At 68.6% G+C, this 56,254-nt stretch carries 53 protein-coding genes (2 of these 53 only partly in view); 23 read left to right on the plus strand and 30 right to left on the minus strand.

Annotated elements, in window-relative coordinates:
- Window positions 1-265, plus strand: the end of a protein-coding gene (locus tag M2351_RS10315) for a recombinase family protein (protein ID WP_264655986.1). It extends 428 nt beyond the left edge of the window; only the last 265 of its 693 coding nucleotides appear in the window; its start codon lies off the left edge, out of view; its stop codon occupies window positions 263-265.
- A gap of 423 nt (window positions 266-688) precedes the next feature.
- Here M2351_RS10315 and M2351_RS10320 read toward each other — a convergent pair whose 3' ends face one another.
- Entirely contained in the window at window positions 689-1,054 is a 366-nt protein-coding gene (locus M2351_RS10320) for a hypothetical protein (RefSeq protein ID WP_264655987.1), read from the minus strand.
- A gap of 630 nt (window positions 1,055-1,684) precedes the next feature.
- A complete protein-coding gene (locus M2351_RS10325; protein ID WP_264655988.1) occupies window positions 1,685-2,092 on the minus strand; it encodes a hypothetical protein in 408 nt (135 codons plus the stop codon).
- Between the two features lie 307 nt (window positions 2,093-2,399).
- Between M2351_RS10325 and M2351_RS10330 the strand changes: the two genes are divergently transcribed.
- The 4 genes from M2351_RS10330 to M2351_RS10345 are packed head-to-tail and all read left to right on the plus strand — an operon-like array spanning window position 2,400 to window position 4,088.
- Window positions 2,400-2,696 carry a hypothetical protein gene (locus tag M2351_RS10330; protein ID WP_264655989.1) on the plus strand — a complete coding sequence of 99 codons (297 nt, stop codon included), beginning with the start codon at window positions 2,400-2,402 and terminating at the stop codon, window positions 2,694-2,696.
- Between the two features lie 21 nt (window positions 2,697-2,717).
- Entirely contained in the window at window positions 2,718-3,170 is a 453-nt protein-coding gene (locus M2351_RS10335; protein WP_264655990.1) for a hypothetical protein, read from the plus strand.
- 55 nt (window positions 3,171-3,225) lie between these two features.
- Window positions 3,226-3,690: a hypothetical protein gene (locus tag M2351_RS10340; protein ID WP_264655991.1), complete on the plus strand. Its 465-nt coding sequence runs from the start codon at window positions 3,226-3,228 to the stop codon at window positions 3,688-3,690.
- Window positions 3,687-4,088 carry a hypothetical protein gene (locus tag M2351_RS10345; RefSeq protein ID WP_264655992.1) on the plus strand — a complete coding sequence of 134 codons (402 nt, stop codon included), beginning with the start codon at window positions 3,687-3,689 and terminating at the stop codon, window positions 4,086-4,088. The genes M2351_RS10340 and M2351_RS10345 overlap by 4 nt, the downstream gene beginning before the upstream one ends.
- Before the next feature lie 262 nt (window positions 4,089-4,350).
- Here the strand turns inward: M2351_RS10345 and M2351_RS10350 are convergent, their stop codons facing one another.
- Complete coding sequence (locus M2351_RS10350) at window positions 4,351-6,321, minus strand: hybrid sensor histidine kinase/response regulator (protein WP_264655993.1); 1,971 nt, start codon at window positions 6,319-6,321, stop codon at window positions 4,351-4,353.
- Window positions 6,322-6,548: 227 nt separating this feature from the next.
- On the opposite strand from M2351_RS10350, the gene M2351_RS10355 reads away from it, so the two are divergent.
- From M2351_RS10355 to M2351_RS10375, 5 genes are all read left to right on the plus strand, one after another.
- Entirely contained in the window at window positions 6,549-6,926 is a 378-nt protein-coding gene (locus tag M2351_RS10355; RefSeq protein ID WP_264655994.1) for a hypothetical protein, read from the plus strand.
- A 68-nt stretch (window positions 6,927-6,994) separates the two neighbouring features.
- On the plus strand, window positions 6,995-7,324 hold the full coding sequence (locus M2351_RS10360; protein ID WP_264655995.1) for a hypothetical protein: 330 nt from the start codon (window positions 6,995-6,997) through the stop codon (window positions 7,322-7,324).
- Window positions 7,325-7,338: 14 nt separating this feature from the next.
- A complete protein-coding gene (locus M2351_RS10365; RefSeq protein ID WP_264655996.1) occupies window positions 7,339-7,647 on the plus strand; it encodes a hypothetical protein in 309 nt (102 codons plus the stop codon).
- Between the two features lie 210 nt (window positions 7,648-7,857).
- Window positions 7,858-8,307: a hemerythrin family protein gene (locus M2351_RS10370; RefSeq protein WP_264655997.1), complete on the plus strand. Its 450-nt coding sequence runs from the start codon at window positions 7,858-7,860 to the stop codon at window positions 8,305-8,307.
- 87 nt (window positions 8,308-8,394) lie between these two features.
- Entirely contained in the window at window positions 8,395-8,679 is a 285-nt protein-coding gene (locus tag M2351_RS10375; protein ID WP_264655998.1) for a hypothetical protein, read from the plus strand.
- Window positions 8,680-8,816: 137 nt separating this feature from the next.
- Here M2351_RS10375 and M2351_RS10380 read toward each other — a convergent pair whose 3' ends face one another.
- Window positions 8,817-9,386, minus strand: coding sequence for a polysaccharide biosynthesis/export family protein (locus M2351_RS10380; RefSeq protein ID WP_264655999.1), 570 nt, complete (start codon window positions 9,384-9,386; stop codon window positions 8,817-8,819).
- A 240-nt stretch (window positions 9,387-9,626) separates the two neighbouring features.
- The gene (locus M2351_RS10385) at window positions 9,627-10,919 is read right to left on the minus strand and encodes an outer membrane beta-barrel protein (RefSeq protein WP_264656000.1); all 1,293 of its coding nucleotides are present in this window, start codon (window positions 10,917-10,919) and stop codon (window positions 9,627-9,629) included.
- Between the two features lie 940 nt (window positions 10,920-11,859).
- On the opposite strand from M2351_RS10385, the gene M2351_RS10390 reads away from it, so the two are divergent.
- The 5 genes from M2351_RS10390 to M2351_RS10410 all read left to right on the plus strand — a co-directional run bounded on the left by M2351_RS10390 (window position 11,860) and on the right by M2351_RS10410 (window position 17,143).
- Complete coding sequence (locus M2351_RS10390; protein WP_264656001.1) at window positions 11,860-12,249, plus strand: MarR family winged helix-turn-helix transcriptional regulator; 390 nt, start codon at window positions 11,860-11,862, stop codon at window positions 12,247-12,249.
- A gap of 218 nt (window positions 12,250-12,467) precedes the next feature.
- Entirely contained in the window at window positions 12,468-13,685 is a 1,218-nt protein-coding gene (locus M2351_RS10395; RefSeq protein WP_264656002.1) for an ABC transporter substrate-binding protein, read from the plus strand.
- A gap of 163 nt (window positions 13,686-13,848) precedes the next feature.
- Window positions 13,849-15,690, plus strand: coding sequence for an ABC transporter permease (locus M2351_RS10400; RefSeq protein WP_264656003.1), 1,842 nt, complete (start codon window positions 13,849-13,851; stop codon window positions 15,688-15,690).
- A complete protein-coding gene (locus M2351_RS10405) occupies window positions 15,687-16,430 on the plus strand; it encodes an ABC transporter ATP-binding protein (RefSeq protein ID WP_264656004.1) in 744 nt (247 codons plus the stop codon). Before M2351_RS10400 ends, M2351_RS10405 begins: the two co-directional genes overlap by 4 nt.
- On the plus strand, window positions 16,427-17,143 hold the full coding sequence (locus M2351_RS10410) for an ABC transporter ATP-binding protein (RefSeq protein WP_264656005.1): 717 nt from the start codon (window positions 16,427-16,429) through the stop codon (window positions 17,141-17,143). Before M2351_RS10405 ends, M2351_RS10410 begins: the two co-directional genes overlap by 4 nt.
- Window positions 17,144-17,147: 4 nt before the next feature.
- Here M2351_RS10410 and M2351_RS10415 read toward each other — a convergent pair whose 3' ends face one another.
- The gene (locus tag M2351_RS10415; RefSeq protein WP_264656006.1) at window positions 17,148-17,393 is read right to left on the minus strand and encodes a hypothetical protein; all 246 of its coding nucleotides are present in this window, start codon (window positions 17,391-17,393) and stop codon (window positions 17,148-17,150) included.
- A 79-nt stretch (window positions 17,394-17,472) separates the two neighbouring features.
- On the minus strand, window positions 17,473-18,297 hold the full coding sequence (otsB, locus tag M2351_RS10420) for a trehalose-phosphatase (protein WP_264656007.1): 825 nt from the start codon (window positions 18,295-18,297) through the stop codon (window positions 17,473-17,475).
- A 444-nt stretch (window positions 18,298-18,741) separates the two neighbouring features.
- Here otsB and nagA point away from each other — a divergent pair, with 444 nt between their 5' ends.
- The gene (gene nagA, locus M2351_RS10425) at window positions 18,742-19,896 is read left to right on the plus strand and encodes an N-acetylglucosamine-6-phosphate deacetylase (protein ID WP_264656008.1); all 1,155 of its coding nucleotides are present in this window, start codon (window positions 18,742-18,744) and stop codon (window positions 19,894-19,896) included.
- A gap of 250 nt (window positions 19,897-20,146) precedes the next feature.
- Here the strand turns inward: nagA and M2351_RS10430 are convergent, their stop codons facing one another.
- Both M2351_RS10430 and M2351_RS10435 read right to left on the minus strand, forming a co-directional pair.
- On the minus strand, window positions 20,147-20,350 hold the full coding sequence (locus M2351_RS10430) for a hypothetical protein (protein ID WP_264656009.1): 204 nt from the start codon (window positions 20,348-20,350) through the stop codon (window positions 20,147-20,149).
- Window positions 20,351-20,557: 207 nt separating this feature from the next.
- Window positions 20,558-21,484 (minus strand): ROK family protein, encoded by a 927-nt coding sequence (locus tag M2351_RS10435; protein WP_264656010.1) that lies wholly within the window; start codon window positions 21,482-21,484, stop codon window positions 20,558-20,560.
- Between the two features lie 187 nt (window positions 21,485-21,671).
- Between M2351_RS10435 and M2351_RS10440 the strand changes: the two genes are divergently transcribed.
- The gene (locus tag M2351_RS10440) at window positions 21,672-24,212 is read left to right on the plus strand and encodes an ankyrin repeat domain-containing protein (RefSeq protein ID WP_264656011.1); all 2,541 of its coding nucleotides are present in this window, start codon (window positions 21,672-21,674) and stop codon (window positions 24,210-24,212) included.
- Between the two features lie 30 nt (window positions 24,213-24,242).
- Here the strand turns inward: M2351_RS10440 and M2351_RS10445 are convergent, their stop codons facing one another.
- The 17 genes from M2351_RS10445 to M2351_RS10525 all read right to left on the minus strand — a co-directional run bounded on the left by M2351_RS10445 (window position 24,243) and on the right by M2351_RS10525 (window position 43,435).
- A complete protein-coding gene (locus M2351_RS10445; protein WP_319801877.1) occupies window positions 24,243-25,946 on the minus strand; it encodes a methyl-accepting chemotaxis protein in 1,704 nt (567 codons plus the stop codon).
- Window positions 25,947-26,290: 344 nt separating this feature from the next.
- Window positions 26,291-27,694 (minus strand): dipeptidase, encoded by a 1,404-nt coding sequence (locus M2351_RS10450; RefSeq protein ID WP_264656013.1) that lies wholly within the window; start codon window positions 27,692-27,694, stop codon window positions 26,291-26,293.
- Between the two features lie 204 nt (window positions 27,695-27,898).
- The gene (gene urtE / locus M2351_RS10455) at window positions 27,899-28,594 is read right to left on the minus strand and encodes an urea ABC transporter ATP-binding subunit UrtE (RefSeq protein WP_209769101.1); all 696 of its coding nucleotides are present in this window, start codon (window positions 28,592-28,594) and stop codon (window positions 27,899-27,901) included.
- Window positions 28,595-28,718: 124 nt separating this feature from the next.
- Window positions 28,719-29,465 (minus strand): urea ABC transporter ATP-binding protein UrtD, encoded by a 747-nt coding sequence (gene urtD / locus M2351_RS10460; RefSeq protein WP_264656014.1) that lies wholly within the window; start codon window positions 29,463-29,465, stop codon window positions 28,719-28,721.
- 1 nt (window position 29,466) lies between these two features.
- The gene (urtC, locus tag M2351_RS10465; RefSeq protein WP_264656015.1) at window positions 29,467-30,606 is read right to left on the minus strand and encodes an urea ABC transporter permease subunit UrtC; all 1,140 of its coding nucleotides are present in this window, start codon (window positions 30,604-30,606) and stop codon (window positions 29,467-29,469) included.
- Between the two features lie 4 nt (window positions 30,607-30,610).
- Window positions 30,611-32,215, minus strand: coding sequence for an urea ABC transporter permease subunit UrtB (gene urtB / locus M2351_RS10470; protein WP_264656016.1), 1,605 nt, complete (start codon window positions 32,213-32,215; stop codon window positions 30,611-30,613).
- A 223-nt stretch (window positions 32,216-32,438) separates the two neighbouring features.
- Window positions 32,439-33,746, minus strand: a complete 1,308-nt coding sequence (gene urtA, locus M2351_RS10475) for an urea ABC transporter substrate-binding protein (protein ID WP_264656017.1) — start codon at window positions 33,744-33,746, stop codon at window positions 32,439-32,441.
- A 211-nt stretch (window positions 33,747-33,957) separates the two neighbouring features.
- Entirely contained in the window at window positions 33,958-34,821 is an 864-nt protein-coding gene (locus M2351_RS10480; RefSeq protein ID WP_264656018.1) for a sugar phosphate isomerase/epimerase family protein, read from the minus strand.
- A 57-nt stretch (window positions 34,822-34,878) separates the two neighbouring features.
- Window positions 34,879-36,051, minus strand: a complete 1,173-nt coding sequence (locus M2351_RS10485; protein WP_264656019.1) for a dihydrodipicolinate synthase family protein — start codon at window positions 36,049-36,051, stop codon at window positions 34,879-34,881.
- Window positions 36,052-36,066: 15 nt separating this feature from the next.
- Window positions 36,067-37,218 carry a Gfo/Idh/MocA family protein gene (locus tag M2351_RS10490; protein WP_264656020.1) on the minus strand — a complete coding sequence of 384 codons (1,152 nt, stop codon included), beginning with the start codon at window positions 37,216-37,218 and terminating at the stop codon, window positions 36,067-36,069.
- Between the two features lie 19 nt (window positions 37,219-37,237).
- Window positions 37,238-38,608, minus strand: a complete 1,371-nt coding sequence (locus tag M2351_RS10495) for an enolase-like domain-containing protein (protein WP_264656021.1) — start codon at window positions 38,606-38,608, stop codon at window positions 37,238-37,240.
- A 13-nt stretch (window positions 38,609-38,621) separates the two neighbouring features.
- Complete coding sequence (locus M2351_RS10500; RefSeq protein ID WP_264656022.1) at window positions 38,622-39,446, minus strand: ABC transporter ATP-binding protein; 825 nt, start codon at window positions 39,444-39,446, stop codon at window positions 38,622-38,624.
- A 25-nt stretch (window positions 39,447-39,471) separates the two neighbouring features.
- Window positions 39,472-40,482, minus strand: a complete 1,011-nt coding sequence (locus M2351_RS10505) for an ABC transporter substrate-binding protein (RefSeq protein WP_264656023.1) — start codon at window positions 40,480-40,482, stop codon at window positions 39,472-39,474.
- Between the two features lie 49 nt (window positions 40,483-40,531).
- Window positions 40,532-41,392, minus strand: coding sequence for an ABC transporter permease (locus M2351_RS10510; protein WP_264656024.1), 861 nt, complete (start codon window positions 41,390-41,392; stop codon window positions 40,532-40,534).
- Window positions 41,393-41,643: 251 nt separating this feature from the next.
- The gene (locus M2351_RS10515) at window positions 41,644-42,342 is read right to left on the minus strand and encodes a TetR family transcriptional regulator (RefSeq protein WP_264656025.1); all 699 of its coding nucleotides are present in this window, start codon (window positions 42,340-42,342) and stop codon (window positions 41,644-41,646) included.
- Window positions 42,343-42,465: 123 nt separating this feature from the next.
- Window positions 42,466-43,020 carry a hypothetical protein gene (locus M2351_RS10520; protein WP_264656026.1) on the minus strand — a complete coding sequence of 185 codons (555 nt, stop codon included), beginning with the start codon at window positions 43,018-43,020 and terminating at the stop codon, window positions 42,466-42,468.
- A gap of 103 nt (window positions 43,021-43,123) precedes the next feature.
- The gene (locus M2351_RS10525; RefSeq protein ID WP_264656027.1) at window positions 43,124-43,435 is read right to left on the minus strand and encodes a hypothetical protein; all 312 of its coding nucleotides are present in this window, start codon (window positions 43,433-43,435) and stop codon (window positions 43,124-43,126) included.
- A 264-nt stretch (window positions 43,436-43,699) separates the two neighbouring features.
- Here M2351_RS10525 and M2351_RS10530 point away from each other — a divergent pair, with 264 nt between their 5' ends.
- The 3 genes from M2351_RS10530 (at window position 43,700) to M2351_RS10540 (ending at window position 46,744) form a co-directional block, all read left to right on the plus strand.
- Window positions 43,700-44,335: a hypothetical protein gene (locus M2351_RS10530; RefSeq protein ID WP_264656028.1), complete on the plus strand. Its 636-nt coding sequence runs from the start codon at window positions 43,700-43,702 to the stop codon at window positions 44,333-44,335.
- 43 nt (window positions 44,336-44,378) lie between these two features.
- Window positions 44,379-46,091: a pyrroloquinoline quinone-dependent dehydrogenase gene (locus tag M2351_RS10535; RefSeq protein WP_264656029.1), complete on the plus strand. Its 1,713-nt coding sequence runs from the start codon at window positions 44,379-44,381 to the stop codon at window positions 46,089-46,091.
- A 98-nt stretch (window positions 46,092-46,189) separates the two neighbouring features.
- The gene (locus tag M2351_RS10540; protein WP_264656030.1) at window positions 46,190-46,744 is read left to right on the plus strand and encodes a sulfocyanin-like copper-binding protein; all 555 of its coding nucleotides are present in this window, start codon (window positions 46,190-46,192) and stop codon (window positions 46,742-46,744) included.
- Between the two features lie 24 nt (window positions 46,745-46,768).
- Here M2351_RS10540 and M2351_RS10545 read toward each other — a convergent pair whose 3' ends face one another.
- Both M2351_RS10545 and M2351_RS10550 read right to left on the minus strand, forming a co-directional pair.
- Complete coding sequence (locus M2351_RS10545; protein ID WP_264656031.1) at window positions 46,769-49,114, minus strand: caspase family protein; 2,346 nt, start codon at window positions 49,112-49,114, stop codon at window positions 46,769-46,771.
- A gap of 313 nt (window positions 49,115-49,427) precedes the next feature.
- Window positions 49,428-52,178 (minus strand): SUMF1/EgtB/PvdO family nonheme iron enzyme, encoded by a 2,751-nt coding sequence (locus tag M2351_RS10550; RefSeq protein ID WP_264656032.1) that lies wholly within the window; start codon window positions 52,176-52,178, stop codon window positions 49,428-49,430.
- Window positions 52,179-52,608: 430 nt separating this feature from the next.
- Between M2351_RS10550 and M2351_RS10555 the strand changes: the two genes are divergently transcribed.
- Window positions 52,609-52,869: a DUF3126 family protein gene (locus tag M2351_RS10555; RefSeq protein WP_264656033.1), complete on the plus strand. Its 261-nt coding sequence runs from the start codon at window positions 52,609-52,611 to the stop codon at window positions 52,867-52,869.
- A 28-nt stretch (window positions 52,870-52,897) separates the two neighbouring features.
- On the opposite strand, the gene M2351_RS10560 is transcribed toward M2351_RS10555, so the two are convergent.
- Window positions 52,898-53,512: a hypothetical protein gene (locus M2351_RS10560; protein WP_264656034.1), complete on the minus strand. Its 615-nt coding sequence runs from the start codon at window positions 53,510-53,512 to the stop codon at window positions 52,898-52,900.
- 111 nt (window positions 53,513-53,623) lie between these two features.
- On the opposite strand from M2351_RS10560, the gene M2351_RS10565 reads away from it, so the two are divergent.
- Window positions 53,624-54,010, plus strand: coding sequence for a hypothetical protein (locus M2351_RS10565; protein ID WP_264656035.1), 387 nt, complete (start codon window positions 53,624-53,626; stop codon window positions 54,008-54,010).
- A 320-nt stretch (window positions 54,011-54,330) separates the two neighbouring features.
- Here M2351_RS10565 and M2351_RS10570 read toward each other — a convergent pair whose 3' ends face one another.
- Window positions 54,331-54,729: a cupin domain-containing protein gene (locus M2351_RS10570; RefSeq protein WP_264656036.1), complete on the minus strand. Its 399-nt coding sequence runs from the start codon at window positions 54,727-54,729 to the stop codon at window positions 54,331-54,333.
- A gap of 175 nt (window positions 54,730-54,904) precedes the next feature.
- Here M2351_RS10570 and M2351_RS10575 point away from each other — a divergent pair, with 175 nt between their 5' ends.
- Window positions 54,905-56,254: the 5' end (the start) of an AMP-binding protein gene (locus tag M2351_RS10575; RefSeq protein WP_264656037.1), read on the plus strand. It continues 4,056 nt past the right edge of the window; the window shows 1,350 of its 5,406 coding nt (coding positions 1-1,350); it begins with the start codon at window positions 54,905-54,907; its stop codon lies beyond the right edge, outside the window.

Genomic DNA, 56,254 nt, shown 5'->3' on the forward strand with positions numbered 1-56,254 from the left:
GGCGCGTGACGGCCAGTGGGACCGCAACGCCAAGCACCACCTGGTCGCCGGAGCCGGACAGAAGGCGGCCACGGCCGCGGTGAAGGCCAAGGCCACGCAGATCGCCTCCGACCTCTCCCCGGTGATCGCCGACATCCAGGCGGCCGGCCACGCCACGCTGCGCGCCATCGCGGCCGAGCTGAACAGCCGTGGCATCCCGACTGCGCGCGGTGGCGAGTGGAGCGCCGTGCAGGTGCAGCGCGTCATGCAGCGCGCCGTTGCATGACTGGACAGAAACGGCGAAGGGCGCTCGGTGTGGGCGCCCTTCGCTTGTCCAGTACAGCGCGGGCAATTGGACGGCGACCACGGTTCCCCGCGCGCTCATCAAAGCCGCATGAACACCGCTCGCCAAACGGGACCGGAGAATCTGAAAGGAGATGACGGGACAACCGCCCCCTCATATGGTGGACCTACTCCCGGCGGCGACCTAGGAAATCACGCCGGGAGTAGTGCACAGTAACAGCCAAGAGAGGCCAGTATGGTAATTCTGACCGTTAAGCTGTTTGGGTGGGCCATCGACGTGAAAGTCCGCCGGACCCGCAGGCAAGAATAGGTTGATAGGGCGCGGGATGCAATCTGCATCCCGCCCCTAACTTTTGGCGCTCGTCCCCCGCATTACGCCGGTCAAGGCTTAGGCCATCCTCAGCCGTCAGTGCACGACAGGCCGTTCCTGTACCTCCAGCAGCGCCAGCTGGCGCTGGCCTTCGGCAACGCGGCGTTCCAGGTCTACGAGCGCTTGCTCGTGCGCTTCCGTAGCGCGCGCCGTCTCGGTCATCAGCGCCACAAGCTCCGCGTTCTGCGTATCCAGCTCGACCAGGCGCACGCGGTTCCGCTCGATCCCGTCCAGGGCAGCTGTAACCGCATCAGGAGTTGCAGCTCCTATCAGGTCAACAGCGCGACCACGCAGGAAGGCTGACAGACCACCATCCCGGACCATGCATTCGAGCACGTCCTCAATGTCTTCCGGGCTCATACCTCGAAGATCAGAAACATCAAACTCAATGCGGGCGCGCATATGCGTCTCCATGCTGAAGCGATAGACCTCTGTGACATGCCGTGATAACTTTTGAGGTGTGGCATTCCGCCGCACTTTCATCGCTGAATGACAATCGATGCCACCAAGTCTTCTTGGCGAAACGCTGGGTGAGTAAAAAAATGCTCACCCCTGCCGCGGGAGAGGCTTGAACAATCTCGCCAGGGCTCTGGACGCGACAACCGCAACCAGGCGAGCCGGCGCCGATTTGCCCTGTCCGCCACTGTCCAGTATGATCGTCGTCACGAGCGGGGTGTGTGTGTGCGCACCCAAGGCTCCGTCCGGGTGCGCGTGCCACACGCCGCCCAAAACCATGCCCGGACGGGGATCGTGCAGGACCAGACCCACCGACACTTTGGCTGCGACAGGACCGACGCGACAGCGCTCGGCCCCTTGGCGCTGGCCGATTCCCGCGGCCTAGCCGGCGGCGAGGAGAGTGTCCTAGGTACCACCCCACGCATCACCTCCTCGACCACCCTCTCCTCGACCATCAAGGCGATCGACGACCAGCTGCTCGACCAAGTTACGCTCGGCATGTTCGAGGACGTGAGGCAGGAGATCGCCCTCCCGACCATCCGTCGGCTGAGCAAGCGTCAACGCCTCGACCACTACCTACGCCGGTCGATCGAACTCGCCGTCGAGCACCAGCTGTTCGACCTCCTGTTCATGACCACAAACCTGGCACCGGGCGAGCTGGTGAAGAACGCAGTCGCCGGCCTCGAGCGGCGCCTCCGTGCCATGCTCGGCGACAGGCCGTTCGTGTGGTACGGCGCGTTCATCCCCGGCAAGGGCACCATCCACCGCCACCTGCACATCGTCGTCTTCCTGCCCCGCTCCTCCAGGCCGACCGTGACCCCAAAAGCTGAGCTTCGCCTCGACGGGGAACACGCCTGGAAGTGGACGGCCTGGCGGCAGCCGGCGATCAACGCCTACGTCGAGGCGCGCCGCCAGCGCGCCCGCAAGCCCGACGCCGACATCAGCGTCGTCGTGAAGACTGTCTTCGACCTGGCGGGCCTGCACCGGTACCTCGCCGGCCGCAGGAACTTGGGCCAGCCGGGCGGCCAGCCCATCACCGCGCAGATTGTCCGCCAGAAGCCCAATGAGGGGCCTCTGGCCGTCCCAGTCACGGATGTAGTCGCCGCTCCCTCAGAACACACACAGGGGCCGGAAATCGGGCCTGGCGACACCGCCGCGAGCGCAACCTCGGCCGGCGCCTCCGACACGTCCGACCACGACCGGCTCCTCGACGACCAGGCGGTCGCCGATTTGCCAGCCGAATCCCGCTGCTGTACCATGATTGGCAAGTACAAACAGCGAGGATACGACAGTGCGCAAGTATACCCTGGCGCCGGTGACGAAGCTGGCGATCCGCAAGACCTTCGTCGCCGACAAGTCGAAGACGGACGAGGACTACAGCTCCCTCTTCGAGATCTCGAAGACGACCCTGTGCGTCGTCACGCAAGAGGTCCGCCGCGCCAAAGCCGACGCCGCGAGCATTGTGCGGGCGTTGTTCGAGAAGGAGAGCGGCGACACGTCGCCGGAGGCGTGGGACGCGGCCAATGTCGCCGCCGACCAGCTGATCGGCGCGCAGCGCGCCAAGGCCTGCCAGCGCTTCGCCGCCTAGCCCAGGAAGGACACGACCATCATGCTCATCACCGACATTATCGCCCGCGCCGGCTTCCAGGGCGACGAGTTCAACACCGCCGCTGCGATCCGCCGGAAGATCGCCGCCGACCAGCCGCTCAGCGGCGACGAGATTGCGGAGTGGCAGCAGCTTTCCGGCAAGTGGAGCACCTACGCGCAGCTGCTCGACCAACGCGACCAGGCGCAGCAGACGCAGCCCCAGGCCCAGCACGACAACGGCGTCGGCGCCGCGCTCCACGAGCTCCAGGCGGGCCGGGCGCGCAACGTCGTCCGGCGGACCCGCCGCGTCACGAACGCGCAGGCTGGCGCCACAGAATTCGTCTACGAGGACGACGGCCAGCCGGTGAAGGAGCACTACCGCAGCTCAGGCGATCGCGCCGGCCGCGGCCTGGACCGCATCGCCGCGGCATTCGAGCGCGACACGCACACTCTCCCCTCCGGCGCGCGCCGGTGACGCCATGGGCCGCAAGGACCCCTCCCGGCCCGGCCTAGCCGGCCTAGACGATGCCATGCTCGACGCGCTGGACGCGGGCACGCTCAGCGTGTCCGACGTGGCACACCAGCTCGGCGTCAGTCGGCAGGCAGTAACGAAGGCGCGGCGCAAGCTCCGCCCTGCCAGCGCCGCGCCCGCAGCGTCCGCCAGCACCACCAGCGCCCCGACCGTGGCGATCGACGCCGACGACGCCCAGGCCGCGGCCATTGCCGCTGCGCGCCTGGCGCTCCTGCGCGGCCATCAAATCCTCGGCGACCCGGCTGCGCCGTCGCCGGTCGGGCCGCAGGGCCTCAAATCCACCGTGACGGCGCTGGTGGACGCCGTGGCTCTTCTGCAGCGTCTCGGCGCGCTCGACGTGGCGCAGGCCGATGAACCGGCGCCGCTCACGGTCCGCATCATGTCGGCCGACGACGCGGACGAGCTGCGCACCCGGATTGAGGCGGATATGGCGAACATGTTCGACCCGGACGGCGCCGCATGACGCCTGCCGTCCGCCTCGCCGCGCGTCTCCTGTGGGCGACTAGGCCCGACCTGGCCCCGGCCGCCATCGCCCGGCAGCTCGGCGTCACCGCGCAGGAAGTCATCGCCTGGTGCGCCGGGTTCGAGCGGCCCGGTACCCATGCCGGAATCCTGCCGCTCCGCCGGGCCTACTTCCACGAGCTCGGCGCCCTGGCGACGTGGCAGACCTGGTGCGCCGCGCACGCCGCCGCGGTGCAGCTACTCGATCCCCACGAGGACGACCAACCAGCCGGGCCGCCGCCCGGCTGGCGCCCGCACCGAATCCGTCACTGCGACGCGCGCCAGCAGCACCAGGCCGGGCCGCGTCACCAGGCCCCAGGAGCCTGTCGTCGAGGCGCTCAGCGCCGCCGCGCGGCCTGACCCGCCCAACAGCAACCAATCAAACGGGCTTTGCTCGCCTACGCCGCGCCGCCAGTCGCGGCGCAGATTTCGCCCGTCGCATCGCCGCAACTTTCGGCAGGACCGCCTGATATGGCTGCCGGCGCCGGAGCCGTCGTCGCCGTTCTCGACCTCGACACCCGCTCCTTCCGCGTCGGCATCCAAACGGCCGAGCGCGACGGCGCCACATTCCAGTGCCAGATCGGCAGCATAGGCGCGAGCAGCTTTAGCAACGCGAGTTGCCTTAGCCGCCCGCTATCATCGCGTTGACCTTGGTGAGAAATGTTTCGATGCGGATGGGCTTGCTGAGGAGTTGGGTGTTCGGCCCCAGTGCTTCCTTGTCCATGGCGGCATTGTAGGCGTAGCCGGTCAGGAACAGCACCTTCAGACCCGGCCGCATCGCGCGGCCCATTTCGGCGAGTTGGCGCCCGTTGATGCCGGGCAGGCCAACGTCTGTCGCCAGCAGATCGATCCGCTCTTCCGAGGCGACGATCGCCGCCGCCGCGGTGCCGTCTTCGGCTTCCAGCACAGCATAGTCGCGCTCCCGCAACGCCTCCACCAGCAGCATGCGGACAATGGCTTCATCCTCCACCACGAGCACGGTGCCCCTTGCCGGCGTGTCGGGCGACTCAGGCTCGTCGGAGCGCGTCGGCTTCACCTCCTCGGCGCCGTTGTAGCGTGGCAGGTAGAGCGTCACCGTGGTGCCGCGGCCGACCTCGCTGTCGATATGTATGTGCCCGTCCGACTGACGGGCGAAGCCGTAGAGCTGGCTCAGCCCCAGGCCGGTGCCCTGGCCCAGCGGCTTGGTGGTGAAAAAGGGCTCGAAAGCGCGCGCCAGCACGTCGGGCGGCATGCCGACGCCGGTGTCGGTGACGGTCAGCCGGATGTAGTCGCCGGGCTTCAGGTTGGCATCAGCGGCGCCGGAGTTCTGGTCCAGGTGGACATTGCCGGTGGCGATGGTCAGGTGCCCGCCCTCTGGCATGGCGTCCCGCGCGTTGATGGCAAGGTTGAGCAGCGCGTTTTCGATCTGGTTGGCGTCGGCCCAGGTGGGCCACGGGGCGTCGGCTAGGGCCAGATCGACTTGCACGGCCTCGCCAACTGAGCGCTGGATCAGCTCCAGCATCCCGGTCACGAGGTCGTTGACGGCGACCCTCTCAGGCTTCAGCGGCGACCGGCGGGAGAAGGCGAGCAGGCGCTGCGTCAAAGCTGCGGCCCGGTCCACGGAAGCGCGGGTGGCCGCCACATACTTTCCCACGTCCGTCCGTCCGGCGGCGAGCCGCCGCTCCAGCAGTTCAAGGCTTCCGCCGATGGCCTGGAGCAGGTTGTTGAAGTCGTGCGCGATGCCGCCGGTCAGCTGGCCCACCGCCTCCATCTTCTGCGCCTGGAACAGGGCTTGGCGCGCCTCGTCCAGGGCGATCTGCGCCTCCCGCCGCTCCGTGATGTCGCGGGTGACCTTGCCGAAGCCGATCAGCGTGCCCTGGTCGTCGTGGATGGCGTCGATGACGACGCTCGCCCAGAAGCGGCTGCCGTCCTTGCGCAGCCGCCACCCCTCCATCTCGATGCGCCCCTCCCGCTCCGCCGTCCGCAGCGCCCGCGCCGGCAGTCCGGTGGCCCGGTCCTCCTCGGTGTAGAAGCGGGAGAAGTGCTGGCCGACGATATCCGCCGCGCTGTAGCCCTTCATGCGCTGCGCGCCGGAGTTCCAGTTGGTGACGTGCCCGGAGGTGTCGAGCATGAAGATGGCGTAGTCGGTCACGCCCTGGACCAGAAGGCGGAACCGCTCCTCACTCAGCCGCAAGGCGTCCTGCGCGGCTTTGCGCTCGGTAATGTCGCGGGTAACCTTGCCGAAGCCAATCTGCGTGCCGGAGTCGTCGCGGATGGGGACGATGACGACGCTCGCCCAAAAGCGGCTACCGTCCTTGCGGACGCGCCAGCCTTCCGTCTCGAACCGTCCTTCCGCCGTGGCGACGGCAAGGTTCCTCTGCGGCACGCCCGCCCGCTGGTCCTCCTCGGCGTAGAAGCGGCAGAAATTCTGGCCGATAATCTCGTCGGCGGTGTAGCCCTTGAACCTCTGCGCGCCCGCGTTCCAGCTGCTCACCACCCCCTGCGGGTCGAGCATGTAGATCGCATAGTCGTGCACGCTATCCACGAGCAGACGGAAATGCCGCTCGCCCGAGAGTGGCTCTAGGCCAGCGCCGGCCGGCAATACATTCGCCACAAGGATTCTCCAAGGCGTACCGAAATAAAGTTAATACATCGCCGCCACTGGTGGTGTGGTCAACTACCCAATTGGTTTGGCCGGGTATTTCCCCTGTCCTCGTTCGGTTTGCAGATGCGTCATGCGGGTGCCGGTGGACAAAACCCGCAGGCCCAACTCTTCCACGTAATTCTCTTGTAATCATGCAGGCCGCTGCGCTCCACCCGTGTCCGATGGACACAGCCGGCATGGCAACGCTCGCCGCCACCAGCTCGAAGTTTCACATCGACGGCATTGTCGTCGCTGTGGGCTGGCGCCCCGAAGTCCACGAAGGCGGCCTCCTGCGCGGCGAGATTTCAATCATCGTCAAACAAGGGGAGGCCGTCTTTACCCCGGAGCCGATGATCAACGCCGATCGCTTGATCAACGCCGCGATGAATGGCGGCGGTACGAGCATCACGGCCAACAACCAGATCGAGGTGAACGGCGGCTCCAGCGGCAACCGCGAGGCCGACTCGGCGCTGGCCGCGCAGATCGGCAAGCAGGTAGAGACGACCGTGCGCTCAGTGGTGGTGGACGTGATGCTTCGGCAGAAGCGGCCAGGCGGAATGCTCAACTCCTACTAAGCTCCAGCTTGATCCGGGGCGGTTGCGTAGAAAGCGTAGAAACGCAACCGCCTTACTGGAGCTCCGCCATGCCCGCCGTCTGCCGCGCCCTCCCGCTCCTCGTCGCCCTGCTGCTCGCCGCGCCGGCCGTCCAGGCCCACCCGCTGTCCGGGGCCGAGGGCAATGCCGCCAAGTGCTTCATCGCGTTCGATGACGCTATCCGGACGGCCGCGCGCGACAGCGACGCCGCCCGCGTGGCAGCCCTCCAGCGGGCCAGAAATGCGTTGCCGCACGACGACCTCGACCGCGCCGGAATGGCCGGCATCGTCGAGATCCAGGACGCCTTTGCCGCCGCTCACCTGACCGACCGCGACATCGCCGCTATCGCCGACGAGTGCCAGCGCCGATATGGGGTCTGACCACCGACACCTACATGAATTGGGCAGTCTTCAGCGTGAAGGAGCCCACCGTGCTGTTGCGCATAGCTGTCGCTTTTGTGCTCCTCGCCGCACCTGCGCTCGCCGCCGACCGCAGCAAGCCCGAGAGCTTCGATCTCCGCACCGACAAGAGCGAACGCGCCGGCAGCGTCGTCCCGCGCGGCAGCGACGGCAAAACCTACGACATCTACGACACCCTCGGCCGGCGCCAGGGCACGGTGACACGCGAGGGCATCAACAAGGACTGGGTGATTCGGGACACCCTCGGCCGCCGCCAGGGCCGTGTCATCGAACGCCAGCGATGACCATCGGCGTCGGCCTGAGTGCCGCCAGAATCGTTGATATAGCCGGCCGAATCGGCAATCATGACATATCCGCAACAGTCCACGGCAACGGTCCACGCGACGATCAGTCAGCCCGCTAAGCCACTGTTTTGTAAAGGGATTTACGGTCGCGGGTTCGAGCCCTGCAACCGGCACCATTCCCCGAAGGCCATCCCGAAGCACCGGATCCGCATGACGCACGCCGTTTCCGGATACACGCTGCAGGCCACCGGCTCCGACGCCATTGACGCGGAGCACGGTGCGATCATGGACATCCTGGAGTCCCTGAGCCGCGGCGGTGCCGACGCCGCGGGACTGATCGCCCTGCGGGCCGAGCTGGCACATCATTTCGACACCGAGTCGACGGAGATGGCCGCCCTTGCACCCGACCGGCGGGAGCAGCATGAGCACGCGCACCGCAGCTTCCTCGCCACCGTCGATTCGCTGGCCGAAACCGCGCGGAACGGCGGAGCCATCACCGGCGACGAGGTGAACCGGCTGATGCTTTGGTTCATCGTCCATTCCAACACCGCCGACACGGAACTGGTGGAGGCCACCCGGTACGCTGCCAAGCCGCCGCCGATGATCGACATGGCGGATTGGCTGGCCTCGCTCGACGACCCCGACCTGCAAGACGCCTGAATCTCTCCGGACCACATGTGGCCCGGAACCGGTATGGCCGCGCCCGGTTGGTACGGGATGCATCCGACACCAGACCGAGGTTCCCGCATGGCCGAGTCGCCCCCGGACCGTTCCCGCAACCCGCCGAACATGGAAGCGCAGCGCCTGCGCGACGCCACCGACAAGGGGCTGACCGGAGACAAGGTGCCGGCCGCCGATCCCGCGGCCTCCCCGCTCGGCACCGATGACGAGGCGGCCGGCACGCGCCCGCCGCCGGAGATCGCCACGGACATGGAGGTCCCGGAGGACCAGCGCACCCCGCCCGGCCACGCCAAGGGCGCGGACGCCTTCATGACCGGCGACTACCGTGGCCGGGACAAGCGGAACGAATAGCCGCCCGCCGCTCCCCACAAACCGCGCCCACAAACGAAAAAATCCCTCTCCCCAGGCGGGGAGAGGGAGGCGTCGTTCCGCTGCTGCCGGCGGATGGGCCTGGAACGGGCCCTGGAAAGAGCCCGGGACCAGAAGGATCAGAAATACCGTTCCGGAACGCGCAGCACGTCGTCCGGCATCACCTGCGTGGTGATCGGAGCCTTGCGCAGTTCCTTCTTCGGGTCGGCGCCGCGGGTGATCAGCACGTAGTCTTCCTTGGCGCGGTAGGTGTAGCCACCGGCCATGGCGACCGCGGCCATGGCGGTCATTCCGTTCACATACTGGTACTGGCCGGGGTTGCGCACCTCGCCCAGAATGAAGAAGGGACGGTGGTTCAGCACCTCGACGCTGACCTTGGCGTCCTTGACGTAGCCTTGCGACAGGCGCTTGGCGATGTCGGACTCCAGTTCGCGGGTCGTGTGGTTCTTGGCCGGCACCTCGCCGATCAGCGGCATGGCCACCTTGCCGGAACCGTCGACGCGGAATTCGCCGGACAGCTGCTCCTCGCCGAACACGATGACGCGCAGCGCGTCGCCGGAGCCCAGACGGTAATCCGTCATCTGGCCGACATCGGCCGTCTCAAGGGGCGCATCCACACCGGAGCAGGCGGCCATGGCGACCGCGATCGCGGTCAACCCGAGCGCGCGGAACACGTGACGTCGTTTCATCCCTTACCCTTCCCTGGCTCGTGGGGACATCGGGGCGCGTCTGTCCTGGTGGACAGTCCGGCCCCTGTGCGGTCTCGGAGGGAGACTAGCAACTCGCACGCGCTTGGGAAAAAGTGGAGAGGAAGTAACGCCAACGGAGGAAAAGGATTCGCGCCACCGTATAGGCCGGAATACGAAAAGGGCGTCGGCCGGTCGGCCAACGCCCTTTTTGCAGAGCTCTCCTAAGTCCAGGCCGGTTGGTTACAACTGGGCGCCGACGCGGAGATAGACCAGGTTGTCGGAGTAATCGAAGCCGCTGAGGTTCGAGCTACGCTTTTCGTAAGTGTAGCCGCCGTTCAGGTACAGATAACGGTTCAACTGGTAGCTGGCACCGGCGCCGGCCGTGTAGACGTTGTCGGTGCGGTCCACGCCGTTGAAGTCGTCCTGGCGGTACTGGAGCCGGGCGTTCAGCAGCAGGGTGCGCAGCAGTTCGTGGTCCGCGCCGAGCGCGATGACGGTGCGGTTGTAGCTCGACGCCTGCTGGCCGCTCTGGGTGAAGGTCGTCTCGCGAACCTGGCGGCTGATGGAGGCGGTCACGGTGGTCAGCTGGGTGACCGTCCAGTTCAGCCGGCCGCCGATGGCCAGGCCGCTGAAGTCCTTCAGCGACGGATCGTCGTACTTCTTGCTGAGATAGCCGGCGTAGATCTCGCCGGTGATCAGGCCCGTCAGGTCGTTCGACAGACCGGCGACGACCTCGTAGCCGTCCGAGTCGCGCCGGATGCCGCCGAAGTCCGGGCTGATCCGGTAGCGGGTCCAGGAGTAGGTGCCCTGGACGAAGGCCTCGTAGCCCTCGATGAACTCATAGCCCACGCGGCCGGTGGCGGCGTAATCCCAGCGGTCGCGGTCCTCCTGCGACTCCTTGGTGCCGTTGGTGAGCTTCGCGTCCTCGTAGGAGGTGTAGTGCGCGAGGCCCGACAGGCGGAAGCGCAGGCGGTTGAGGCGCTGGTTGTAGGCCACGTCGGCGCCGGTGGTGTAGTAGTTCACCGGCTCCGAGAAGCGCGACTGGCCCGCCGTCGTCTGGATGTCCGGGTCGGACCGGCCCTCGTGGTCGCGGCGGTTGAAGATCAGGCCGCTGATCGAGGAGTCGCGGGAGATGTCGTATCGCCCGTCCGTCTGGACGCGGTAGTCCTGATAATTCTCGCTGCTGTAGTCGAAATAGTTGCCGAAGCTGCCGCCGGCCGAGAAGTTCAGCGCGTGATTGTTGAAATCAGACCGGACGTCGACGCGCGGCTGGGTCACCCAGATCGCGTCGCTCTTGGTGTTGTTCTCCGTCGCGAAGACGTTGCTTTCATAGGTCACGCCGGTTTCCAGGCGTGGCAGGACGCGGAACGAGCCGAGGCGGATGCCGAGCTGTTCGACCTCCGGCCGGCGGCGCTCCAGCACGGTCTCGCCGCGCTGCAGTTCCTGGGCGTTCACGGGCTTGGACGCCGGCAGCGTCGTCAGGACGGTCGACGCGAGGGCGAGGGCGAGGAAGGACAGGGAACTGGGCTTCATGGGTCACCGCGCTAGGCTGAAATCAGTGGCACGTATCGGTCGGCCGGCCGAATGGCCGGAAAACGGTCGGAGGCCGAATGGCCGGGTTACTCTGCAATCGCCGCTCCAGCAGAAGCGGGCAGTCGCTGCAAAGACAACTCATACCGTGATGTCAATGCAACAGTGAAGCCGACCACGTGCGGTTTTTGCGCGTTTGTGTGCTGTTGGCGCAACAAGACTTGCGTCAGACGCGCGGACTATTGCTTTGCACGCCAATGCTTACATCAAACGTCATACGACCGGGAACGGCGCAAGGCGGGGGAACCGTCCCGGCGTCCTTCCGTTCAGCAGGGGTTTAGTCCGCAGGACAGGAGACACGCCACATGACGAAGCGGATCGACACGCCTCCGCCGCCGAAGTCGCCCACCCACCCCAGCGACGACCGGATGCCCCCCTACACGCCCGGCAGCGTGCCCCCGCCCGAAGGAGACGTCCCGCAATCGGATCGCGAAAAGACTCCGCCGCCCAATACATACCCGCCTAAGCAGAATCCCTAATTGAATCCCGGGCAATCGGTTTGGTAACACCAACCTAAGACGTTCGGCTGAAAAGACCGCCGCAAGGGCACAACGTCGACTGTTTGGACCCTACACCGTTTTTTGGTAACGAATGCTTTAGGTTATTAAAAGGTGAAGAATCCAAGACTGTGGCCCTATGCCGCAGAAACAAACGTTGCCCGTGAAGAATTGCGTACATAGGCTTCTCTGCGGAGCACGCTCGCATTTGGCATACATTTGAGGTTTCACCTCGAATTGACGCCTTGGCCCGAAAAGACGCCCGCACGCGCCGCTCCGCAGCCCCTCCGCTGGTCCCGTTCCACGGGACGGCCATGCAAAGCTCGTGTGCGCACATGGATCACATCGCCCAAACAGCACCTGACGAATACTTACTCACCGAACAGGTGCACTATCGCCTTCGCCGGGCTCATCAGCGCGCTTCCTCCATCTTCATGGACGTCATCGGCGACGCACAGCTCACCCCGACCCAATGGGCGGCCCTGGTGACGCTGCGGACCGAAGGCGCACTTTCGCAAAACCAGCTCGGGCGCTTCACCTTCATGGATCCGGCGACCACCCAGGGCGTCATCCTGCGCCTTGTGGAACGCAACCTGGTGGAGCGTCATCCCGATCCCCAGGACCGGCGGCGCACCAGCGTGCGCCTGACGCGGCCCGGCCAGACGTTGGTCGGCACGCTGCTCGCCAACGCGATGCAGGCCCACGACCGGACGCTGGAGCCGCTGTCGGCGGACGAGCAGGCGACCTTCCTGTCGCTCCTGTCCCGGCTGATGTGACGGTGCCCTGATGGCGCCGGAGACGGTTGGACGGGACCAAACCCGGTAAAGCGGTTTGGGCGTTGCGATGCAACGGAACGGTGACTTTTGCGGTGGGTTTGCTATGAACGCAGCCATCGCGTTCACGCGGCCACCGCGGTGGTTCTCCCTCGCAGGGGTTTCCGTTGCACAGGGTTGCGCCGCCGAATCCGCCAACCGCGCCGGGGTATCGCAGGACCATGAACCGCCGCCACACCCTTCTGCTGCTGGGCGCCGCCGCCCTTTTCGCCGCCACCCAGCCTGTCGCCTCATACGCCCAGACATCCGGGGAGCCGATTCGCGTCGGCGAGGTGAACAGCTACACCGGCCTGCCGGCCTTCACCATCCCCTACCGCCAGGGCTGGCAGCTTGCGGTGGAGGAGGTCAATGGCGCCGGCGGCCTGCTGGGCGGGCGCAAGCTGGAGGTCGTCTCCCGCGATGACGCCGGAAAGCCGGACGACGCCGTCCGTGTCGCCCAGGAGATGGTCAGCAACGAGAAGGTGGCGCTGCTGGCCGGCACCTACTTCTCGCACGTCGGGCTGGCGGTCGCGGATTTCGCGGCGCGCAACAAGGTCCCCTTTGTCGCGGCGGAGCCGCTGACCGACGCCATCACCTGGACCAAGGGCAACCGCTACACCTTCCGCCTGCGCCCCAGCACCTACATGCAGGCGGCCATGCTGGTGGAGGAAGCGGCCAAGCTGCCGGCCAAGCGCTGGGCCACCGTGGCGCCCAACTACGAATACGGCCAGTCGGCGGTGTCCTGGTTCAAGCAGCTGCTGCAGGAAAAGCGCCCGGACGTGGAGTTCGTGGCGGAGCAGTGGCCGGTCCAGGGCAAGCTGGAGGCCGGGCCGACGGTGCAGGCGCTGGCCGCCGCCAAGCCGGACGCGATCTTCAACGTCACCTTCGGTGCCGACCTCGCCAAGTTCGTGCGCGAGGGCGATGGCCGCGGCCTGTTCCGCAACCGCCCCGTGGTCAGCCTGCTGACCGGCGAGCCGGAGTATCTGGAGCCGATGAAGGACGAGGCGCCGGAGGGATGGATCGTCACCGGCTATCCCTGGGACCAGATCGACACGCCGGAGCACAAGGCCTTCCGCGACGCCTACCAAGCCCGCTTCAAGGAGCCGCCGCGCCAGGGCTCGGTCGTCGGCTACACCACCTTCAAGGCGATCGCCGCCGCCATCGACAAGGCGGGTTCCACCGATCCGGAAAAGATCGTGGACGCGCTGTCCGGCCTCCAGGTGACCAGCCCCTTCGGCCCGGTGACCTTCCGTGCGCTCGACCACCAAGCGACCATGGGCGCCTATGTCGGCAAGACGACCGTCAAGGACGGCCGCGGCACGATGAAGGACTGGCACTACGCCGACGGCGCCAAGTACCTCCCCTCCGACGAGGCCGTGGCCAAGCTTCGGGCGGAGTGAGTGGACGAGTCCTGGCGTTGGGCCCCCACCCTAACCCTCCCCCACCTTCGGCGAGGGAGGGAACTCCGCCACTCCCACGCTCAACCCCTCCCCCTGCGAAGTGGGGGGAGGTCGGGAGGGAGGCCCGGTGCGAGCACGCCCCCAACCATGGCGCGGCCCTGACATGTCCTTCTACCTCGTCCAGTTCCTGAGCGGCCTTGCGACGGCGGCGACGCTGTTCCTGGTGTCGTCGGGGCTGACCATCGTGTTCGGCGTGACGCGGATCGTGAATTTCGCGCACGGTTCCTTCTACATGCTCGGCGCCTACATCGGCTGGAGCCTGATCGAGCGCTGGGGCACCACCCCGATGGGCTTCTGGGGCGGCGTCGCGCTCGCCTCCCTCGCGGTGGGGCTGCTCGGCGCGCTGATGGAGGTCGGGCTGCTGCGCCGGCTCTACCGCTCGCCGGAGCTGTTCCAGCTGCTCGCCACCTTCGGCGTCGTGCTGATCGTGCAGGACGTGGCGTCCGCCGCCTGGGGGGCGGAGGATCTGCTCGGCCGCCGCGCGCCCGGTCTGAAGGGCTCCGTCGACATCCTTGACCAGCCCTTCCCGCTCTACGATCTCGTGCTGATCGGGCTCGGCCCGGTCGTGCTCGGCCTGCTGTGGCTGCTGTTCAACCGCACGCGCTGGGGCACGCTGGTGCGCGCCGCGACCCAGGACCGCGAGATGGCCTCGGCACTCGGCGTCGATCCGGCCCGGCTGTTCACCGGCGTGCTGTTCCTGGGATCCGCGCTGGCCGGACTCGGCGGCGCGCTCCAGGTCCCGCGGGAGGCGGTGACCCTGCACATGGACATGGCCATCGTGGTGGAGGCCTTCGTGGTTGTGGTGGTCGGCGGCATGGGCAGCCTGACCGGCGCCTTCGTCGCCTCCCTACTGATCGGGCAATTGCAGGCCTTCGGCATCCTGATCTTCCCGCAGATCACGCTGGTGCTGGTGTTCCTGTTCATGGCCGTGGTGCTGGTGCTCCGCCCCTACGGCCTGCTCGGCCGGGCGGAGGACGCGCCGCCGACTGCCGCCAGCACGGGGCCGCCGCTGGTCCTCGCATCGGGGCTCGGCCGCTGGGCGCCCGCCCTGCTTTTGGCTGCGCTGGCGCTGGTGCCGCTGGTCGCTGGCGACTACACGCTGATCGTTCTGACGGAGGTGATCATCCTGGCGCTGGTGGCGGCCAGCCTGCACCTGCTGATCGGGCTCGGCGGGCTGGTGTCCTTCGGACACGCGGCGTACTTCGGGCTGGGCGCCTACGGGGCCGCGCTGGCGGTCAAGCATCTGGCCGCGCCGATGCCGCTGGCGCTGGCCGCCGCCCCGCTGCTGGCCGGCGCCGGGGCGCTGCTCGCCGGCTGGTTCTGCGTGCGGCGGTCGGGGCTGTATTTCGCCATGCTGACCTTGGCCTTCGCGCAGATCGCTTGGTCGGTGGTCTTCCAGTGGTACGGGGTGACTGGCGGCGACAACGGCATCCTCGGCGTCTGGCCGCCGGGTTGGGCGTCGGGCAAGGCGGCCTATTACTGGCTGACCCTGGCTCTCGCCGGCGGCACCCTGCTGCTGCTGCGCCGGGCCGCCTTCGCCCCCTTCGGCTACACGCTGCGCGCCGGGCGCGACTCGGCGCTGCGGGCGGAGGCGGTGGGCATTGACGTGCGCCGGCACCAGTGGCTGGCCTTCGCGCTCGCCGGGGCCTCGGCCGGGCTGGCCGGCGGGCTCTACGCCTTTTCCAAGGGCAGCGTCTTCCCCACCCTGATGGCCGTCCCGGTGTCGGTGGACGCGCTGGTGATGGTGCTGATGGGCGGCATCCAGACGCTGAGCGGCCCGGTGGTGGGCGCCGCCGTCTTCCACCTGCTGGAGACCCAAGCCATGAGCCTGACCGACTGGTGGCGCCTCGGCCTCGGGCTGGTCATCGTCCTGCTGGTGCTGGTCTTTCCGAAAGGCATCGCCGGATTCGCCCGCGACCTTTGGCTCCGGAGGGTGGACCGTTGAGCCTTCTTGTGGTCGAGAACCTGCAACGCGCCTTCGGCGGGGTGAAGGCGGTGCGCGGCGTGTCCTTCGCGCTCGCCGCCGGGGAGGTGCTGGCGCTGATCGGCCCGAACGGGGCCGGCAAAAGCACCTGTTTCAACCTGCTGAACGGGCAACTCCGCCCCGACGCCGGCACCGTGCGGCTGGACGGGGTGGATCTGGTCGGGCTGCCGCCACGCCGGATTTGGCGCCTGGGCGTCGGGCGCACCTTCCAGATCACCGCCACCTTCGCCTCCATGACAGTGGCGGAGAACGTGCAGATGGTTTTCCTGTCGCGCGCCCACCGCCTGCTTGGCCTGTGGACGCCCGCCGCCGGGGCCTTCCGCGACGAGGCCCTGGCCTTGCTGGACCGCGTCGGCATGGCCGCGCAGGCCGACCGGCCGTGCGGCGTGCTGGCCTACGGCGACCTAAAGCGGGTGGAGCTGGCGATGGCGCTGGCCGGCGACCCGAAAATCCTGCTGATGGACGAGCCCACCGCCGGCATGGCGCCGGGCGAGCGGCAGGACCTGATGGCGCTGACATCCTCTCTTGTGCGGGAACGCGGGCTCGCCGTGCTGTTCACGGAGCACGACATGGACGTCGTCTTCGGCCACGCCACGCGCATCATCGTGCTCGACCGCGGCCAGCTGATCGCGGAGGGGCCGCCGGACGCCGTGCGCGCCGACCCGCGCGTGCAGGCCGTTTATCTGGGGAGCCCCGCATGACCGCCGCCCCGCTTCTGACGGTCCGGAACCTCCAGGCCTGGTACGGCCGCGCGCACATCCTGATGGGCGTCGACCTCCAGGTCGACCGGGGCGAGGTGGTGGCCCTGATGGGCCGCAACGGCGCCGGCAAGACGACGACCATGAAGGCGGTCATGGGCCTGCTCGACGCCCGCGCGGGTTCCGTCACCTTCGACGGGCGCGACGTCTCCGCCCTGCCCCCGCACCGGATCGCCCGGCACGGCCTCGGCTACGTGCCGGAGGACCGGCGCGTCTTCACCGACCTGACCGTCGAGGAAAATCTGGAGGTCGGCCGCCAGCCACCGCGCCCCGGCGCGCCGGCCTGGACGCCGGAGCGGCTCTACGCCCTTTTCCCCAACCTCGCGGAGATGCGCGGCCGGCGCGGCGGCCGGATGAGCGGCGGCGAACAGCAGATGCTGACGCTGGCGCGCACGCTGATGGGCAACCCGTCGCTGGTGCTGCTGGACGAGCCGTCGGAGGGGCTGGCCCCGCGCATCGTCCAGCAGATGGCCGAAGCTGTCCGCACCCTGAAGGCGGAAGGCCTGTCGATCCTGCTGTCGGAACAGAACCTGTCCTTCGCCGGCGCCGTCGCCGACCGCGCCTGCGTCATCGAGAAGGGCCGCATCCGCTTCGACGGCCCCATGCGGACCCTGCTGGACGACGAGGACGCCCGCCGCGCCTATCTGGCGGTGTGACGGCTCACGCCAAAATGTCCAACACCCGCTTGGTGTTGTCGTCGGCGGCCTGCATGACCTTCACGTTGGCGGCGAAATCCACCTGCGCGCTGCTGAGGCTGACGACCACCGCCGGGTCGATGTTGCCGGCGGTCAGCTGCGCTCCGGCGTCTTCGGCGCGGGCCTGCGCGCCTTGCAAGCCGGCCAGGGCGGAGGCCTGCGGCTCCGGCAGGTTCGGCAAGGACGGTACACCGATCGCGCTGATGCCCATGGCGGGAAACTCCTCTGGCTCAATCGCCGAGACTAAGCCGGAACCCATGAAGGGTCGATGAATTTCCCACCAATGACGGTCAGGAGTCGGCGAGCCAGTCCGTCAACCGCTCCAGGAAGGCGGCGGCCTCCGCCGGGTCCTTCAGGCTCCAGTCCGCGGCGGTGGCACCCGGCGGGTCCATGACGCGGATGCCGATGCCGTGCCCGCGTTCGGCCAGCGAGCGGAAGGCGTCCTCGTCCGTCTCGTCGTCGCCGAGGTAGAGCGGTACGGTCCCCTCCCCCGCCAAGCCCAGCGTGTCGAGCAGGGCCAGCACCGCCCGCCCCTTGTCCCAGGGGACGTTTGGCCGCAGTTCGTGGATTTCCTTGCCGCCGGTCACACGCAGCTGCGGATGGGCGGCGGCGGCCGTGCGCACCGACTCGGCGACGGCGGACTTGTCCGGCGGGGCGACCCGGCGGGTGTGCACGGCGATGGCGAATCGCTTGCGCTCGACCAGCACGCCCTCGACGTCGGACAGCCCGTCCTTCAACGCGGCCTCGGCGCTGTCCAGGTCGGCCAGATACTCCACCCCGATCTGGGTGCGCAGGCCGGGGCCGCGGATGTCGAAGCCGTGGCTGCCGGCATAGACCAGCTCCTCCAGCCCCACATGGCGGGCGACGTCGTCCAGGTCGCGCCCGCTCACCACCGCGACCGGGCACAGGCTGGCGAGCCGGCGGATGGTGGCCCGCACCTCCTCGCCGAGCAATGCTAGGTCGGGACGCTCCACGATCGGGGTCAGGGTGCCGTCGTAATCCAGGAACACCGCCGGCTGCCGGCCGTCCAGCGCCGCGGCGAACGCGTCGAACTGGGCCAGCGCCGAAGGCTTCGCCGTTCCGTCGGGGGAATCGTCGGTGGTCGGTTGGGTCAAGGTGCCTTCTCCCTTCACATCACCCACGTGGTGACGAACAACGGCGGGAAAAGGCCCTGGGTCCGGGTGCAATTCCGGCTTCGGCGCAGTGGTGCCATGTGGCAGCCGCGCAACACCCTCTCCGGAAAAAGCTTCGGCCCCACGAGGGGGCCGGCGCTTGGGGTTTGCACCCATGTAAGAACTTGTTAATTTTGCAGTGCAGCAAGCGATTGCTGCTTCGCCCTTCTTGGGCGTTTCCTCCCTAAACTCAGGCCGCTGCGTGCAGCGGCCTTTTTTCTGCCAGAAACCCATCCCCTCTGGCAATCCCTATCAAACGGCATACTCCATCAATTCCAACGGAGTATCCGCAGGGTATTTGTGGATATGGGCGTGAATCCGGCGCTTGCGCCGGCGCAGGCAAGGCGCTTTCCTGTCGCTGCTAAGCGCGACAGCGGGAACAAGCCCTTGAAAGCATTGATCAACGCCACGATCCACACCGGCGACGCCGTGCGGGAGGACGCCGCCCTGCTGATCGACGGGCCGCTCATCGCCGGAATCGTGGAGCGCGACGCGCTTCCCGCCGGGACCGAGGTGCAGGATCTGGGCGGCGGGCTGCTGGCGCCCGGCTTCATCGACCTTCAGGTCAACGGCGGCGGTGGGGCGCTGTTCAACGACACGCCCGACGTCGCGACCCTGCGGCGAATCGCGGAGGCCCACCGCCGCTTCGGCACCACCGGCCTGCTGCCGACCTTCATCACCGACGATGCGGCCAAGCGCGCCGAGGCCGTCGCCGCGGTCCGCGCCGCCCTGGACGCGGGAGTGCCAGGGGTGCTGGGCATCCATCTGGAAGGACCGCACATCGCGGTGGAGCGCCGCGGCGTGCACGACGCCCGCTTCATCCGCGCGCCGGACGACGCCGACCGCGCGCTGCTGGAGTCGCTGGCCGGCCTTCCCGCCCTGGTCACGCTGGCACCGGAGATGGTGCCGCACGCCACCATCCGCGCGCTGGCCGGGGCCGGAGTCCGCGTCGCCGCCGGGCACAGCGCGGCGAGCTGCGCGCAGGCCAAGGCGGGCGTCGAGGCCGGCATCACCGGCGTCACCCACCTGTTCAACGCCATGAGCCAGCTGGGGTCCCGCGAACCCGGCCTGGTCGGCGCGGCGTTGGAGGAGGACGCGGTCTGGTGCGGCATCATCGTCGACGGCCACCACGTCCACGACGCCTCCGTCCGGCTGGCCTGGAAGGCCAAGGCGAACACGAAGGCTCAGGGCCGCCTGTTCCTGGTCACCGACGCCATGCCGCCGGTGGGGGCGCCGCCGGGCCAGGGATTCCAACTCTACGGCGAAGCCATCCAGGTGGCGGACGGACGTTGCGTCACCGCGGACGGCACGCTGGCCGGCTCGGCGCTGGACATGGCGACGGCCGTGCGCAACGCGGTGCGGCGCGTGGGCATCCCGTTGGACGAGGCGCTGCGCATGGCCGCCGCCTACCCCGCCGACTTCATGGGCATGGCTGCGACACGGGGCCGCATCCGTCCGGGTCTTGCTGCCGATCTCGTGCATCTGGACGCGGATCTGGCGGTGCGGGCGACCTGGATCGCCGGCGCGATGGCCGTGCCCTGAAGCGGAACCGGCACAGAAACCCTGCACGCCCGCGCGAATCTGTCGTATAGAGACGTCAAACCTGGATCGAGGAGACTCCCATGGACATCGCCCTGATGGTCGCCGCCGTCGTGTTCTTCTTCTGGCAGACCATTTCCGAGTGATCGGGCGCCGGACTCACCCTCGACCGGGTGTGCGCAGGCATCAATGAATGAAAAAGGGCGGCTCCGCAGGAAGCCGCCCTTTTTTCTGTTCCGGCATTCCGTCCCGCTCAGGTCGGCAGAACGGCGGCGTCGCACTCCGGACGGTCGAGGCTCGCATGGGCCGAGGCGACCAGCCGCAAAGTTTCCATGATGGACCCGATGGCCTCGTGCAGGTCGGCCTGTCCGTCGGCGGTCGGCATCGCCGCAATCACCGATTCCAACTCTTCCGCCGCGTCCTGCAGGCGGGCGCAGGCTTGCTCCAGGTGCCGCATGGTCGCAGCCCCGTTTGCAACACGCACAGGCGCCGCACCTGCCATACTCTGATATGCATTTCGGTTTGCAAATTGCAGCAGAGTCGGGTTGGCGGCGATACGAGAACCAGCTTTTCTGCGAAACATGGGGCAGCTCCCTTTTGTTTGCCCCAAACGGAGCAAGAGTCGCGCCAAACATCCGCAATTTTGTTTCGATTATGAAAGCGTCTATGAAGACGGGGGCCACAGCCACGCCGCGCCGCGCACGCCGCTGTCCGCTCCGTGCCGCGCCCGGACGAAGCGGGTGCGCGGCGCTGGGCTTAGCGCCCAGCGCCCCCACAGGGCGGGCACGCTCTCGTAAAGGCCGGGCAGGCCCGACAGGCCACCGCCCACGACGATCGCGTCGGGGTCGAGCAGGTTGATCACCGCGGCCAGCGCGCGGGCCAGCGCGTCCGCGTGGTGACGGAGCGTCCCCAGGGCCGCCGCATCGCCGGCCGCCCCGCGCTCCGCGATCTCCGGCGGCTCGACCGCCTCCCCGGTCCGCCGCGCGTGCAGCCGGGCGAGGCCGGAGCCGGACAGCAGCGTCTCCACGCAGCCGCTCCGCCCGCAGCCGCAGGGCTCCGGCGGGCCATCCTCCGGGCGGCGCCAGGGCAGCGGCGTGTGCCCCCATTCGCCGGCCAGCGCGTTGGCGCCGGGCAGGATGCGCCGGTCGACCACGATGCCGCCGCCCACCCCCGTGCCCAGGATGATGCCGAACACCACGGAGGCGCCGGCCGCGGCGCCGTCCACCGCCTCCGACAGGACGAAGGTGTTGGCGTCGTTGGCGATCCGCACCGGCCGGCCGAACGCCCGCGCCGCGTCCTCCGCAAAGGGCCGCCCTTCCAGCCAGGGCAGGTTCACCGCCCGCACCGTCCCCGCGGCACCGTCCACGATCCCCGGCAAGCCGATGCCGACGGTGGCCCCCACCATCCCCGCTTGGCCTTCCAGCGCTCCGACCGCCTGCGCCAGCGCGGCGAGCGTGGCCTCATAGGCGCGGGGCGTGTCGGCGCGGTACCGCGCCAGTTCCCGCCCTTCCGCGTCCAGCAACGTGGCCGAGATCTTCGTCCCGCCGAGATCGACACCGATGCGCGCAGGGGTCCCGGATTCAGCGTCCATGATGGGATCGGCTCTGGTGGAAAAGGAGGCAACCCTATACCGCCCCGCCAGCACCCGACCAGCCCCGTCGCCGCCCCACCCTCTCCAAAAGAGGGGACGGCACCGCCCCTTTGCACCGTCGCAGGACGCGGGCGCGTCACTAGAGTCAGGATACATGTTTCATTCATTATGGATTGCGCGCGCCCCCATGGACCGAACCGCTCCGAAAGCCACGCCATCCTCCACTCCGTCGCAGGCCGGGCGCCTGCGGCCCGACCAGATGGAGGTCTTCGACGGCCTTCTGCTCGCGCTGCTGGCAAGAAAGCGCCTTCTGCTGCTGGTGGGAGACGCCGGTTCCGGCCGTGCCGCGGTGTTCAGGCAATTGGTGGAGCAGGTCGCGTCCGACGGTGCCTTGGTGCTTCCGGTGTCGGCCAGCCCGGGCGCGGAGGTGGAAGACCTCGTCGGCTCCGCCGGCGACGCGGTGCTGCCGTCGGACAACGGCGAGCGCGATTTCGACACGCTGATCGAAGAGCTGGAGGAGCGGCTGGACCTCGCCGGGGCCGGGCTGCTGGCGGTGGAGAACGCCGGCGTCCTGACGCCGCCGGTGCTGGGCGACCTGATCGACCTGACTCGGTCGGAGACGGCCGGCGGGCGCTTCCTCCAGGTCCTGCTGTGCGGCACGCCGGAGATGGAACGGTCGCTGGCCCGCCCCGGCCTCGCCGAGGCCGTGCGCGAGCTTGGCGTTATCTATCGTATGACCCCGGGCGCCGGCCCGTCGGTCACGCCGTCGGCCCAGCCCATGGGAACGGGCCCGGGGGCTCCCGCCGCCATGCGGCCGATCGGCCCGCCGCCGCAACCTCCCGCCCAACAGGCCCCGCAGGAGCCGCCGCGCGAACCGGCCCGCCGCGAGCTGCGCGCCCCCGCGCCGGCGCCCGAACGCATGATCCCCGAGCGTGCCGCAGATCCGCGCGCAAACGACCCCCGTGCAAACGACCCCCGTGCAAACGACCCCCGTGCAAATGATTGGCCGGCGAACGACTGGGACGCGCCGGACGGCTGGACCATCCCGGAGGCCGGCTCTCCCCTCGCCTCCGACATGCCGGTGGCCCCGCCCCGGCGGCGTCACGCCGCGCTGGCCGGTGCTGCGATCACCACGCTGATCCTGCTGGGCGCCGCCGGCGCCGCGGTCACGCTGGCGGTGCCCGGCGCCACGCCGGAAAAGGCCCTCGATTACGCCCGGCAGGGTTGGACGGACCTGCGCGCCTTCGTCACCGAGCATGTCGGCAACCCACTGTCCGACACCAGCACGGCGACCGCCAACCGTGACGGCGCCCGCGATCCCGACGCCGTCGCGCTCGCCCGCTTGCAGAACCCCGCGCTGGCCGTGCCGGACAGCCGGGCGGTTCCGGCCAAGGGCGCGCCGCCGGTCCGTTCCGACACGCCATCCGCCGCCGTGCCGCCCGGCGCGGCCAACGGCGCCGGTTCCCAGGTCGCGGCGCTCGACCCCGCGGCTATTGCCCCGTCCCAGAGCGCTCCTCCCCAAGTCGCCAAGCCGGAGCTGCCGCCGCTGGCCCCGACCATCACGGCGCCGCGGGTGCTGCCCGCGCCCGGTGCCGACCCGCTGTCGGCGGAGCCTCCGCCGGCGAAGCCGCGCGCCGACCAGGGCGAAGGGCCGACATCGGGGTCCGCGACCCTGCCGCCGCTGGTGGACGAGGGGCCGTCCGCCGCCGCCACCCAGGGTGCCGCGCCGGCACCGGCCGCTCCCCTGCCGACCGACGGCGACGCGGGGTTGAGCCAGCGCGTGCGCGGCCTTGTCGACCAGGCTCGCCGGCAGATCATCGCCAAGCGGCTGACCACCCCGCCGGGCGACAACGCCTACGAGACCGTGTCGCGTCTGCGCGAGGTCGCCCCCACCACGCCGGAAATCGCCGAGCTTCTGGGGACGATGGAAGAAACCTATCGCCGCTGGGCCTCCATGGCTGAGCGCGACAACGACTTTGACGAGGCCAAGCGCTTCTACGAGCGCGCGCTGATCGTAGCGCCGAGCAACGGTGACCTGCGCGAGCGCATCAAGGCCGCCAGCGAGCGCCGCGTCAGCCCGGCCACTCCCGCCGCTCCGGCGGCCGCGACGGCGGGCGCTGGCACTGCCACGGCCACCACGGTCGCCAACCAGCCGCCCGGCCTGGACAACCGCGACTCCGCCCTGGCCCTGCTGCGCCGGCCGGACGACCTGAAGCGCCTGCTGGACGGCGGCGCCGACGCGAACAAGCGCGTGGACAACGGCAAGACCCTGCTGATGCTGGCCTCCGAACAGGGGCTGACCGACGCGGTGAAGGTCCTGGTCGACCACCGCGCCCGCACGGAACTGCGCACGGCCGACGGCGCCACCGCGGTGATGTACGCCGCCTGGGGCGGGCACGAGGCCGTCGTGCAGGCGCTGGCCGCCGCCGGGGCGGAGCTGGACGCCACCAACGACGACGGCAAGACCGCGCTGATGGCGGCGTCGGCCCGCGGCCACATGGGCGTGGTGCGCGCCCTGCTCGACCGCGGCGTCGCCGTGGACCGCGTGGCGAGCCACGGCTGGTCGGCGCTGATGTACGCCGCCAACAACGGCCACGACCGTGTCGCCAAGCTGCTGGTGGAGCGCGGCGCCAACCCCTTCCGCATGGACACCGCCGGTAATTCCGCCCTCACGCTGGGCGCCCTGCAGGGCCACATGCAGGTGGTCGAGGCGCTGAAGCCGCGGTGACCCCGCGGCCCGGCGCCCGTCCGTTCTTCCTTACGCCGCCTTGATGCTGGCGAGGAACTGTTCCACGTCGCGGCGCAGCGCCTCCGACTGGTGGGCCAGTTCCCCGGCCGCGCCCTTCACCTGACCGGCGGAGGATCCGGTTTCGCTGGCGGCGATCGTCACCTGGGCGATGCTGGTCGACACCTCCTGGGTTCCCGCGGCGGCCTGCTGGACGTTGCGGGAAATCTCGTTGGTCGCCGCCCCCTGTTCCTCGATGGCCGAGGCGATGCCGGTGGCGATGTCGTTGACCTGAACGATGGTGCTGCCGATCGCCCCGATCGCCTGCACGGCGCCGTCGGTGGCGCTCTGGATGGCGGCGATCTGGATGGCGATGTCTTCGGTGGCCCGGGCGGTCTGGTTGGCCAGATGCTTCACCTCGCCCGCCACGACGGCGAAGCCCTTGCCGGCCTCGCCGGCGCGCGCCGCCTCGATGGTCGCGTTCAACGCCAGCAGGTTGGTCTGCGAGGCGATGTTGGTGATCAGGCCGACCACGTCGCCGATCTTCTGCGCGGCCTCGGCCAGCCCGCGGACGGTGTCGTGCGTCTGTGTCGCCTGCGCGACGGCCTGCCCCGCAATCTGCGAGGAGCGCGCGACCTGGGTCCCGATTTCGCGGATCGAGCTGACCATCTCGTCGGTGGCGGAGGCGACGGTCTGAACATTGACGCTGGTCTGCTCCGCCGCGGAGGCGACGACCATCGCCTGCCCGTTCGCCTGCTGGGCCATGGCTTCCATCGACCGTGCCGTCGCGTCGAGTTCCGACGCAGCCGACGCGACCGTGCGCAGCGACCCGGCGGTGGCCTCCTCGAAGCGCTGGATCAGCCCGTCGATCGTGGACGCGCGCCGCTGCTTCGCCTCCTGCTCGGCTGTCTGCTCAGCGGCGAGGCGGTCGGCTTCGATCAGCCCTTCCTTGAACACCTGGACGGCCCGCGCCATGGCGCCCAGCTCGTCCTTGCGCTCGGTGCCCTCCACCGCTGCGGCGAGGTCTCGCCCGGCCAAGCGATTCATGATGCCGGTCAGCCGGCCGATCGGCTTGGACACGGTGCCGACGATCATCCACGCCGCCAACAGACAGATCAGCAGCACCACGCCGATGATGCCGGCGACCATCAGCTTGCTGGAGCCGTAGATGGCCTCTCCACGGTTGGCAGCCTGCTTCCCCTGCTTGGTGTTGAAGTCGACCAGGTCGCGAAGTCCGACCTCGGCCTCGCGGAACACCTTGCGCGCGTCGGTGCGGTACAGCTTGCCCGCGTCTTCCGTCCGGTTTTCACGGGACAGGGGGAGCAGCGTCTGCGTGCTGATCCGGCGGTAGTCCTCCCAGTTCTTTGCGAACTTGCGGAAAACCTCCTTCTCGTAGCCAGGGGTGAGAAGCGTGGCGTAGCCTTTCAGCTGCTCGTCGAACCGCGCGATGGTTTCGGCCATGGTTTTCTCTTCCACGGCCATCTCCTCCTTGGAGCTTGCCGTGACGTGGGCGCCTTCAAGCACCCGGTAATTCACAAAGGAGTCCGTCATCTGGGCAAGGAGCCCGACGCTCGGCAGCCAATTGTCCCGAACTTCCGCCGCCGCATCGTTCACCGCCGAAAGGCGGTTCACCGAGAACGCACCAAGCCCTGCCGCGCACATCAAAATGACAGTGAAGGCAAAATTGGCCTTTGCCGTCACCGTCATGTTCAACAACGCCTTCATCGAACACCCCATCACAATCGAATGATTTCCGCTGGAGCAAGGCGCCGCATCCCCATTTTCTCTTTATGGCTACTCCCCCAACATTCACAGCATACTGTAATATGTATTAAACATGTCTAAAAATCGCGGCATTTTGCCGCAATGTCTCCGGCATCTTTAACTTGCGAAGCAATTTCATTAGTGCACCACAGCACGACTGTTGCGCAGTCACACCGACGGCGTTTAACGACGACCGGCGGCCTGGGAACCGGTGCGCGCAAAATCGGACGATGGCATTGAAGCAACGGCCGGAGCCACGCCCACTGCGCGACTCCGGCCAAAGAAAGACAATCGATGAACCCCGGCTTTCGCCGGGATCAGACGCCCGCGAACCGCGCCAGCATGGCCGCATGCGACCGGATGCCGTTGTGCAGGCACTTCACCTCGAACTTCTCGTTCGGGGAGTGGATGCGGTCGTCCTCCAGCCCGAAGCCGACGAAGATGGAATCGAAGCCCAGCGCCTGCCGGATGTAGCCGCCGACCGGGATCGACCCGCCACTGCCGACCAGCGCCGGCTTGTTGGTGTAGACGTCGCCCAGGCCCGCCATGGCGGCGCGCAGATACGGGCTGTCGGTCGGCACCTGAACGCCCGGCGACTGGCCGAAGACCTTGAACTCCCAGCGGCCATCGGCCGGCGTGCGTTCCTCCAGGAAGGCCTTGATGCCGGCCAGGATCTTCTGCGGGTTCTGGTTGGGCACGAGGCGGCAGGACAGCTTGGCCGAGGCCTTCGACGCGATCACCGTCTTGGAGCCCTCGCCGGTGTAGCCGCCCCAGATGCCGTTGAGGTCGCAGGTCGGGCGCGACCACAGCCGCTCCAGCGCGCTGCGCCCGGCCTCGCCGGCCGGCGTCTTCAGCCCGACACCGGCCAGGAAGGCCGTCTCGTCGAAGCCCAGGTCGCGCCACATGGCCTTTTCCTCGTCCGTGGGCTCGGCCACGTCGTCGTAGAAGCCGGGGAAGCGGACGCGCCCCTCGTCGTCGTGGATCTGGCCCAGGATGCGGGTCAGCGCGTTGATCGGGTTCAGCACGGCGCCGCCGAACATGCCCGAATGCAGGTCGTGGCTGGGCCCATGCAGCGTCGCCTCGACGTAGAGCAGGCCGCGCAGGCGCGTGGTGATGGCCGGCGTCTCGATGTTCCAGCTGTTGGTGTCGGTGATGACGCAGACGTCGGCCTTCAACTCCTCCGCGTTGGCCTTCAGGAAGGGCAGCAGGTTGGGGCTGCCGGTCTCCTCCTCGCCCTCCAAAAGGACGGTGGCGCGGATCGGCAGCGTGCCGTGCACGGCGTGCCAGGCACGGAAGGCCTCGATGAAGGTCATCACCTGGCCTTTGTCGTCCACCGCGCCGCGGGCGACGATGCGGCGGCCATGCTCCGCCTCCACGATGGCCGGCTCGAAGGGCGGGCTGTTCCACAGCTCCAGCGGCTCCGCCGGCTGCACGTCGTAGTGACCGTAATAGAGGACGTGCGGAACGTCCTTGCCGTCACCGGGGCCCTGGTGGTGGGCGACGACCATCGGGTGGCCCGGCGTCTCGCGCACGGAGGCCTCGAACCCCAGCGCCGTCAGCTCGCGCGCCAGCCAGTCCGCGGCGCGGCGCACGTCGCCCTTATGGGCCGGGTTGGTGCTGACGCTGGGGATGCGCAGAAGGTCGCAAAGGCGGCCGACCGACTCTTCGAAGCTGCGGTCGACCTGTTCGAGGACGGGTTCGACGGAAAGGGCACGCGACATTCGGAACTGCCTTGGCAAAGAAAGACTGTCCCGATGGTAGCGCATCGTCGGCTATCGCCAAGGGCAACAATAGACAAATCAGCCATCACTTCAGCCTCCACTGGGGGCCATCCCCGCGGCGGCGGCGCCCCGGCTTCGCGTGGGAAGCACAGGTTCGCCAAGCCGGGCCGCTGCCGCCGCGAGGATAACAAGGGTGGAGGTGCGTCAGACGGTCAGGTACCGCCGGACCTCGCTCTCCACCAAACCGTCACGGCTGCCCGCCAGCATGACCTCGCCGCGCTCCATCACCGCCCAGTCGTCGGCGAGGTCGCGGGCAAACTCGAAATACTGCTCGACCAGCAGGATCGCCATGCCGCCCTTATCCCGCAGGTAGGAGATGGCGCGCCCGATGTCCTTGATGATGGACGGCTGGATGCCCTCCGTCGGCTCGTCCAGCACCAGCAGCTTCGGCCGCGTCACCAGCGCCCGCCCAATGGCCAGCTGCTGCTGCTGCCCGCCCGACAGGTCGCCGCCGCGCCGGTCGAGCATGGACTTCAGCACCGGGAACAGCTCGAACACCTCGTCGGGGATGGAGCGGTCGGCGCGCTTCAGCGGCGCGTAGCCGGTCAGCAGGTTCTCCCGCACGGTCAGCAGCGGGAAGATCTCGCGCCCCTGCGGAACGTAGGCGATGCCGCGCCGGGCGCGCTCGTAGGGCGCCAGCTTGGTGATGTCGCCGCCGTCCCAGGTGATGGCGCCGCCGGACACCGGTTTCAGCCCGACGATGGCGCGCAGCAGCGAGGACTTGCCCACCCCGTTGCGGCCCAGCAGGCAGGTGACCTTCCCCACCTCGGCCGTCAACGACACCCCGCGCAACGCCTGCGCCGCACCGTAATGGAGATCGACCGAACGAACGTCGAGCATGTGCCCATGTCCCTTGCGTAAAGCTCTTCTCGTCTTGGTGGGATTCACCACAGAGACACGGAGGCACAGAGAAAAAAAACTCTGTGTCTCTCTGTGCCTCCGTGTCTCTGTGGTGAAAATCCTTTCACCGCCCCAGATAGACGTCGATGACCTGCTGGTTCGCGCTCACCGCGTCCAGCGAGCCCTCGGCCAGCACCGAGCCCTCGTGCAGGACCGTCACCTTCACGCCCAGTTCGCGGACGAAGACCATGTCGTGTTCGACCACGATCACCGAATGCTTGCCGGCGATGTCCTTCAGCAGGCGGGCGGTCTGCTCCGTCTCCGCGTCGGTCATGCCGGCCACCGGCTCGTCGACCAGAAGCAGCTTCGGGTCCTGGGCCAGCAGCATGCCGATCTCCAGCCACTGTTTCTCGCCGTGCGACAGGCTGCCGGCTTGGCGCTCGCGCTTGGGCGACAGGCGGGTGATATCGAGGATTTCCTCGATCCGCAGGCGGTCGTCGCGCCCGACGGCGTAGGTCAGCGTCTTCAACGGCCGGCGCGGAGCCTTCAGCGCCAGTTCCAGGTTGTCCCACACCGTGTGGTTCTCGAACACGGTCGGGCGCTGGAACTTGCGGCCGATACCCAGGTTGGCGATCCCCGCCTCGCGCATGGCGGTCAGGTCGGTCTTGCCCTCGAACAGGATGGTGCCGGTGTCGGGCCGGGTCTTGCCGGTGATGACGTCCATCATGGTCGTCTTGCCGGCCCCGTTCGGGCCGATGATGGCGCGCATCTCGCCGGGCTCGATCAGCAGCGACAGGCTGTTCAGCGCCCGGAAGCCGTCGAAGCTGACCGACACGCCGTCGAGGTACAGCAGAGTGTCTTCGGCGCTCATGTCAAACCCCCTTTTGGCCGGCCGGCTTGGCGGCGACCGCGCCACGGGACGGCAGGCGCTGGCGCAACTGCGCGGCGAGGCCCAGGATGCCCTTGGGCAGGAACAGCGTGACCAGCACGAACAGGCCGCCCAGCGCGAACAGCCACAGCTCCGGCAGGGCCGCGGTGAAGTAGCTCTTGCCGAAGTTCACCAGCACCGCGCCGATGATGGCGCCGGCCAGCGTGCCGCGGCCGCCGACGGCGACCCAGATCACCGCCTCGATGCTGCTGGCGGGCGAGAATTCCGACGGGTTGATGATGCCGACCTGCGGCACATAGAGGGCGCCCGCCACGCCGGCCATGCAGGCCGACAGGGTCCAGGCGAACAGCTTGTACCGCTCCGTCTCGTAGCCCAGGAAGCGCACGCGGCTCTCCGCGTCGCGCACCGCCACCAGCACCTTGCCCAATTTCGAGGCGACGATGCTGGAGGCCAGGATATAGCCGATCGCCAGCGCGACCACCGTCGCCACGAACAGCCCGACGCGCGTCGCCGGGGCCTGGATGTCGAAGCCCAGGATTTCCTTGAAGTCGGTCAGGCCGTTGTTGCCGCCGAAGCCCATGTCGTTGCGGAAGAAGGCCAGCATCAGCGCGAAGGTCAGCGCCTGCGTGATGATCGACAGATACACGCCCGTGACGCGGGAGCGGAAGGCGAACCAGCCGAAAGCGAAGGCCAGCGCACCCGGCACCAGCATCACCATGACGGCGGCGAACCAGAACTGGTCGAAGCCGTGCCAGTACCAGGGCAGTTCCTTCCAGTTCAGGAAGACCATGAAGTCCGGCAGGATCGGGTTGCCATAGACTCCGCGCGGGCCGATCTGGCGCATCAGGTACATGCCCATGGCGTACCCGCCCAGCGTGAAGAAGGCGGCGTGCCCCAGCGACAGGATGCCGACGTAGCCCCACACGAGGTCCAGCGCCAGCGCCAGCAGCGCGAAGCACAGGTACTTGCCCATCAGCGCCACGGAGTGGGTGGACAGGTGCCAGGGGGAGTCCGGGGCCGTGCCCAGCGCCATCACCGGCACCGCGACGGCCAGCAATGCCAGGACCGCCAGCAGCACGCCGGCCTTCTTGTCCAGGCCCAGCAGAAGGAAACGGGTCAGCATCGGATCAGGCCTCCACCGCCCGGCCCTTCAGCGCGAACAGGCCGCGCGGACGCCTCTGGATGAACAGGATGATGAAGATCAGCACCAGGATCTTGCCCAGCACCGCGCCCGCGTAGGGCTCCAGGAACTTGTTGACCGAGCCGAGCGCGAGGGCACCGACCAGCGTGCCCCACAGGTTGCCGACGCCGCCGAACACCACGACCATGAAGCTGTCGATGATGTAGCCCTGGCCAAGGTTTGGGCTGACGTTGTCGATCTGGCTCAGCGCCACGCCGGCCAGCCCGGCGATGCCGGACCCGAGCCCGAAGGTCAGCGCGTCCACCCGCGCGGTGCGGATGCCCATGGCGCTAGCCATGTTGCGGTTCTGCGTGACCGCGCGGATGCTCAACCCGAACCAGGTCCGGCGCAACGCCACCAGCAGCGCGCCGAAGACCAGGAAGGCGAACACCACGATCCACAGCCGCCCGTAGGTGATCGTCAGCCCGCCGAGCTGGAAGGCGCCGGACATCCAGCTTGGCGCCCCCACCTCCCGGTTCGTCGGCCCGAAGAGGGAGCGCACCGCTTGCTGAAGCGCCAGCGACAGGCCCCAGGTGGCGAGCAGCGTTTCCAGCGGGCGGCCGTAGAGCCAGCGGATCACGCTGCGCTCGATAACGACGCCGACCGCGCCGGACACCAGGAAGGCGACGGGAAGCGCCACCAGGATGGAAAAATCGAACAGGCCCGGCGCCCAGGCCCGGAAGCCCTCCTGCACCAGGAAGGTCGCGTAGGCGCCGATCATCACCATCTCGCCGTGCGCCATGTTGATGACGCCCATGACGCCGAAGGTGACGGCCAGCCCGATGGCCGCCAGCAGCAGAACGGACCCCAGCGACAGCCCGTACCACAGGTTCTGCGCCGCGCCCCACAGGGCCAGCCGGCTCTCCACCGCCGCGACGGCCTTCCCGGCCGCCGCCTTGACGGCCTCGCTGCCGTTGCCGGCGGCGCCGTTCAGCAGGGCCAGCGCGTCCTGGTCGCCGCGGTCCTTCAACACCTCGACGGCGGCGAGCTTGTCGCCGTCCGGGGCGGAGGATCCCAGCACCACAGAGGCGCGGGCCTGGGTCATGGCGCGCTTCACGCCCTCGTCCGTCTCCTTGGCCAGCGCCGCGTCCAGCGCTTCCAGCGCGTTCGCGTCGCGGCTCTTGAACACGGCCTCCGCCGCCTGCCAGCGCACGCCGGCGTTGGGGCTCATCAGCGTGAGGGCGCCGAGCGCCGCGCTCATCGTGCGGCGCAGCGCGTTGTTGACCTTGATCTTTTCGACCGCGTTGCGGTCCGCCTCGCCGATCGGGGCGCCGGTGACCGGGTCGGTCAGCGCGTAGCCGTTGCCGGAGCGCTTGGCGACGACCACCGCGCCGTCAGGCTTGCGGACATACAGGTCGCCGGCCTGCAACGCCTCGATCACCGGCACGGCGGCCGGGTCGCCGGTCTCGGCGAGCTTGGCCAGCGCCTTCTCGGTGTCGGCGTAGTTCCCCGCGCCGAGCCCGCGGACCAGGGGTTCCAGGTCGGCGGCGAAAGCGGCGGGAGCGGCCAGCGCCAGAAACGCGGCCAGCAGCCAGCAGAGTGCGCGGTGCATCGCGGTTCTCGTGATGTGTCGGAGAATTCGTGGTGCTGGTATTGCCCCCACCCCGACCCTCCCCCGCTCTCGGCGGACCAAAGGTCCGCCTGCCGCGTCAGCGCAAGCGTCGCTTGCGCGTGAGCTGGGCGGGGGAGGGAGATGAGGCGCCCCTTGTCCCCTCCCCCGCCCAGCGGGGGAGGGTTAGGGTGGGGGTATCGCAGCTAGACCTTGCTCAGAGTCCTCACGACCCCTTGCCGCCGCACTTGCCGGTCTTCACGTTGAAGTTGCCGCAGGACATCGGCGCGCGCCAGTCGGAGATCAGGTCTTTGCTGTCCGCCAGATAGTCGGACCACTCGTCGCCGGGGACCAGGCCCGGGGTCTTGGACACGGTCTCGAACTGGCCGTTCTCCTGCACCTCGCCGATCAGGACCGGCTTGGTGATGTGGTGGTTCGGCAGCATGGCCGAATAGCCGCCGGTCAGGTTCGGCACGGCGACGCCGATCAGGCTGTCGATGACGGCGCTGCTGTCGGTGGTGCCGGCCTTCTCGACCGCCTTCACCCACATGTTGAAGCCGATGTAGTGCGCCTCCATCGGGTCGTTGGTGACGCGCTTGTCGTTCTTGGTGAAGGCCTTCCACTTCTTGATGAAGTCGGCGTTCTCCGGCGTGTCGACGGACTGGAAGTAGTTCCAGGCGGCCAGATGCCCGACCAGCGGCTTGGTGTCGATGCCGGCCAGCTCTTCCTCACCGACCGAGAAGGCGACGACCGGAATGTCCTGCGCCTTGACGCCCTGGTTGCCCAATTCCTTGTAGAAGGGAACGTTGGCGTCGCCGTTGATGGTGGAGACGACGGCGGTCTTCTTGCCGGCGGAACCGAACTTCTTGATGTCGGCGACGATGTTCTGCCAGTCGGAATGGCCGAACGGGGTGTAGTTGATCTTGATGTCCTCGTCCTTCACACCCTTGGACTTGAGGTAGGCTTCGAGGATCTTGTTGGTCGTGCGCGGATAGACGTAGTCGGTGCCGGCCAGCACCCAGCGCTTCACGCTTTCCTTCTCCATCAGGTAGTCCACCGCCGGGATGGCCTGCTGGTTCGGGGCGGCGCCGGTGTAGAAGACGTTGCGGGAGGACTCCTCGCCCTCATACTGCACCGGGTAGAAGAGCAGGCCGTTCAGCTCCTCGAACACCGGCAGAACCGACTTGCGGCTGACTGAGGTCCAGCAGCCGAACACGGCTGCGACCTTGTCCTTGGTGATCAGCTCGCGCGCCTTCTCGGCGAACAGCGGCCAGTTGGAGGCGGGATCGACGACGACCGGCTCCAGCTTCTTGCCGAGAACGCCGCCCTTCTTGTTCTGCTCGTCGATCAGCATCAGCATGACGTCCTTCAGGGTCGTCTCGCTGATCGCCATGGTGCCGGAGAGGGAATGCAGGATACCGACCTTGATGGTGTCCTGGGCCGACGCAGGCCCGGCGAAACCCGCCGCGAGCCCGAGCGCGAGGCCCGCAGCCGCCACAAAGGAACGTCCCGACTTAAGCCCCGACTGAAGCATTGTGAGTACCCCCGTTCGTTGGTCAGGCGCCCGCCTCAGGCGCCTCGGGGCACTCATTCGCAAATGGGATGCCAGATCGGCCGATGGTCCGAAAGCCGTGCAATTCCAACAGGCACGCCCGACCGGCATCCGCATAGGCCTTGTGCAGCGCCATACGACCTGCACGTATTTTACGCAATTTCTGAAAAACGATTACATTTTAGGCATCGTGTCAGACCGCGGACCGGTGACGCGCGATGCAAGTGCCCAAAACGTCATCCATCGGCAAGCCCCACCAGCGGTTCGAGAAGATCTCGACCTCGGAGAAGCCATTGAATCCGCACTCTTCCACCCAGCCACGGATCTGCGGGATGTCGATGACACCGTCGCCCATCATGCCGCGGTCGAGCAGCAGGTCGGTGGTGGGCACCAACCAGTCGCAAACGTGGAAGGCCAGCAGACGGTTCCGCCCTGCGCGGCGGATTTGCGCCTCCAACTCCGGATCCCACCAGACGTGGTAGACGTCCACCGCGACGCCCAGCGCACCGCTCCCCGCCGGGTCCAGCCGTTCGCAGATGTCGAGCGCGTGGCGCATCGTGTTCACGCAGGCGCGGTCGGCGGCGTACATCGGGTGCAGCGGCTCGATGGCGAGCGGCAGGTTGGCGCCGCGGGCGTACTCCAGCAGCTCCGCGATGCCGTCCTCCACCTGCGCCTGGGCGTTCGCCAAATTCTTGCTCGCCGGCGAGCCCGGCCGGGAGAATTGCGGCAGCCCGCCGACCACCAGCACGAGGCAGGGCGCGCCCAACGCCACCGCCTCGTCCACCGCGCGGCGGTTGTCGTCGCGGGCGTCATCCCGCTGGTCCGGACCGGCCGGGAACATGCCGCCGCGGCAATAGCCGGACAGGGCAAGGTCGTTCTCCCGCACCGCCCTGACCGCCCGCTCCAGCCCCACCGCAGCCACCTGGTCGCGCCAGGGTGACACGCCGCGGATCCCCTGTCGCGCGCAGGCCTCCGCGATCTGAACGAGGTCGCCCTGCTTGCGCACGGTCGCGGTGTTGATCGACAGCCAGCGATGATCGCCGGAAAAGTCGCGCATGGTCTTGTATCTCCGGAAACTCCGTTCCCTCTCCCTACCGGGGAGAGGGAACCGCCCTCACACCGCCTCGACGCCCCTGACCGCCATGACATCCGCCATCCGCCACACCGCCCGCTCCGGGTCGGTCAGCAGCCCGGCCTTGTCCGCCAGACGGAAGATGTCCGCCAGATGCAGGGTGGAGCGCGCGCTCTCCTGCCCGCCGATCATGGTGAAGTGGTCCTGGTGGCCGTTCAGGTAGGCCATGAACACGACACCCGTCTTGTAGAAGCGGGTCGGTGCCTTGAAGATGTGGCGGGACAGCGGGACGGTCGGCGCCAGGATCTCGTGGAAGGTACCCTCGTTCCCCGCCGCCAGTTCGGCCAGCGCCGCCGCCGCCGCCGGGGCGATGGCGTCGAAGATGCCGAGCAGGGCGTGGGAGTAGCTCTGCTCGTCGCCGGCGATCAGCTCGGCGTAGTTGAAGTCGTCGCCGGTGTACATGCGCACGCTCGGGTCCAGCCGGCGGCGCATGACGATCTCCTTCTCCTTGTCGAGAAGGGAGATCTTCACACCGTCCACCTTGGACGCGAAGTCGTTGATGATCCCCACCGCCGTGTCGAGCGCCACAGCGAAGTCGTTGGTTCCCCAATAGCCGGCCAGCGCCGGGTCGAACATGTCGCCTAGCCAGTGGATGATCACCGGGTTGCGCACCTGGGACAGGATGCGGCTGTAGACGCGGACATAGTCCTCCGGCCCCTTCGCCACACGGGCCAGCGCGCGGGAAGCCATCAGGATCACCCGCCCGCCGAGATCCTCGACAGCGGCGACCTGCGTCTCATAGGCGCGGATCACGTCGTCGACGCTGCGCGCATCCTCCGGCGCCAAATGGTCGGTGCCGGCGCCACAGGCGATGAGGGCGCCACCGCGCGCCTTCGCCGCCGACAACGACCGCCGGATCAGCTCCAGCGAGGCATTCCAGTCCAGCCCCATGCCGCGCTGGGCGGTGTCCATCGCCTCCGCAACGCCGAAGCCCAGGTCCCACAGATGCTCGCGGAAGGCTATGGTGCGGTCCCAGTCGATGGCCGGGGTCAGCCACGGGTCGTTGTCGGCCAGCGGGTCGGCCACCATGTGCGCGGCGGCATAGGCGACGCGGTTCAGCGGCCGGTCGGTGCGCGCGGGGAATCCCCGCGCGGGCGCCAGCGTGTAGGTCTCCAGCGAGCGGTCGGCCCGCGGCAGCTTGATGGTCTGCGCCATGGATGGATGCTCCGATCAGGCCGTCAGCGACGGAACGTCGACCCAGCGGCGCTCCTTCCAGCTCTTCAGCGCGGCCTCGACCAGCTGCACGCCCTTTGCGCCTTCGATCAGGCCGTGGTTGAAGGGCGCGTCCTCGACCACATGGCGGATGAAGGCCTCCCACTGGGTCTTGAAGCCGTTGTCGACCGGCTGGTTGTCCGGCACCGGCTGCCACGTGCTGTAGAAGTCGATGGTCTGCTTCTGGTCCGGGTTCCACACCGGGCGCGGCGTGCCCTGGCGCGGCTGGATCACACAGTCGGTCAGGCCCGCCACCGCTGAGCCCAGCGTCCCGTCCACCTGGAACGTCACGAGGTCGTCGCGGTAGACGCGCGTCGCCCAGGAGGAGTTGATGTGGGCGATGACGCCGCCCTCAAGCTCGAAGGTCGCGTAGGCCGCGTCGTCGGCCGTGGCCTGATAGGGCTTGCCCTGCTCGTCCCAGCGTTCCGGGATGTGGGTGGCGCCCAGGCACGAGACGCTCTTCACCTGGCCGAACAGGTTGTCGAGCACGTAGCGCCAGTGGCAGACCATGTCGAGGATGATGCCGCCGCCGTCCTCCTCCCGGTAGTTCCAGGAGGGGCGCTGCGCCGTCTGCCAGTCGCCCTCGAACACCCAATAGCCGAACTCGCCGCGCACCGAGAAGATCTTCCCGAAGAAGCCGCTGTCGCGCAGCATCTTCAGCTTCTGCAGGCCGGGCAGGAACAGCTTGTCCTGCACGGTGCCGTTCTTCACGCCGGCCTGCTCGGCCAGCTTCACGACGCGCAGGGCCTCTTCCAGGTTGGTGGCGATGGGCTTCTCGCAATAGACGTGCTTGCCGGCGCGGATCGCCATCTCCAGCAGCGTCGGGCGCATCTGGGTGGTGCCGGCATCGAAGAAGATGATGTCGTCCGGGTTCGCCAGCGCCGCTTCCAGATTGTCGGTCCAGCGCTCCACCCCGTGGCGCTGGGCAAGCTCGCGGATCTTCTCCGCGTTGCGGCCGACCAGGATGGGGTCCGGCATGACGCGGGAACCGTCGGACAGCGTGACGCCGCCCTGCGCCCGGATGGCCAGGATCGACCGGATGAGGTGCTGGTTCATCCCCATGCGGCCGGTCACGCCGTGCATGATGATCCCAAGGCGCTTGGTGCTCATGGTGCGAACTCCCTGAATCCTATGATGCTTGATGTTCTGGTTCTTGTAGGCGGTCGAGCCGGTCCCAGGCCGGCTGCGCCGCGCTGGCGAAGCCGGGGACGGCCAGTGTTGCGGTCGGCAGGCTCCCGCCCGCCGTGGCGAGGCGGACGGTCCCGCCTTCGCCCGTGTAGAAACCGGGATGCGCGGCGAGGAAATCCCCGGCCTCCGGCGCCCCGTCGAAACCCTTCCCGTACTGGTGCCCGTTGCGCTCCGCATGGCCGATGCCGAGCAGGGCCACCAGCGCGGTGTCCTGCTGCACGGCGAGGCCCGCCTGACAGGTCAGGTCCTCGGCCGAGATGAAGTGCGGCGCACCCCAGGCGGCGCAACGTGCGCGGTTCAGAAGCGCTTTGTAGAGCCCCTTGCAGGACTTGGACGAAACGCCCCGGTAGCCGACCTCCCGCGCCCGCGGGAAGGCGTCGTAGCCGTCGTCGCTCTCGTCGATGATCAGCGGGATGCGCTTGGCAAGGCACCCCAGCGGTTCGCCCAAGGCCCGTTCCCGCGCGATCGGCTGCTCGACGTAGAGCAGGTGCTGCCGGAAGACCGCCAGCGCCGGGTCGCGCTCCATGGCCTCCATCAGCCCGGCCAGCGCCGCGGCGTCCGGATACTGCTCGTTGCCGTCCAGCGTGGCGCGGTAGCCTTCCGCGGCCGTGTCGAGCACGCGGGCGATGGCCTTCAGCCGCTCCAAGTCGGCGGCGACGTCGCCGCCCAGCTTGATCTTGAAACGGCTCAGCCGCTCTCGCGCCAGCAGGCCACGCAGGTCTTCCGGTTCGTCCAGCAACCCTACCGTGTGGCGGATCGCCACCGCGCCGAGCGGCGTCAGCCCGCCCAGGAACCCGTCCACGTCGAAGCCGGCGAGGTCCTGCGTCAGCCGCGCGTCGAGCCCGGCGACGTTGGCCGCCATGCCCGTGAAGAAGTCCGTTCCGAGCGCCCGCAGCAGCCCGTCGAGAACGGCCTTGTCGATCAGCGCCGGCCCGTAGGCGGCGGTCAGGTCCGGCAGTCCCACCGCGCGGCAGGCCTGCACTTGCGCGCCGTAGGCCGCCGCGTGGTGCCCGAAGGCGCTGTCCAGCCGGTCATCGGCCAGATAGGCGTCCCGCGCGGTGTGGAGCGACCGCCGCAAGCCGTCCACCGTCTCGGCCGGGCTGCGCGCCGGGTTCTTGTCGAACCACTTCGGCATCATCATCTCGGCCGTGCCGCCCCAGTCCTCGCCGACGCCCTCCACCTCCACCAGGGCACGCACGAAGGCCTGCGGGGCCGCCTCCACCGTCACCGCGCCGAAGCGGAAGGGCTTCGTGAATTGGACGGGGCGTTCGTAGAGTTCGATGGCGCGGATGCGGAGGCGGGGCGAGGTCATGATCGCATCCGCCTCAGTCCAGATGCCCCTGCGCGTTGAAATGCGCGCGGATCCTCTGGGTCAACTCGATGAAGACCGGGTGCCCCATGACGTCCAGCGTCCGCGGGCGCGGCAGCGGGACCTCGTAGGTGGCGGCGATGGTGCCCGGACGCTCCGACATCACCATCACGCGGTCGGCGAGGAACACCGCCTCGGGGATGGAGTGGGTGATCAGCATCACAGTCTTGCCGGTCTCGTGCTGGATGCGCTGCAACTCCACGTTCATGCGCTCCCGCGTCATAGCGTCGAGCGCGCCGAAGGGCTCGTCCATCAGCAGGATCTTCGGGTCATGGACGAGCGCACGGCACAGCGAGGCGCGCTGCTGCATGCCGCCGGACAGCTGCCAGGGGTACTTGTTCTCGAACCCCTCCAGCCCGGTCATGCGGATCAGGGCGCGGGCGCGTTCCAGGTACTTGTCGCGCGGCAGGCGGCGGACCTCCACCGGCATCATGATGTTGCGCAGGACCGACCGCCAGGCCAGCAGCACCGGGCTCTGGAACACGATGCCGACATCGTCGTGCGGCTCGGTCACCGTGGTGCCCTCGATGCTGATGGTGCCGGAACTCACCGGCAGCAGGCCGGCGACCATCTTCAGCAACGTGGACTTGCCGCAGCCCGACGGGCCGACCACCACCAGGAACTCCCCGTCCCGCACGTCGAAGGTGATGGGACGCAGGGACGGCACCTCCCCGTCGCGGGTGCGGTAGGTCTTCGTCACGCCGTCGATCTGGATCAGGGTCTTCTGCGACAGGCGGCCCGTTTCCTCTGACCCGACGATTTTCAGGTTGGGCTGTGCCATCCCGGTATCCCCTCCCTTGCTGGCCTTACTGGCTGCTGCCGCTGGTCGTCGCCGGGTCCGCCGGCAGGAAGTCGCGGGTGTAGAAGGCCTTGGGGTCCTTCTTGGCCGACGCGTCCACGCCGCCGTATTCCACGAGCATGGTGACGCTGTCGGTCATGTTGGCGTCGGTGACGCGGAAGGGCCGCATGTTCTTCGTCTCCGCCGTGCGGTAGAGCGGCGTGGTCAGCTCGAAGCCTTCCAGCAGCGTCGCTTCCTGCCCGGCCTTCGGGTTCGCCTTCAGGATCGCGGCCACCGCCTCGCGCGGGGCCTTCTCCGCGCCCTCGACCGCCTTGGTGGTGGCGGCCATGAAGCGCTTCACGAGGTCCGGGTTGTCCTTCAGCGTGTCTTTGTTGGCGATGATTCCGCTGGAGACCATGTTGACGCCGTAGTCGGAAAAGCGGATCGGCGTCACCGACTTGCCGGTGGCGTCCTTGATCTTCATGCTCTGGTCCATGACGTAGCCGAGCAGCAGGTCCGCCTGCCCGTTGATCACGGCGTTCAGCTTGGTCTGCGCGTCGCCGGACACCACGCGGAAGTCGCTTTCCTTCAGGCCGGCCTTCTTCAGGAACAGCGGCCAGATCTGGGACATGCTGTCGCCCGGCGTCATGGCGACGGTCTTGCCCTTGATGTCCTCGGCCTTGGTGATGTTCTTCTCGGCGAAGCCCATGGCCGACATCGGGTTGACCTGGAGCAGCACACCCGGCGAGATCACCGGCGCGCCCTTCACGGCCGCCTTGATCATGGTCGGCACGTCGACGTAGCCGAAGGTCACCGTCTTCGCGGCCACCGCCTGCGTGGTCACGGCGGACCCGCGGCCTTCCTGGATTTCCAGGTCGATGCCCTCGGCCTCGTACAGGCCCTTGTCCTTGCCGTAGTAGAAGGGCGCGTGCTCGCCGTAGACGTACCAGTTCAGCATCAGCACGACCTTGTCCCCGGCCTGGGCCGGCAACGTCGTAGCGGTCAGCGCGCAGAGCGCCGCGAAGAGCGTCTTCCTCATCTCTATTCCTCCCGTTGGATGCCCGGCCCGGTTCTTGTCTTGTTGGCCGTTACGAAGTCGCGGTGTAGGTGTGGCGGTGGCTGGCGTGCCAGGGAATGGCCAGCCGCTCGATGACGTCGATGATCCAGAAGAGCACCACACCGATCATCGCCAGCACCACCAGGGCGGCGAACATCAGCGGAAGCTCGAAATTGCCGATGGAGCGCTGAAGCACGAAGCCGATGCCGGAGTTGGCGCCGACGAACTCGCCCACCACCGCGCCGACGACGGCCAGCGTGATCGACACCTTCAAACCCGCGAAAATGGCCGGCATGGCGTGCGGCAGGCGGACCATCGTGAAGGTCTGGAGGCGCGAGGCCTTCATGGACTTCGCGAGATCCATCATGTCGGTGTCGACCGACTTGAAGCCCTGCACCGCCGACACGACGATCGGGAAGAAGGCCAGCAGGAAGGCGGAGATCACCTTCGGCAGCAGCCCGAAGCCGAACCACACCACGAACAGCGGTGCGATCGCCACCTTCGGGATCGACTGAGAGAAGACCAGCAGCGGGTAGACGTAGGCCTCCACCGTCCGCGACCCGGCGATCAGCATGGCGACCGGGATGCCGAACAGCACCGACAGCGCGAAGCCGCCCAGCGTCGCCATCGTCGTCGGGACGGAGGCCGCGAGCAGCTGGTCCCAGTCGGACATCAGCGCCAACGCCACGTCGCCCGGCTTCGGGATCAGGTAGGCGGGGATTGCGAAGACCCGCACGGAGACGTCCCACAGGATCGTCAGGATCACCAGCAGCAGAACCGGCCGGAACCAGCCGGAATTGGCGAGGCGCACCAGGAAATTCAGCGGGGTGCCCGATCGGTCACCCGATCCGCCATCCGATCCCTTGGCGCGAGCCGCAATGCCGAATGCCATCGTCCTTCCTCCCGCCGGTCGGGCTGGGCGCGGTGGATGCGCTCTTTTAACCGGCTGGTTAAAAGTACGTCCGGGCATGTCTGCGGGTCAACTACGCCAAAGGGGGTGGCGGATAATACGTTTGGCAAGCATTTGCAGATGGAAGCGTCGTAGGTTGGGTGCAGGCGCAGCCGGAACCCAACGTCGCCGGCAAAGCGACCATGTTGGGTTCCGGCTGCGCCTGCACCCAACCTACGAAAAACAAAGGGTTTTTACGCGCGCAACGACGACAGGACCAGTTCCACCATATGGGTCAGACGGGCGGTCTTCTCGTCCTCGGCCAGCAGGTCGCGACCGAAAATGACGGACAGCGTGTGCACGTTCGACAGGTAGAAGTAGGCCAGCCCGGCGATGGAGATGTAGAGCTGCACCGGGTCCACGCCGGGGCGGAACACGCCGATGGCGATGCCGCGCTTCAGCACATCGGCGATCATCTGCACGAAGGGGGAGTGCATGGCGTGCACCTTCTCCGACGTCTTCAGCAGCTCCGCCCGGTGCAGATTCTCGATGTTCAGCAGCGCCATGAACTCGGGATTGTCGAGGAAATACTGCCAGGTGAACTGGATCAGCCGCGCGATGGCCTCCGGCGGGGTCAGCGTCTCCAGGCTCAGCGTCCGCTCCGCGACGCGGATGCGCTCGTAGGCGCCCTCCAGGACGGCGAGGTACAGGCCCTCCTTGTTGCCGACGTGGTAGTAGAGCATCCGCTTGTTGGTGCCGGCGACCTCGGCGATGCGCTCCACGCGGGCGCCGCCCAGGCCATAGCGCGCGAACTCCTCGGTCGCGGCGGCAAGGATTCGGGCGCGCGTCCCCTCGGGATCGCGCGTGACCTTCGGCGCGTCCGTTTCTCCGGCGGTCTTCCCGGCGCGGGGCTTGCGCGGCCTCGTCTTCTTCGGGTCGATCAGCGTTTCCATTCCCCCGTCCTTACACAAGTTGCGGCCGGATGCCCGGCCGCGAAGGTGTCCACTGTGGGGCAGAACGCGGGGGACGGGAAGAGTGGACCGTCCCGGACGGCCGTGCGGTCACTTCGTACCCAATCATTTGGTCGTCGTGGTCCCGCTCGGCGTTCCGGTCGAGCCGCCCGGCCCCGTGCCGGTGGTGGTACCGGTCCCAGTGGATCCGGTGCCGCCCATCTGGCCGCCCATCTGGCCGCCCATCTGGCCATTGGGCATGGTCCCGCCGCCCTGCATCATGGTCCCGGGCATCATGTTGCCGTGCATCATATTGCCGGGCATCGCCCCGCTGCTGCCGGACATGGCGGCGCCTTGGCCGCCGGTATCCACCATCATCGTCACGGTTTCGCCATTGGCGCCCTGCGCCTGGACCAGATAAGCGGAATCGAGGACGCGGATGTTGGTGAAGCCGGCCTGCTCCAGCGACTTGCGCAGCTTGTCCTGGCTGCCTGCGTCCATGGAGTGGAAGCGGCTGCCGACCGACCCGGCGCTGTTCTGGTCCATCGGGACTCCGCCGGACGGCGACGCCCCCGTTGTGCCGGCCGTGGAGCCCGTGGACGGGGTGGTCGTCGATTGCGCCATCGCGCCGGCGGGCAGCGCCAGCATCAGGGTGGCCGCGGAAACGACGAGAACTCGCATGACTTTTCCTCCCAAGCATCGGGCCCCGCGACATGGGGCCCCGTGAAGGAAAAACAGCCGCGCGGCGGCACCATCACCGGAATGTGCCCCGTAAGGGCGCCGGTCACTGGCGCACATCGAACAGCTTTCCATTGCGGAACACGCAGGTGCCCTGGACCAGCCGCCCCTCGCCGGAGGTCAGCGCCAGCTTGACCCGCACCGTCGTCTCGTTCGGCCGCTCCGCATCCACCGCAGTGACGGTGTAGGCGTGCCCTCCCCCGCCCTGCCGCTCGCCCAGCTCGTGCGCGCAGGCGTCCACCAGCGGCTTGTCGGCATCGGTCAACGTGATGGTGGGGGGCGATGCGGTTTGGGCAAGCACCGGACCGGCGCCGAGCGCCACCAGGAAAGCCACGGCGAAAGTCCGGCAACGGCCCATGAATGCTCCCCCCAACTGTTGCGGGCACACCAGATCTGGCTAGCCCTATTGGTTTACGTATGGATTGTTTGACAACCGAACATAACAGTTCCATCATGAACAAGACGATAAAATTCGCACCGGCATTTTGTCCTGCCGCACAGAACCGCGAAGTCGCCGCCAAATGACCGGCCCAAAAGGACCGGCGGTTCAGGGGGTTATTCGATCATGCTAGTTGTGTCGGCTGGCCGCTCCGTCTTGGAAGCGGTCGGAAGGGTCGCCTTTGTGCTGTTTCTCGCATCGGCCTCCCCATGGTCCACACAGGCGGCCGAACCGCTGAAGGACTGGCCTTGCAAGGAACCTCTGGTTGCGCCGCTGACCGCCGCCATGGTGTGGCCGGACCGGCATCCGGAGGCGCTGGCCGCCCTGCCCGCGGAGCGCGCGTGGGAGGCCGACCCGCGCGTGCGCGACCTCGTCGAATACGCCCTCAACCCGGAAAACACGCCCACTCTCGGCGCCGAGGCCATCGCGCGCTTCGCCAGGGAAGCCGGCGAACCCGGCCGCGACCGCCGGGCGGAACTGACGCTGGCCCTGTCCGGCGTGGTGGACCTGACCAACCGGCTGCGCGGCATCATGGTGGAGGGCGTCGGCCTGAACGTGGTCCGCTCCAAGATCCTGGCGGAGGAAGTGAACGCCAACAGCGCGGCCCTGACCCAGGTGAGCGGCGACACGATGAGCAGCGACAAGGGCAGCGGCAACACGGGCGGCCCCACCGTTTCCGATGTCCGCCAGGCGCGCTTCTGGAACCTGCGCCGGCTCGACAAGACGGAAGACGACGCGGCGATGATCTGCCGCAAGCTCGCCTACAGCGAACGCAAGCTGCGCACGCTCGCCCAGGCGGTGTCCCAGGCAATGGACTGAGGGTCTCGACACGGCACCAAGCAACGCAAACGGGGAGGCATCCATGACTGTACGGGTGGCGACCGCCGCGGTCGCTCTTCTGGCCGGCGTCGGCTCGGCGCTGGGACTCATCGCCGCCGGTGCGCCGGCCTCGGCTGCGACCTGGGACGAGTTGGTCGCCGCCGGGCAGCAGAGCAAGAACTGGCTGAACTACGGCGGCGACCTCGGCCAGATGCGTTACTGGCCCGGCAAGTCGATCACCCCCGATACGGTCAAGAACCTGAAGGTCAAGTACATCTTCCAGACCAGCGTGGTCGGGTCCTTCCAGACGACGCCGATCGTCGAGAACGGGATCATGTACATCACCACGCCCTACAACCATGTCTTCGCGGTGGAGGCGGCGACCGGCAAGGAGCTGTGGCACTTCCAGCACAAGCTGGCAACCAACTATCTCTGCTGCGGCCCGAACAACCGCGGCGTGGCGATCCTGGGCGACCTCGTCTTCATGGGGACGCTGGATTCCCACCTGATCGCGTTGAACAAGAAGACCGGCGAGAAGGAATGGGACGTCGAGGTCGCCGACAGCGAGATGGGCTATTCCGAAACCCACGCGCCGGTCATCTACAAGGACAAGATCATCATCGGCATCTCGGGCGCCGAATACGGCATCCGCGGCTTCATCAGCGCCTACAACGCCAAGGATGGCTCGCTCGCCTGGCGCTGGCACACCATCCCCGGCCCGGACGAGGCCGGCCCCGACGGCGTGAAGGGCTGGGAAGGCACCTATGTGGAGAAGGCCGATGGGCAAAACCCCCTGAACCGCGACGTCGCCGGCGAGAAGGCCGCCGTGCAGTCCGGCAAGTTCACCGACGCGTGGCGGCGCGGCGGCGGGTCGAACTGGATGACCAGTTCCGTCGACGTGCAGCGCGGCATGGTCTTCGCCACCACCGGCAACCCGTCGCCGGACCTCGACGGCTCCGCCCGGCCGGGCGACAACCGCTGGTCCGACAGCCTCGTGGCGCTGGACGCGGACACCGGCAAGGTCAAATGGGCCTACCAGTACCTGCCGCACGACGTCTGGGACCTGGACAGCACCTCCCCGCCCGTGCTGGCCGACGTGCGCGATGACAGCGGCAAGATGGTCCCGGCGGTCCTGCACGGCGGCAAGACCGGCTGGGTCTATGCCAACGACCGCGAGACCGGAAAGCTGATCCGCCGGTCAGAGCCGATGATCCCGCACGAGAACCTGTTCGCGCTGCCGACCCCCGGCCAGGGCACGCGCATGCTGCCCGGCGCCAACGGCGGCGTGGAGTGGAGCCCCTGCGCCTTCAACCCCGACACACGGCTGTTCTACTGCGTGAACCTGCACCAGCCCATGCACTACATCGTCAAGAACGAGCCATGGGAGAAGGGCAAGCTGTGGCTGGGCGGCGCCTTCGTCGCCATCCCCGGCGAGAAGCAATGGGGCAACGTCGCGGCGGTCAGCCCCGATACCGGCAAGATGATGTGGGAGGCCCGGACCGAGCAGCCGATGATCGGCGGCACCATGACGACGGCGGGCGGCGTGGTCTTCGCCGGCGAGGCGAACGGCGCCTTCAACGCCTACGACGCCAAGTCCGGCCAGAAGGTCTGGACCTTCCAGGCCGGCGCCGGCGTGAACTCCGCGCCGATGGCCTTCGAGGTGGACGGCAAGCCCCACGTCGCGGTGGCGGCCGGCGGCAATTTCCAGATCAACGCGAAATACGGCGACGCGCTGGTCGTGTTCGGGCTCGACTGACGCACCACAGCATTTCCTGGCTCCAAGGGCGCCGATGCCCCGACCCGGCGCCCTCTTTTTTGTCCCTCTATTCCGGCCCAATCATTTCCGGAGGCATCATGACGAGACGGATCGCGGGCGCGCTGGCCTTCGCCGGAACGCTGCTGGCGGTGGTGACCGGCGTGGTCGCCGACGAGAAGCTGACGCCCAGTTGGATCACCGCCAACCCCGACCGCAAGCAGATCCGCATGGACGTGGTCGCCGGCTGGAACCCCAACAACGGGGCGCTGAACTTCAACGGCTATTACAAGGGCAGCATGACGGTGGTGGTGCCGGTGGGCTGGACCGTGTCCATCAAGTTCACCAACCACGACGGCATGCTGCCGCACAGCCTGCTGATCACCAAGCCCTACAAGCAGGAGGAGATGCCGGACGTCGCCGGCGTTGCCCAGGTCGCCATCTCCCGCGCCTACACGATCAACCCGGAGCAGGGCCTGCCGCCCAACGGCGGCGACACGCTGGACTTCAAGACCAGCACGCCCGGCGACTTCGACTTCCTGTGCGGCGTCGCCGCCCACGCGACCGGCGGCATGTGGACCAAGTTCCGCGTCGATGAGCAGGCGACGGAGCCTTACATGATCATCGCGTCGGGCGCGGAGGAAGGACGGAAGTGACGAGAGAGGCGGCCCCTCCCCTCATCACTCGCTCAACAGCGTCGCGCCCCGCCAGATGCCCGGCCGCAGCGCGCCGCCATCCATGATCGCAGCACCCGGCCCGTCCTGGATGCCGCCGCGGAAGACGCCGACATGGCGGGCGCCGCCGCGCATGACCAATTCACCGTTGCCGTTCGGCAGGCGGTCGACCACCACGCCGTCGTAACGGTCGCCGTTGGTGAAGACCATCTCGCCGTGACCGTCGACGCGGCCGGCCTTGATCTCGCCGGCGTAGGAGTCGCCGTTGGCGAAGTGGTAGACGCCCGGCCCATTCGGCACGCCGTTGCTGAAGGTGCCCTCGTAACGGTCGCCGGAGGTGAAGGTCATCACCCCGACGCCGGACATCTGGTCGCCCTTCCACTCGCCTTCATAGACCTGCCCGTTGGCGAAGCGGTAGATGCCGACGCCGTCCTTGCTCACCGTACCGGTCAGCCCGAAGCCGCCGCCGCCCCGCCCCCACGCGCCTTCGTAGACGTCGCCGTTGGGGAACTTGTAGACCGACGCGCCTCCGGATCCGCCGCGCCCCTGCTGCGCCACCTGCCGGGCCGAGGCCTGGACTTGGCGCGCCCGGTTCTCCGCCGCACGGCCGGCGTTGGCGGCACTCGTCGCACGGGACGCCGCTTTCCGTCCAGCCTCCACCGCCTCGCGGTAGGGGGCGGCCAAGCCCGCCGCGGCCGGCTCCCGCGAGCCCGCCGAGCGTCCGGCCGGCTCGTTGGGCAGGGCCGCGATCTCGGTCGAGCCGGTCGTCCCGGCGAGCGAGCCGGCCAGCGGATCGATGTCGCCGCGCGCCACCACCGGCGCCGGGGAGGCATTGGGCGTCAGGGACACCGGGCGCCCGCTCGTCCCTGGGCCGCTTGCCCCACCCGCCGCCGAGGCGCTTGTCCCCGGCACGTCGCCGACGCGACCGGACAGGGCGCCGGTGGACACGTAGCCTTCGTTCCCGAAGCGGTCGCGCACCAAGGCCCAATTGGAGTCCGGCACCGATTCGACCAGCGTCACCAGTTGCCCCTGTTCCAGGTCGCGCACGCTGCGCGCACCGAGCGTCGGGCGGGCGAACATGTTGGATTCGCGCAGCACCGCGTAGATGCCCGGCGCCGGGCCGGAGGCCGCCAGCGGGTTGCCCTGCGGCTGAGTCGGCGGTGCGGAGGCGAGGGGAGTCTCCGCCTTCGCCTTGTCCTCCGGCTTGGCGAGGTTGGCGGCGTAGGCGAAGCCGGTCTTGCCCTCATGTTCGACGCGCAGCCAGCCGCTGTTCTTCTTCGGGCGGCCGGTGATCTTCACCTCGGCGTCGTGCCGCAGGCCGCCGACCACCGCCGCCTTGTTGTCGGGGGCGGCGCGCAGCTTGGTGTCGCGGCTCACGACGCGCGTTTCGTCCAGCGGGTCCACCTCGATCTCCGCGACCGTCGGCGTAAGGGCCGGCATCGGTGTCGGGACCACCGCGGGCTTGTCCTCCGGCTTCGGTTCGGGCTTGGCGGGCGCCGGCAGGGCGGCGACGGCCGGCCCCGGCTTCGCCGTCCCGGGCACGAGCACAAGGCCGGTGCCGAGCTGGTCCTGCAGCCAGGGGTGCTGCCCGCCGCGGGTCTTGCCGACCACGGTCCGCGCAACCTCGCCCAGCGCGTCGAGCAGGCCGACGCCCGGCTTCACCATCTCCTGCGCCAGTGCCGCCGTGAAGACGCTTGGCCCATTTCCGGACAGCGCCGCGGGCGGAGTCCCCGGCCGGTGGGAGTAGACGACGAACAGGTTGTCGAAGGCCGACGGCGCCGTCAGCACCGGCTTGACCGACCGGCCCGCGTCGCCCATGGCGGCGGCCAGCGTCTCGGTCAGCGGGTGGCTGGGCACGGGATCGAACACCGCGACCGCCTTGCGCCCGCCGCGCTGGATTTCCTTCAGCACGTAATCGAGTTCGATGGTGTCGAAGATGACGTCGTATTCGGAGGCGAGCTTGGCGTCCACCGGGACCAGGAAGCTCTTCGCCGACAGGCTCAGCGCCACGCCGGAATAGTAGAAGAAGCCCAGGTCACCCGCACTCAGCGCGTCCTGGAAGCGGCTGATCGCCGCCACCATGCCGCGGTGGTCCAGGTTGTCGGCAACCGTGACGGCAAAGCCGGCGCGCTTCAGCGCGTCGGCCATGGTCGCGGCGTTGGCCGCCACCCCGGCCGCGGCCCCGCCGTTGTGGTACTGCGCGTTGCCGACGACCAGCGCCACGCGCTTGTCCTGCGCGGCGGCGACGCCGGCCGTCAGCAGGATCAGGACGACGCCCCAGATGACCTTGCTCAGAACGACGTTCCGGCAAAGGGCGTTACGACACCAGCGCACCACGGTCATGTCCTCCATCAGACGAACTATGCAGCTAACCCATTCAGATAAGCCGCCGATGCAAAAGCTGTAAAGACTCTTACCGAATTGGCTGCTGGTTTAGGTCCCTTCGAACAGCAATGTACCGCACCCATTCCGTGGAAATTCTTGCAATTTCGGAGCAGTTTCGCCTCAGAAGCAGCAGTGTGTCATGCCGACAACACAGAAAATCGACAAGTGGTGGTTATTTCCGGTGACAAATTCTGGGCGTGATTTTGTCACGGCGCTGTGGCGCGCTTCACAGAGGCGGCGATAAGAAAAGCGGGCGTGCCGATCGAAGCGGGCCGGCGCCTCAGTTCACGTCGCGCGCCACGCGGAACCCGTCGGCCACATAGCGGACGTCGGCGTCGTAGCCGATGCGCGCGGTGACCGCGATGGCGTCCAGCTCGTCCCGCCAGGAGCCGCCGCGCAGCACATGCTTGCGGCATTCGCCGGTCGTCCAGGCGCTGCCGTCCGCCGGGGCGCCCTTGTAGCTGGGGTTCCAGCAGTCGGCGACCCATTCCGCCACGCCGCCGCTGGTGTCGTAGAGCCCGAAGCCGTTCGGCTGGAAGCTGCCGACCGACGCCGGCCGCATCCGGTCGAAGGAACCGCCGCAGTCGCGGCAGTTGGCCTGTTGCGCCCCCGGCGTCAGGCTCTCGCCCCAGGAGAAGCGCGTGCTGGTGCCGCCGCGCGCGGCGTATTCCCACTCCGCCTCCGACGGCAGGCGGTAGCGCTGGCCGGTCTTGCGGCTGAGCCACGCGACGTAGGCCTCCGCGTCCTCGACATGGACGTTGTGGATGGGCGTGTCGTCGGACACGTTGGCCATCCGCGGCATGGCGGCGCAGCCCCCGCCCTCCATGCAGGTGCGCCATTCACCGACGGTGACCTCGTAGACGCCGATCGCGAAGGGCCGCGCGAAGGCGACGCGGTGGGCCGGCCGTTGCGCCTGGTCGCCCTTGTCGTTGCCCATGGTGAAGCTGCCGGCCGGGATGCGCGTCATCGGCGGGCACTGCGGGCAGTCCTGGAAGCTGTTGCCGTTGCCCTGGGCGCGCCTCTGCGACGGGCCATTTCCGGGTTGGCCGTTCCCGGGTTGGCCGTTGTCGGACGGGCTTCCCGGCGGGGCGGCCATGGCGAAGCGCTGCCGGTCCTCCGGACCCGCGGGGCGCAGCGCCGGACCGGAGATGAAGCCCTGCGCGCCGTCGTCCAGGGTCACCCGGTACCAGTCGGCATCGGTCACCCGGCCGAGCACGCGAACGTAGCCGCCCTTGGCGACCCCGCCCACCGCGTCGGAGCGCGTGTCGGGCCCGGCGCGCAGCACCGAATCGGAAACCGCCACATACATCCCCTCGCCCGTCGGCTCGACACGCAGTTCCGCCGGGGCCGGGGTCTTCGGGGCCGGACTCGGCTTGGCTGCCGCCTTGGCCCCGCCCGACGATCCGCTGCCGGAAGCGCCGTTCCCGGTCGACCCCGCGGACGCCACGCGCGCGGCCTCGACCTTCAGCACGTTCAGACGCTCGCGCGCCGGGCCGGTGAAGGGGCCGTTGTCGAACAGGCGCAGGAAGGCCTCGACCTCCGACGGGTCGCGGCTGTCGCGCACGCGGCGCCACAGCGCCTCCTCCAGGTCGGCGGCGGGCGGCGAGGCGCCGGCCTCCTCCACCTCCAGCACGGAGCTGAGCGTCGTGCGCCCGCCGCGCCCGTCCTCGACCAGCACGCTGAACACCCCGGCGCGGCCGACCGGGGAGCGCTCGGGGTCGAAGTTCAGGGCGGTCAGCTGCTCGGCGGTCAGGCGGTCGCCGGCCTTCAGCGCGGTCGTGCCGTCGCGCACCTTGCCGCGCTCCGGCACGCTGTTGACGATGAAGGTCAGCGGGTCGCCGTCCGGGTCGGTCGGCAGTTCCAGCCGCAGGGCGTTCACCACGGTGCGGATGGTACGCTCGGCCGCCGCCACCGGCGCGCGGTTGCTCGGCTTGATCAGCACCGGCACGCCGCCGCGCGCCACGCCGCCGCGGCCGTCCATCACCGCGAAGTCGAAGCTGCCACCGTCGCCCAGGTGGGTGGCGTCCGGCTTGAAGGTGGTGGCGACGAGCTGGTCGACGGTCAGGTAGTCGCCGATCAGCACCACGCGGTCGCCGATGCGCACGCTGCCGCCGCGCGGCAACCCGGTCACCTGCGCGAAGAGCTGGTCGTTGTCCGGGTCGGTCGGCCGGCCGATGCCCACCGGCTCCGCCCCGCCGCGATCGAACACCTCCAGCGTCTTGATGTCGGCCAGCTTCGGCGGCCGGTTCTCCGGCAGCGGGTTGAAGTAGAAGGGGGCGGCGCCCAGCGACCCGTAGAGGAACGGCTCCTGCCGCCCCTGGGTCAGCTGCATGACGTCGTCGCGCACGCGGCGGAAGAACAGGCTCAGCTCCAACCCCGGCACGTCGAAGTTCTTCAGCAGAGACAGGGTGTAGGGGCTGTGGTCGCTGGTGCCATCCTCGGCCACCGCGTCGGCGCGGGTGGCCATGGCGACCAGCGTGTCGGTCGGCGTGTCGTCCACCCGGGCGAATCCGGAATGCACCTCGGTCTTCTTGGTGCCGGAGCGGACCAGCCGGTCGGCGAAGGGATTGTTGCGGCAGGCGTCCAGGATCAGGATGCCCAGCTTGCGCGCCTGGGCCAGCTCGCCCATCGGCAGGTTCAGCGGCAGCGCCTCGTAGACGAGGTCGCGCTCGCGCTCCAGCCGGGCGTCCGCCGGGATCAGGAAGTTGGTGCCGCCGACCTGCATGCCGTGCCCGGCGAAGTACAGCAGCGCCACGTCCGCCTGGGCCGCCCGGATGCCGAACCCGCGCAGCGCCTCCGCCATGCCGCGGTTGTCGAGGTCGAACTTCTCCTCCACCGTGAAGCCCAGCTTGCGCAGGGCGGCGGACATGGCCTTGGCGTCGTTGCGGGGGTTGGGCAGTTCCGGCGCGTGGGCGTAGGCGCCGATGCCGACGACGAGGGCGATGCGCTGCTCCGTCGAGGCCGCGCGCGCGACGGACCATGGGGCGGTCCCGGCGGCGACGGCCACCAGGACGCCGAACACGATCGTCATCACGAGACGGCACAGGCGAGCGACCATTGTCACCCCACGAGCGTGATGCCCTCAGTTTCGGGCGGCCAATTTCGAGCAGCCATGAACTTGGCCGGAACGTGGTAATCCTCGTTCCTAATTGTTCAGTATTGGATCGCGACCCCCAGAACAAGCTGGCAAATGAGGGTACTGCGTTCCACCAGCCGGGTTCATACCCGACGGTTGCAACGACCATGCCCCGCCTACTCCCTTTTCGGGGGATGCTGTCCAACGACTTCCGCCGTCGCACGACGGGCGGGGGGCCGGCGCGGGGATTTCTTACTCCGCCGCGGCCGATTTGGCTGTGAAGCGCTTAACACGGAATCGCTGCGCGCGGTCGATGGCGAGGTAGTGCTTTCCCTTTGCCCGAAAGCTTTCTATATGACCGCTTCGACAACACAGGGATCACGCCATGCCGCCCGCAAAGCCGACGGTCGCGAAGATGACCGAAACCGAAATCGCCCGCGTGCAGGCCTACCTGCGCAAGACGCTCGGCAACGACAAGATCACCATCGAGCCGCCGGAGAAGGCGGGGCAGTCCGCGGAAGTGATGCTGGCCGGCGAGTTCGTGGGCACGCTGCACCGCGACGTGGACGAGGGCGAGGTGTCCTACGCCCTGCACGTGGTCATCCTGGAGGAAGACCTCCCGGCGGCCCCGGCGGCGCGGCGCTGAGGCGCCGCCCCCGCCACGCAAACAGGGCTCAGGCCGCGGGGGCGCTGTGCTTGCGCAGCTCCGCGGCCAGCCCTGCCAGAAGCGTCTCCCCACCGGCGAGCGTCAGCCCGTGCACCAGCACGATGGCCGGCTGGTGGTTGCGCCGGTGCATGACCAGCCGGTAGCCGAGCGTCTTCTTCGGCCCCTTGCCCGGCCCGGCGGCGTCCAGCGCGACGGCCCCGCCGGCCAGTTCCAGCTCCGTCCGATGCTGCCGCGACGTCACCGGCTCGACCCGCGTGACGAACAGCGGACGCGGGCTGCCCGGCGCGTAGAGGGCGAGGTCGCGGATCGTCTTGTGCGGGTAGACATGCCCGTAGGCTTTTAGCCCCTCCGCCGTCACGGTCAGCCGCACGGCCCCACGCCCGATCAGCCGCACCAGCACCACCGCCCACAGCAGGATCAGCGGGATCGCCCCCATGGCGGCCAGCCAGCGCAGCATGGTCGCCGTCGGCTCGGCGGTCAGCTCGGCCGCGCCGACGAAGCACGCCTCCAGCAGCACCGCGTACAGAAGGACGCTGGCGCGCACCGGCGATTCGCGGTCGGTCATCGCCTCGAACACCGTGTCCGCACCGACCTCCTCGCGGGAAACCTCGACCCCGGCCATGCCGTCCACACCCCTGTCGCCTGCGCCCGCACGCCCTATACAGCGACCGCGTGCAGCGCGCTATAAGGACGGCGCGCGCCGCGCTGTTTTGACAAGCACCGGGGGACATCGATGAGCGACCCGTACCGCACCTCGCTGCGCACGGCGGCTGACTGGGGGCTGGTGGCGCTCGCCGTCATCGCGGCGACCGCCCTGACCCAACCGATCGGCGCGCGCGACGGTGCGCCCCTGTCCTGGCTGGCCGAGCCGATGGCGCTGATGTTCCTGCTCGGCACCGCGCTGGCCGTCGTCGCCGGCCGCACGGCCCCGTCGCGCACCAAGGGCGCGGTGGCGGAGATCGGCGGTGCGGCATTGGCTTGGCTGCTGCCGATCCACCTCGCGGGCAGCGGCGTGGACGTGGCGCGCGGCTGGGGCCTGTGGCTCTACTTGCTGGCCGCCACCCTGATGCTGGCGCGCGCGGTGCGCCTGTTGCTGGCGGGGCGGGGCGTCCGGCGCTGAAAGTCTTCACCACTGAGGCACGGAGACACAGAGAAGCGACGTCCTCCGTGTCTCCGTGCCTCTGTGGTGAGCCGGTCCCGAACCGTCCGGTATTCCGGTCACCTGTCCGGAATCGCGGACAGATCGCCCGGCGGCTGGATTCGCGCAAGGACCGGAAAGTCGCCCTTTTCAACAATTTCCCAGCTTGGCACGGGCGTTGCTTTCCATTGCAACGAACCGTCCCATGACCGCGTCGTTCCCTGCGGCCGTGGTGAACGATTCCTCCAAAGCATCTTGCCGGCCGCCCCGCAAAGGGCGGCCGGTCTTTTTTGTCCTGCGCCTCAGGCTGGTTCCGTGCCCTCGGTCGGGAAATCGGCCGGCAGGGTGATCTCCAGCATCTCCAGGTCGTCGGAATGGGCGACCTCCGCGTGGCGGATGCCCGGCGGCTGGTGCACGCAGGACCCCGCCTGCAACAGCACCTCCCCCACCCCCTCGTAGGCGAACTTCACCCAGCCCTTCAGCACATAGACCATCTGGAACTCCAGCGCGTGCCGATGCCAGCCACCGTGCGGGGCGTCGCCAGGACGGGCGCGGATCACGTGCGCATTCACCTTCCCCGCGGTGGCGGCGCGGATGCCCAGGTCGCGGTATTCGAAGAAGGGCCGCAGCCCGTCGTGCTTGAAGTCCGCCGGATCGACGTGGCTGACCGAAAAGGTCATGCGGTCGCTGTTCTCGGACATGCTCTTTCCTCCCAAACCTTATTGTTGGACCGAGTATGACCCAAAGCCGCGTCTGGGGCATAGCCCGCCCCCGCACGGCCCCATTGCGGCCCGGGGCGGGCGCCGCGCTATAGTGGTGCCCGCCGCGCAACGCCGCGGCCACGAACGAAGAAGCGCCCTTTCGGGGAGGAAACCCATGGACCAGTCCGTGACCGCGGACTCCGCCGCCCAGCCGCCGCTGCCGCGGGACGTGACCGTCAACCCGATCCGCTCCGCCGCGGACTGGCAGCGCCAGCGCGCCGCCTGCGAGGCCGACCCCGGCGCCTTCCACGGCGCCATTGCCGCGGAGACCATCCACTGGTTCGACGGCACCCACTGGCTGATGCGCGACGCCGACGGTGTCTGGCGCGGCTGGAACGCCACGACCGGAGAGGCGGCGGAGCGCGCGGACTGGACGCCCTGGACCCAGGCCTTCGACGGGTCGGAGGCCCCCTTCTACCGCTGGTTCGTGGGATCCCGCACCAACGCCGCCTTCAACGAGGTCGACCGCCACGTCCTGTCCGGTCATGGGGCGGAGGTCGCCTACTGGTACGAGGGCGACCGCTGGGACGCCGCCGCGAACAATGGGCGCGGCGCCCCGGTCCACCACGTCACCCTGACCCGGCGGGAGTTGCTGGTCCGCTCCGCGCTCGCCGCCCTGGCGCTGCGCGATTTGAGCCTGAACCAGGGCGACCGCATCGCGCTGAACATGCCCAACATCCTCGACCAGATCGTCTGGACGGAGGGGGCGAAGCGGCTGGGCGTCATCTACACCGCGGTGTTCGGCGGCTTTTCCGACAAGACCCTGTCCGACCGCATCGAGAACGCCGGCGCCCGCGTCGTCATCACCGCCGACGGGGCCAGCCGCAACGCGGAGGTGGCCGCCTTCAAGGAGGCCTACACCGACCCCGCGCTCGACCGCTTCGTGGCCCTGCCCGCGGCGCTCAGCATCACCGAGGAGGTGCTGCGCAGCAAGCTTGGCGACGCCGCCCTGATGGATCCCGTCCGCGCCGGGCTGGAGGGCGAAATCACCGTCGCCCCCGCCGACGTCATGCGCGAGTTGGGCAAGGCGCTCGACCGCGCCGGCCATCTCGACGCCACCACCATCGCCGACCTGCGGGCCAGCGTGGCCGAGGCGCTGACCGCCGCGCCCTCGCGCGTGGAAAAGGTCATCGTCGTCCGCCACGTCGGCCTTCCCGACATCGCCTGGACGCCGGGCCGCGACGTCTGGGCGCACGAGCTTCTGGCGAAGGCCGAACAGACGCTGTGCCGCGCCGCCGGCCTGCCGGACATGGCCGCCCTCCGCACGCTCGACGACCGCGCGCTCTACGCCGCCGTCGCCAAGGCGGTTCCGTCCGTCCCGGTGGACGCCGAATACCCGCTCTTCATCATCTACACCTCCGGCTCGACCGGGAAGCCCAAGGGCGTGGTGCACGTCCACGGCGGCTACGTCGCCGGCATCGCCCACACCATGAAGGTCAGCTTCGACGCCCTGCCCGGCCGCGAC

It is taken from the genome of Azospirillum canadense, assembly GCF_025961225.1.
GTDB lineage: Bacteria > Pseudomonadota > Alphaproteobacteria > Azospirillales > Azospirillaceae > Azospirillum > Azospirillum canadense.

Bases quoted from the DNA above. Each gene is read 5' to 3' on its own strand.
- urtA (WP_264656017.1), bottom strand. From the start codon at position 33,746: ATGCTTCAGTCGGGGCTTAAGTCGGGACGTTCCTTTGTGGCGGCTGCG.
- M2351_RS10355 (WP_264655994.1), top strand. From the start codon at position 6,549: ATGGCAACGCTCGCCGCCACCAGCTCGAAGTTTCACATCGACGGCATT.
- M2351_RS10550 (WP_264656032.1), bottom strand. From the start codon at position 52,178: ATGACGATCGTGTTCGGCGTCCTGGTGGCCGTCGCCGCCGGGACCGCC.
- M2351_RS10370 (WP_264655997.1), top strand. From the start codon at position 7,858: ATGACGCACGCCGTTTCCGGATACACGCTGCAGGCCACCGGCTCCGAC.
- M2351_RS10565 (WP_264656035.1), top strand. From the start codon at position 53,624: ATGAGCGACCCGTACCGCACCTCGCTGCGCACGGCGGCTGACTGGGGG.
- M2351_RS10490 (WP_264656020.1), bottom strand. From the start codon at position 37,218: ATGAGCACCAAGCGCCTTGGGATCATCATGCACGGCGTGACCGGCCGC.
- M2351_RS10570 (WP_264656036.1), bottom strand. From the start codon at position 54,729: ATGTCCGAGAACAGCGACCGCATGACCTTTTCGGTCAGCCACGTCGAT.
- M2351_RS10345 (WP_264655992.1), top strand. From the start codon at position 3,687: ATGACGCCTGCCGTCCGCCTCGCCGCGCGTCTCCTGTGGGCGACTAGG.
- M2351_RS10485 (WP_264656019.1), bottom strand. From the start codon at position 36,051: ATGGCGCAGACCATCAAGCTGCCGCGGGCCGACCGCTCGCTGGAGACC.
- M2351_RS10415 (WP_264656006.1), bottom strand. From the start codon at position 17,393: ATGGGCATCAGCGCGATCGGTGTACCGTCCTTGCCGAACCTGCCGGAG.
- urtE (WP_209769101.1), bottom strand. From the start codon at position 28,594: ATGCTCGACGTTCGTTCGGTCGATCTCCATTACGGTGCGGCGCAGGCG.
- M2351_RS10340 (WP_264655991.1), top strand. From the start codon at position 3,226: ATGCTCGACGCGCTGGACGCGGGCACGCTCAGCGTGTCCGACGTGGCA.
- M2351_RS10515 (WP_264656025.1), bottom strand. From the start codon at position 42,342: ATGGAAACGCTGATCGACCCGAAGAAGACGAGGCCGCGCAAGCCCCGC.
- M2351_RS10495 (WP_264656021.1), bottom strand. From the start codon at position 38,608: ATGACCTCGCCCCGCCTCCGCATCCGCGCCATCGAACTCTACGAACGC.
- M2351_RS10375 (WP_264655998.1), top strand. From the start codon at position 8,395: ATGGCCGAGTCGCCCCCGGACCGTTCCCGCAACCCGCCGAACATGGAA.
- M2351_RS10545 (WP_264656031.1), bottom strand. From the start codon at position 49,114: ATGGAGGACATGACCGTGGTGCGCTGGTGTCGTAACGCCCTTTGCCGG.
- M2351_RS10505 (WP_264656023.1), bottom strand. From the start codon at position 40,482: ATGAGGAAGACGCTCTTCGCGGCGCTCTGCGCGCTGACCGCTACGACG.
- M2351_RS10525 (WP_264656027.1), bottom strand. From the start codon at position 43,435: ATGGGCCGTTGCCGGACTTTCGCCGTGGCTTTCCTGGTGGCGCTCGGC.
- M2351_RS10520 (WP_264656026.1), bottom strand. From the start codon at position 43,020: ATGCGAGTTCTCGTCGTTTCCGCGGCCACCCTGATGCTGGCGCTGCCC.
- M2351_RS10385 (WP_264656000.1), bottom strand. From the start codon at position 10,919: ATGAAGCCCAGTTCCCTGTCCTTCCTCGCCCTCGCCCTCGCGTCGACC.
- M2351_RS10445 (WP_319801877.1), bottom strand. From the start codon at position 25,946: ATGGGGTGTTCGATGAAGGCGTTGTTGAACATGACGGTGACGGCAAAG.
- M2351_RS10395 (WP_264656002.1), top strand. From the start codon at position 12,468: ATGAACCGCCGCCACACCCTTCTGCTGCTGGGCGCCGCCGCCCTTTTC.
- M2351_RS10400 (WP_264656003.1), top strand. From the start codon at position 13,849: ATGTCCTTCTACCTCGTCCAGTTCCTGAGCGGCCTTGCGACGGCGGCG.
- M2351_RS10430 (WP_264656009.1), bottom strand. From the start codon at position 20,350: ATGCGGCACCTGGAGCAAGCCTGCGCCCGCCTGCAGGACGCGGCGGAA.
- urtB (WP_264656016.1), bottom strand. From the start codon at position 32,215: ATGCACCGCGCACTCTGCTGGCTGCTGGCCGCGTTTCTGGCGCTGGCC.
- M2351_RS10560 (WP_264656034.1), bottom strand. From the start codon at position 53,512: ATGGCCGGGGTCGAGGTTTCCCGCGAGGAGGTCGGTGCGGACACGGTG.
- M2351_RS10335 (WP_264655990.1), top strand. From the start codon at position 2,718: ATGCTCATCACCGACATTATCGCCCGCGCCGGCTTCCAGGGCGACGAG.
- M2351_RS10450 (WP_264656013.1), bottom strand. From the start codon at position 27,694: ATGTCGCGTGCCCTTTCCGTCGAACCCGTCCTCGAACAGGTCGACCGC.
- M2351_RS10535 (WP_264656029.1), top strand. From the start codon at position 44,379: ATGACTGTACGGGTGGCGACCGCCGCGGTCGCTCTTCTGGCCGGCGTC.
- M2351_RS10480 (WP_264656018.1), bottom strand. From the start codon at position 34,821: ATGCGCGACTTTTCCGGCGATCATCGCTGGCTGTCGATCAACACCGCG.
- M2351_RS10380 (WP_264655999.1), bottom strand. From the start codon at position 9,386: ATGAAACGACGTCACGTGTTCCGCGCGCTCGGGTTGACCGCGATCGCG.
- M2351_RS10360 (WP_264655995.1), top strand. From the start codon at position 6,995: ATGCCCGCCGTCTGCCGCGCCCTCCCGCTCCTCGTCGCCCTGCTGCTC.
- M2351_RS10510 (WP_264656024.1), bottom strand. From the start codon at position 41,392: ATGGCATTCGGCATTGCGGCTCGCGCCAAGGGATCGGATGGCGGATCG.
- urtC (WP_264656015.1), bottom strand. From the start codon at position 30,606: ATGCTGACCCGTTTCCTTCTGCTGGGCCTGGACAAGAAGGCCGGCGTG.
- M2351_RS10440 (WP_264656011.1), top strand. From the start codon at position 21,672: ATGGACCGAACCGCTCCGAAAGCCACGCCATCCTCCACTCCGTCGCAG.
- M2351_RS10410 (WP_264656005.1), top strand. From the start codon at position 16,427: ATGACCGCCGCCCCGCTTCTGACGGTCCGGAACCTCCAGGCCTGGTAC.
- urtD (WP_264656014.1), bottom strand. From the start codon at position 29,465: ATGAGCGCCGAAGACACTCTGCTGTACCTCGACGGCGTGTCGGTCAGC.
- M2351_RS10540 (WP_264656030.1), top strand. From the start codon at position 46,190: ATGACGAGACGGATCGCGGGCGCGCTGGCCTTCGCCGGAACGCTGCTG.
- M2351_RS10435 (WP_264656010.1), bottom strand. From the start codon at position 21,484: ATGGACGCTGAATCCGGGACCCCTGCGCGCATCGGTGTCGATCTCGGC.
- M2351_RS10500 (WP_264656022.1), bottom strand. From the start codon at position 39,446: ATGGCACAGCCCAACCTGAAAATCGTCGGGTCAGAGGAAACGGGCCGC.
- M2351_RS10320 (WP_264655987.1), bottom strand. From the start codon at position 1,054: ATGCGCGCCCGCATTGAGTTTGATGTTTCTGATCTTCGAGGTATGAGC.
- M2351_RS10555 (WP_264656033.1), top strand. From the start codon at position 52,609: ATGCCGCCCGCAAAGCCGACGGTCGCGAAGATGACCGAAACCGAAATC.
- M2351_RS10365 (WP_264655996.1), top strand. From the start codon at position 7,339: ATGAATTGGGCAGTCTTCAGCGTGAAGGAGCCCACCGTGCTGTTGCGC.